General features: G+C 43.9%; 38 protein-coding genes (1 of these 38 running past the window's edge). 14 read left to right on the top strand and 24 right to left on the bottom strand.

What is annotated here, in order from left to right; genetic code table 11:
• Window positions 1-222: transposase (locus L5M11_RS04125; protein ID WP_263191447.1), on the top strand; the 222-nt coding region annotated here is incomplete at its 5' end.
• A 73-nt stretch (window positions 223-295) separates the two neighbouring features.
• On the opposite strand, the gene L5M11_RS04120 is transcribed toward L5M11_RS04125, so the two are convergent.
• The 6 genes from L5M11_RS04120 to L5M11_RS04095 all read right to left on the bottom strand — a co-directional run bounded on the left by L5M11_RS04120 (window position 296) and on the right by L5M11_RS04095 (window position 6,823).
• Window positions 296-1,009: a helix-turn-helix transcriptional regulator gene (locus tag L5M11_RS04120; RefSeq protein ID WP_131525744.1), complete on the bottom strand. Its 714-nt coding sequence runs from the start codon at window positions 1,007-1,009 to the stop codon at window positions 296-298.
• A gap of 109 nt (window positions 1,010-1,118) precedes the next feature.
• The gene (locus tag L5M11_RS04115; RefSeq protein WP_263191451.1) at window positions 1,119-1,568 is read right to left on the bottom strand and encodes a GyrI-like domain-containing protein; all 450 of its coding nucleotides are present in this window, start codon (window positions 1,566-1,568) and stop codon (window positions 1,119-1,121) included.
• Window positions 1,569-1,656: 88 nt separating this feature from the next.
• Window positions 1,657-2,040, bottom strand: coding sequence for a VOC family protein (locus L5M11_RS04110; RefSeq protein WP_212599862.1), 384 nt, complete (start codon window positions 2,038-2,040; stop codon window positions 1,657-1,659).
• Between the two features lie 174 nt (window positions 2,041-2,214).
• A complete protein-coding gene (locus tag L5M11_RS04105) occupies window positions 2,215-3,936 on the bottom strand; it encodes a phospho-sugar mutase (RefSeq protein ID WP_263191445.1) in 1,722 nt (573 codons plus the stop codon).
• A 166-nt stretch (window positions 3,937-4,102) separates the two neighbouring features.
• Window positions 4,103-5,641, bottom strand: coding sequence for a hypothetical protein (locus L5M11_RS04100; RefSeq protein WP_263191444.1), 1,539 nt, complete (start codon window positions 5,639-5,641; stop codon window positions 4,103-4,105).
• Between the two features lie 195 nt (window positions 5,642-5,836).
• A complete protein-coding gene (locus L5M11_RS04095) occupies window positions 5,837-6,823 on the bottom strand; it encodes a TerC family protein (RefSeq protein ID WP_263191442.1) in 987 nt (328 codons plus the stop codon).
• A gap of 690 nt (window positions 6,824-7,513) precedes the next feature.
• Between L5M11_RS04095 and L5M11_RS04090 the strand changes: the two genes are divergently transcribed.
• The 3 genes from L5M11_RS04090 to L5M11_RS04080 all read left to right on the top strand — a co-directional run bounded on the left by L5M11_RS04090 (window position 7,514) and on the right by L5M11_RS04080 (window position 11,924).
• The gene (locus L5M11_RS04090; protein WP_263191440.1) at window positions 7,514-9,139 is read left to right on the top strand and encodes a peptide MFS transporter; all 1,626 of its coding nucleotides are present in this window, start codon (window positions 7,514-7,516) and stop codon (window positions 9,137-9,139) included.
• Between the two features lie 533 nt (window positions 9,140-9,672).
• Window positions 9,673-11,343, top strand: a complete 1,671-nt coding sequence (locus L5M11_RS04085) for a glycosyltransferase (protein ID WP_263191438.1) — start codon at window positions 9,673-9,675, stop codon at window positions 11,341-11,343.
• Window positions 11,340-11,924, top strand: a complete 585-nt coding sequence (locus L5M11_RS04080; RefSeq protein WP_263191437.1) for a class I SAM-dependent methyltransferase — start codon at window positions 11,340-11,342, stop codon at window positions 11,922-11,924. Before L5M11_RS04085 ends, L5M11_RS04080 begins: the two co-directional genes overlap by 4 nt.
• A gap of 202 nt (window positions 11,925-12,126) precedes the next feature.
• Here the strand turns inward: L5M11_RS04080 and oleD are convergent, their stop codons facing one another.
• From oleD to L5M11_RS04055, 5 genes are all read right to left on the bottom strand, one after another.
• Window positions 12,127-13,251, bottom strand: a complete 1,125-nt coding sequence (gene oleD, locus L5M11_RS04075) for a 2-alkyl-3-oxoalkanoate reductase (RefSeq protein WP_263191436.1) — start codon at window positions 13,249-13,251, stop codon at window positions 12,127-12,129.
• A gap of 149 nt (window positions 13,252-13,400) precedes the next feature.
• The gene (gene oleC / locus L5M11_RS04070; protein ID WP_263191434.1) at window positions 13,401-15,209 is read right to left on the bottom strand and encodes an olefin beta-lactone synthetase; all 1,809 of its coding nucleotides are present in this window, start codon (window positions 15,207-15,209) and stop codon (window positions 13,401-13,403) included.
• Window positions 15,209-16,120 (bottom strand): alpha/beta fold hydrolase, encoded by a 912-nt coding sequence (locus tag L5M11_RS04065; protein ID WP_263191433.1) that lies wholly within the window; start codon window positions 16,118-16,120, stop codon window positions 15,209-15,211. The genes oleC and L5M11_RS04065 overlap by 1 nt, the downstream gene beginning before the upstream one ends.
• A gap of 168 nt (window positions 16,121-16,288) precedes the next feature.
• Window positions 16,289-17,338 carry a 3-oxoacyl-ACP synthase III gene (locus tag L5M11_RS04060; protein WP_263191432.1) on the bottom strand — a complete coding sequence of 350 codons (1,050 nt, stop codon included), beginning with the start codon at window positions 17,336-17,338 and terminating at the stop codon, window positions 16,289-16,291.
• Window positions 17,339-17,591: 253 nt separating this feature from the next.
• A complete protein-coding gene (locus tag L5M11_RS04055; RefSeq protein WP_263191431.1) occupies window positions 17,592-18,941 on the bottom strand; it encodes an SAM-dependent methyltransferase in 1,350 nt (449 codons plus the stop codon).
• 159 nt (window positions 18,942-19,100) lie between these two features.
• On the opposite strand from L5M11_RS04055, the gene L5M11_RS04050 reads away from it, so the two are divergent.
• Window positions 19,101-19,334 carry a DUF1289 domain-containing protein gene (locus L5M11_RS04050; protein WP_006085323.1) on the top strand — a complete coding sequence of 78 codons (234 nt, stop codon included), beginning with the start codon at window positions 19,101-19,103 and terminating at the stop codon, window positions 19,332-19,334.
• 57 nt (window positions 19,335-19,391) lie between these two features.
• On the opposite strand, the gene L5M11_RS04045 is transcribed toward L5M11_RS04050, so the two are convergent.
• The 3 genes from L5M11_RS04045 to L5M11_RS04035 all read right to left on the bottom strand — a co-directional run bounded on the left by L5M11_RS04045 (window position 19,392) and on the right by L5M11_RS04035 (window position 22,876).
• Window positions 19,392-19,754: a YajD family HNH nuclease gene (locus tag L5M11_RS04045; protein ID WP_028760525.1), complete on the bottom strand. Its 363-nt coding sequence runs from the start codon at window positions 19,752-19,754 to the stop codon at window positions 19,392-19,394.
• 165 nt (window positions 19,755-19,919) lie between these two features.
• Window positions 19,920-21,896 carry a BCCT family transporter gene (locus tag L5M11_RS04040; RefSeq protein WP_105249669.1) on the bottom strand — a complete coding sequence of 659 codons (1,977 nt, stop codon included), beginning with the start codon at window positions 21,894-21,896 and terminating at the stop codon, window positions 19,920-19,922.
• 398 nt (window positions 21,897-22,294) lie between these two features.
• Window positions 22,295-22,876 (bottom strand): DUF502 domain-containing protein, encoded by a 582-nt coding sequence (locus tag L5M11_RS04035; protein WP_028760527.1) that lies wholly within the window; start codon window positions 22,874-22,876, stop codon window positions 22,295-22,297.
• A 185-nt stretch (window positions 22,877-23,061) separates the two neighbouring features.
• On the opposite strand from L5M11_RS04035, the gene L5M11_RS04030 reads away from it, so the two are divergent.
• The 4 genes from L5M11_RS04030 (at window position 23,062) to L5M11_RS04015 (ending at window position 26,600) form a co-directional block, all read left to right on the top strand.
• Window positions 23,062-23,457, top strand: coding sequence for a VOC family protein (locus tag L5M11_RS04030; RefSeq protein ID WP_219250221.1), 396 nt, complete (start codon window positions 23,062-23,064; stop codon window positions 23,455-23,457).
• Window positions 23,458-23,954: 497 nt separating this feature from the next.
• Window positions 23,955-24,668, top strand: a complete 714-nt coding sequence (locus L5M11_RS04025; RefSeq protein ID WP_263191430.1) for a hypothetical protein — start codon at window positions 23,955-23,957, stop codon at window positions 24,666-24,668.
• A 101-nt stretch (window positions 24,669-24,769) separates the two neighbouring features.
• Entirely contained in the window at window positions 24,770-25,684 is a 915-nt protein-coding gene (locus L5M11_RS04020) for an ATP-binding protein (protein WP_263191428.1), read from the top strand.
• On the top strand, window positions 25,674-26,600 hold the full coding sequence (locus tag L5M11_RS04015) for an HNH endonuclease (protein ID WP_263191427.1): 927 nt from the start codon (window positions 25,674-25,676) through the stop codon (window positions 26,598-26,600). Before L5M11_RS04020 ends, L5M11_RS04015 begins: the two co-directional genes overlap by 11 nt.
• Before the next feature lie 210 nt (window positions 26,601-26,810).
• Here L5M11_RS04015 and L5M11_RS04010 read toward each other — a convergent pair whose 3' ends face one another.
• From L5M11_RS04010 to L5M11_RS03990, 5 genes are all read right to left on the bottom strand, one after another.
• A complete protein-coding gene (locus tag L5M11_RS04010; RefSeq protein WP_158497643.1) occupies window positions 26,811-26,963 on the bottom strand; it encodes a hypothetical protein in 153 nt (50 codons plus the stop codon).
• A gap of 236 nt (window positions 26,964-27,199) precedes the next feature.
• The gene (phoU, locus tag L5M11_RS04005) at window positions 27,200-27,910 is read right to left on the bottom strand and encodes a phosphate signaling complex protein PhoU (protein ID WP_028760530.1); all 711 of its coding nucleotides are present in this window, start codon (window positions 27,908-27,910) and stop codon (window positions 27,200-27,202) included.
• Between the two features lie 70 nt (window positions 27,911-27,980).
• Window positions 27,981-28,799, bottom strand: coding sequence for a phosphate ABC transporter ATP-binding protein PstB (pstB, locus tag L5M11_RS04000; protein ID WP_028760531.1), 819 nt, complete (start codon window positions 28,797-28,799; stop codon window positions 27,981-27,983).
• A 33-nt stretch (window positions 28,800-28,832) separates the two neighbouring features.
• Window positions 28,833-30,491 (bottom strand): phosphate ABC transporter permease PstA, encoded by a 1,659-nt coding sequence (gene pstA, locus L5M11_RS03995; protein WP_028760532.1) that lies wholly within the window; start codon window positions 30,489-30,491, stop codon window positions 28,833-28,835.
• A gap of 59 nt (window positions 30,492-30,550) precedes the next feature.
• Window positions 30,551-32,809 carry an ABC transporter permease subunit gene (locus L5M11_RS03990; RefSeq protein ID WP_113938900.1) on the bottom strand — a complete coding sequence of 753 codons (2,259 nt, stop codon included), beginning with the start codon at window positions 32,807-32,809 and terminating at the stop codon, window positions 30,551-30,553.
• 200 nt (window positions 32,810-33,009) lie between these two features.
• On the opposite strand from L5M11_RS03990, the gene L5M11_RS03985 reads away from it, so the two are divergent.
• From L5M11_RS03985 to L5M11_RS03975, 3 genes are all read left to right on the top strand, one after another.
• Window positions 33,010-33,510 carry a glycine cleavage system protein R gene (locus L5M11_RS03985; protein WP_263191426.1) on the top strand — a complete coding sequence of 167 codons (501 nt, stop codon included), beginning with the start codon at window positions 33,010-33,012 and terminating at the stop codon, window positions 33,508-33,510.
• Window positions 33,511-33,987: 477 nt separating this feature from the next.
• Window positions 33,988-34,641, top strand: coding sequence for a DedA family protein (locus L5M11_RS03980; RefSeq protein WP_219234197.1), 654 nt, complete (start codon window positions 33,988-33,990; stop codon window positions 34,639-34,641).
• Between the two features lie 173 nt (window positions 34,642-34,814).
• Window positions 34,815-35,636 carry a DUF2797 domain-containing protein gene (locus tag L5M11_RS03975; protein WP_263191424.1) on the top strand — a complete coding sequence of 274 codons (822 nt, stop codon included), beginning with the start codon at window positions 34,815-34,817 and terminating at the stop codon, window positions 35,634-35,636.
• Window positions 35,637-35,884: 248 nt separating this feature from the next.
• On the opposite strand, the gene L5M11_RS03970 is transcribed toward L5M11_RS03975, so the two are convergent.
• Entirely contained in the window at window positions 35,885-36,568 is a 684-nt protein-coding gene (locus L5M11_RS03970; RefSeq protein ID WP_317629862.1) for a DUF4136 domain-containing protein, read from the bottom strand.
• A gap of 400 nt (window positions 36,569-36,968) precedes the next feature.
• Between L5M11_RS03970 and L5M11_RS03965 the strand changes: the two genes are divergently transcribed.
• A complete protein-coding gene (locus tag L5M11_RS03965) occupies window positions 36,969-37,562 on the top strand; it encodes a LysE family translocator (protein WP_028760538.1) in 594 nt (197 codons plus the stop codon).
• Window positions 37,563-37,588: 26 nt separating this feature from the next.
• Window positions 37,589-38,143 carry a DUF1415 domain-containing protein gene (locus L5M11_RS03960; protein WP_263191422.1) on the top strand — a complete coding sequence of 185 codons (555 nt, stop codon included), beginning with the start codon at window positions 37,589-37,591 and terminating at the stop codon, window positions 38,141-38,143.
• Here L5M11_RS03960 and L5M11_RS03955 read toward each other — a convergent pair.
• The 4 genes from L5M11_RS03955 to L5M11_RS03940 all read right to left on the bottom strand — a co-directional run.
• Window positions 38,138-38,356, bottom strand: coding sequence for a hypothetical protein (locus L5M11_RS03955; protein ID WP_263191421.1), 219 nt, complete (start codon window positions 38,354-38,356; stop codon window positions 38,138-38,140). The genes L5M11_RS03960 and L5M11_RS03955 overlap by 6 nt on opposite strands.
• A gap of 117 nt (window positions 38,357-38,473) precedes the next feature.
• On the bottom strand, window positions 38,474-39,157 hold the full coding sequence (locus tag L5M11_RS03950) for a methyl-accepting chemotaxis protein (RefSeq protein ID WP_263191420.1): 684 nt from the start codon (window positions 39,155-39,157) through the stop codon (window positions 38,474-38,476).
• Window positions 39,127-40,386 carry a methyl-accepting chemotaxis protein gene (locus tag L5M11_RS03945; RefSeq protein WP_263191418.1) on the bottom strand — a complete coding sequence of 420 codons (1,260 nt, stop codon included), beginning with the start codon at window positions 40,384-40,386 and terminating at the stop codon, window positions 39,127-39,129. The genes L5M11_RS03950 and L5M11_RS03945 overlap by 31 nt, the downstream gene beginning before the upstream one ends.
• A 321-nt stretch (window positions 40,387-40,707) precedes the next feature.
• Window positions 40,708-40,997, bottom strand: partial view of a DUF4303 domain-containing protein gene (locus tag L5M11_RS03940; protein WP_263191416.1) — the 3' portion only. The gene runs 241 nt beyond the window's last position; the window shows 290 of its 531 coding nt (coding positions 242-531); its start codon lies beyond the right edge, outside the window; the stop codon is at window positions 40,708-40,710.

The raw sequence follows: 40,997 nt of genomic DNA, 5'->3' as shown, positions 1-40,997 counted from the left end.
AATAAAGGCGGGAAATCTGTYATTCCAAGGCGCCGCTATAAGAATACACCTCAAGAAAGAGTCGATTGGTGCTTATATCGGTATCGACATTTAGTGGAGAATGCTTTTGGAAGAATTAAGCACTATCGAGCAATATCAACAAGATATGACAAGCTAGCAAGAAATTACGCCAGTATGGTGTCACTGGCGTTTATGTTAATGTGGCTGCCGATGTATTGCTGAACAACATTTGTACAGCAAAGATCAACAGACCCTAGAAAGTTACTAGCAAATTAAAAATGTAATACAAAGCCACTCATTCGAGTGGCTTTTCTTTCGCTTCTGCTCGCGCCTTCGATTGCTCATCCATCAGGCAAATATAATCTTCAAGCTCTTGCCCGAGAGTGAGATCAAAATGACGGTTTAACCGCACAAGACCTGTGATGCGATCGACCCTGAAATTACGAAAATCAGCACGTAGATCACACCATGTCAGTAAGGTCCAAGTACCACGCCAAAAATAGATGGCGAGCGGCCTAACTTCCCGCTCGGTAACATCCAGTTTGACATCTTGGTAGAAGAGTTTGACGTATTCGCGGCGCTGAGCCGCATTACGCAAGGGATCAAGGAATTGAAACTCATTGGAATCTAAATAAAAATCCGGTGAAAACATTAAGGATTGATAGGCTTGTAATCGTTTAGGCAACACAGCTTCGACTTTAATCATCGCCTGCCTCGCGGCGCTACCAAGCTCCTTACCACCCCAAGTTTGCACCATACGCATGCCAACTTGAATCGCTTCGAGTTCGGCTTCGTTAAACATCAAGGGCGGAACATTAACCTCGTGGCGCAACAAATAGCCGACACCCGCTTCCCCTTCAATAGGAATGCCACTTAAACACAGGTCCTGCACATCACGGTAAATCGTGCGTGTAGAAACCTCTAACCGTTCAGCCAACTCTTGGGCTGTGGTCAGGCGTTTATGTTTAAGAATTTGCACTATTTGAAATAGGCGATCAGCGCGGCGCATTAGCTCTGGTTTAACCCTTTATCTATCAATCAGTTGATTAAGTATTATTACCCTAGGTCAATCGCTGGTATGTCCTTGAATACACACTTGAGTGCTTTTACGATTTGAATCATAAAATTCCGATATAGATCTCAACCTCAGTAGCACTGAGATAGACTTCAAAATCCGTTTGATAGCGTCGCTGATGAGAGCAATCAGCCGCGCTAAAATAACCCCACACTTGCCCCCAGAGGTCGATAACACACTGGGGCATATCACCCTGAGCGGTGAATTTTAGGTACTTGCCCGCGTTAAGCTCCAATGGCGTAAAATGACTTGCATCAACAGGGGCATCAATTGCCTTACCCACCAGTACAGAAAACTCGCCATTCATGTCTGACTCATAGTCATAATACACGGCATACATGGGCGAATTAAGCATTGCTGTCAACTGGGATGATTCAAAAAAGGCTTGCCACAGACCACCTATTCTCGCGCTATCGACAGACATTTCTGCCCGATTATTCGTGCGGGTGCTTAGTCCAAGTAACGGTCGAGCATCAATATAAACCACATCCATCTTTGTTTCTTCCATAGATATCTAAACCAATAGGTTAATGTTAGCGTCGTGCCTTAAGGGCACGACGCTAAAAATTTAACACTCGAGACTACTTATCCTTAGACCACAGACCGACTTTATTGCCTTCACTATCGGCAAATAACGCGATGTAACCACACTCTCCACCATTAATCGGCGTCACTGGCAGCAAAATATTCACATTAGCGGCAGCGAGTTTATCCACTAGCGGTTGTAAGTGGGTGCTGAAATGCAAATACACTGTGCTGCCCTGCATTGACGGCTGGCTCATACTGCACTTGACTAGCCCTATGCTCGCCGCACTCGCATCCTCAGTGACTATGCTCGCATATTCCATGTCTTCCATATCGTCACGTTTAAACTCGACCCCAAAATGCTGTTGATAAAAAGCAACGGCACGGTTCATGTCACTGACAGGAATTTCACCCCAAACTAACGGTGCAATAGATAACATTTTCACTTTCTCCTTGTTGAAAAAATATCAATGATTCAAAACCTTATTAGTACAATTCAGGACTGAATCATTAACGGGCGACAACAAGAATAAAACAAGGCTACTGACAGCATGATGTCAGTAGCCTTTTAATAAAAGTGAATTTTGGCGTTTTAACTTAACCAGCAACCAAGATTATTTTGGCAAACTGGCTTGGTGAGCCTGAATAAAATCATCCATGGCTTTGCTCGCCCTCGCTTGGGCGCTAGCTAAGGTATCTGTATCAACCATAGTTTCTACCACTTCGTAGTAGCACTTAATTTTAGGTTCAGTGCCAGATGGTCTGACGATCACCCGAGCCCCGCCCGCTAAGCAGTAAGTCAATACATCGCTCGGTGGTAAGTCGATTTTCTCAACATTTCCATCGGCAAAACGACGCTCAAGTGCCTTTAAATCATCGGTTGAGAGCACATCTAACTCACCAATCTTAACCGGTGGATGCTCGCGCAAATAGGCGCCAATATTGGGCGTGTCAGGTTTTAAAGCAATGCTCACCTGCGCATTGAGATGGAACCCATGCTCACGGTAAATTTGCTCGAGTCTGTCCCAAATCGTTTGCCCCTTCGCCACCAGCTCGGCAGTTAATTGGGCAAATGCCACCAGCGCCGACAAGCCATCTTTGTCCCACACCATGCTGCCCACCGTATAGCCAAGGGCTTCTTCATAGGCAAACAGGAATTGATCCTCAGGGGACGTTTTCGCGATACCCACATTCATCAACCACTTAAAGCCGGTGAGCGTGGTAAAGCTTTGCGTGCCAAACCCTTGAGCAATCTTAGATAACAGGCTCGATGACACTATCGTTGTGCCCGTAAGTCGTTGATTATCTTTGGCGTGAAATAACAAGTAATGCCCAAAGAGCACACCGACTTGATCGCCCGTCAGCATCTGATACTCGCCATCCGCTTTACGCACTGCAACCGCAAAACGGTCGGCATCGGGATCGTTAGCACAGGCGAGCATAGAGCCGTGTTTTTTCGCCTCGGCAATCACTAAATCCATCGCACCCTTTTCTTCAGGGTTTGGGAAGTTCACCGTCGGGAAATCCCCATCGGGTTCACGCTGGGAGGCAACCGAATACACTTGGGTGAAACCGGCATCTTTCAATACCGTTTCAGCCATTTCGGCACCCACACCGTGCATGGCGGTATAGGCTAAACTCACCTTTTCAGGAGCGGTATGGTTTTGCAGCACCTCAGCTTGCTGCACGCCATGACGATAGCTTTGGTAAAAATCGTCCTGCAGGATAATTAACTTACCTTGGTTTACCGCGTCATCATGCTCTAAAAACGGAATCGCTTGATTCGCGGCGCGCTCAATTTGCGCGGCAATGCCAGAGTCGTGGGGCGGAATAATCTGCGCGCCATTCTCCCAATAGACTTTATAACCATTGTATTGCGGCGGGTTATGACTCGCGGTCACCACAATGCCCGCTGCCGCATTAAAATGTTTTACCCCAAAGGCCACCAGCGGCGTTGGCGCTACTTTGGACGTTAAGCGTACCTTAATCCCCATAGCGGTGAGCACACTCGCTGCATCATGGGCAAAATTGAATGAGTCGTGGCGGCCATCATAACCAATCACCACGCCACGCTCGGCTGCATCTTTAATCTGATCAAGTAGATATGCACCAAGACCAGCAGAGGTTTGACGGATCACCAAACGGTTCATCCCCATAGGCCCAGCACCGACGACACCGCGTAATCCTGCTGTGCCAAACTCCAAGCGACCCGCAAAGCGCGCTGCGAGTTCGGCTTCATTGCCGCTATCAATTAGGGTTTGTAACTGGGCTTGAGTGCGAGGGTCTGGATCATTTTCAAGCCAATGGTTTACCTGTAACTGCAGATGGGTATTCATATCACGCCTCATTGAAAATCATTTGCAATCACCTTAGGAAAAAGCACGTAGAAGAACAAGCTAATTTGCATTAATTTCAAAATGAGCCAAGGGTATTGCCATAAAAAACGCACTATCTAACAGGTCATGCCAGATAGTGCGTTGGTTTTAAACTTAAACACCAACATTAGCGCGAGGGTAAAGTGCCATCAAATACACGTACTTTGATATTCTTTTTCAGGTTATCTTGGTCTTGTTGCCATTCTTGCCACTGGGTGAGACTGATACTGAGCTGCAATGAAAAATCAGTAGAAATCCACTGTTTTTGCCCTTGAGTATATTTAGGTGCAGGGACTATATTACTGGGTCCAACGAAGGACGCAGAACACATAAAGGTTTTGAAATACACTTGGTCAATCGATAAATCGAGGGCGCTGGGTGATGTTAAACATTGACCACTGCCCGGCTCTTGATACGAGGCAAATTGGTACAGGATTGCCGGTGTATTATTGGTACTATCGGGAACTGAAGCAGTTTGATGACAAGATAAACAGCTACTTAATGCATTATCCGCAGGGCCATTTAGGCGCCCATTACACCCTAAGTGTCCCGCATTGGTGTGCTCATTCAAACGGCCAACAACCTCTTGAAATACGGCGCTATCCTTAAGCCCTGTGATTGGGTTTTGCGGGAATGCTGCCGCTCCCACAGTTGCTGGCGGCGTGTCATTCCCCCACATTAATCCCAGAGGTGATATACGATCCCAAGGATTTTGCTCTTTCGCTTTAAACTGACCATCGGCGACAAAAGTGCCATAGGCCCAGCCCACGGGTGAACGGCTGTCGCGCACTGCAATATCAAACTGCAACAAGTACACATCGGCGACAGAGCGCGGGCATTGCTCTGTTTCCTGTTGGAAACTACAGGCACTGCCATCGGCGTTTTTACATACACAGAAATCACTGGCACTGATATTGGCTTGCCAAACAGGTACATTTTCAAGGAAAGGATAGTTATTAGGCGTTGCAGTAGTAAACAATAACTTGCCAATCACACTGCCTTCATTAAATGCAAAATTTTGCTGGGGCATCACAGGTGATGGTGCCCCCGTCCATACCTTGCCAATGCTGTTTGCCGCCTGAGGATTATAAAAACCCACGGCCCACATAGTGGTTTTAAGGGAGCCTTGGCCTTTTATCTCCATAGTGACGGGGGCTTCTCGGGTCAAGCCATGGATAAATTCCCGCCCACTCATGGGATCATAGGTCTGATAGGGAATATGGTACCAAGAGCGCACCTTGTTGTTACACAGATCCCAGTCTTTACTGACATCGCCTTTGTCGATGTTTCCCTCTTGGATGTACTTCATCACAGCCCAGAGGTATTGCTCAGCTTGGGTATTTTTATCATTTTCACTCAGATTCTTATCGAAGGGATTGAATTTAAGCCAAGGTGCAGCGCTATCTGGTTTAGCACTCGAATAAGCATCGCTGAGGCTAAAAATAGGCCCCTTCCAGCCCGGATAGGCTTGATTGATGGTGACCTGATTATCCCACATACCTGTTTTTGTAAAAGCAGGATCTTGGAAGTAACTTGGATAGACTCCAGTACAGGTTGAATTTGCGTTAGATCTAGTGTTAGGCGATTGCTTATCTGCAGCTTTTGCGTTGACTGTGGTCAATGAACAAACGGTGAGCAGAAGTATGGCGGTAATGTTGAGTTTCATAATATCGTCCTTGAAGAGTATTAGTCCTAAAAACTCCCTTTGTGAGCCCAAAACTAACAACGGCTCGAATTAAGCATAGACTAATTTTTAACATCTTCTGTAAAGCTTAACGATTCACATATTAAAGATATAAAAAAGGCCGTTTAGTATGACTAAACGGCCGAAAAATATTGGTTATTGGACTAGCCGTCCAAGCTATTTCTCAACTTCTTGCCCGCGCGTCTTCCACAGCGAATACAAGACACCTAAGACTAACAGACCAAAAGTCACACCAAGGGACACGGCCGTAGGGATAGTAAAATCCACTAACCCTTCATGGTTGAAATACACTAAACCCACTTTCACCCCAATAAATACTAATACCACTGACAGCGCATATTTAAGGTATTCAAAACGATGCACCATCGCAGCCAACGCAAAATACAAAGCACGTAGCCCCAGAATCGCGAAGATATTCGAGGTATAGACGATGAAAGGATCTTGGGTAATCGCAAAAATAGCTGGAATACTGTCGACTGCAAACACTAAATCTGCAGTTTCCACTAAGATCAACGCTAAAAATAACGGCGTCGCCCACCATCCTTTTGTTAACTGATGATCTTCGCCACGTACCCAGAATTTTTCTTTATGCAGCGTTGGCGTAAAACGCATCTTAGTGCGTAACCATTTATAAAACTTATTGTCTTGGATATCACCGTGCTCATCGTTTGAGAAGAGCATTTTCACGCCAGTGAAAATCAAGAAGAGTCCAAATAACACAAGTACACCTTGATACTGGGCAACAAGCACAGCACCAAGACCGATCATAATGGCGCGCAACACTATTACGCCCATAATGCCCCAGAAGAGCACTCTATGTTGGTATAAACGTGGGATACCTAAGCTACTGAAGATTAACGCGATAACAAATACGTTATCCATAGACAGTGATTTTTCAATCAGATAGCCCGTTAGGTATTCCATACCGGCGGTTGAACCCTTGTACCACCAGAGCCAGGCCCCAAACAATAAGCCCATACAGATATAAAAGGCTGAAAGCTTTAAACTTTCAGCCACGGTAATTTCATGCTGATCCTTGTGCAATACGCCAAGGTCAAAGGCTAATAACGCCAGCACAAAACCGAAAAACATTAACCAAACCCAAAGCGGGTAACCCACAAATAGGGTGGTAAAAAACTCCATAAGTCTCCTTAGTAACACATAACGACTGATCTAAATCAGTAAAGTTGAGCAGATAGACATTGACTCATTGTAGAAATATAAACTGTGAAATCTTATATGAAAAATGCAACTATCAAGATTAAAATTCTTTTACAATCAATATAATTATGGTGCTTATTTATACTTATGCTTCGAATAAGTTCACTTCCCAATCACAGCGCTTCCCTAAGAAAATCATCTAACCCACCCATTTGTGACATTCCTTTAGATAGCAGCCTCGAACAAGCGCGTAGATGCTCTACCAATAATGCAAAATTGCTATCAATCATAAAACTTACACTATCCATTAAACGACGAAATACAGCTAAATCAAGGCTAAAGCCGCTAAGATAAAACTGCCACAGTTGAATTATGGCCACTATTTAGCACTCATTTCTTAACTGAAAATGAATTAATTTAACCGCTTAGTATTGCTATAGCGAGCCTTAAAGAACGGCTAAAAATGTTAGTTATACAAAATATTCATCACTTTCAAGACCCTTGGCTGTTCCATATCATCCGAGTGTGATTAACTGCTGCAACAGCGCTGTCTTTTAGCGATCAAAAGCGCCGCGATAATCACAAATAATGAAAAATAATTAATAAAATTCATTACGATAAAATGAATCATTAGCTGCTCGGCGCATAAAGTGCCAGCAATGGGAGTCTTAAGTGTCAATAGAACAAAACCCGCCGCACGCAATGCAGGGCCCACAAGGCTCGCCCCCAGCTGAAATGCTATTTGGGCATCCTAAAGGCTTATTTGTCTGCTTTTTTACCGAAATGTGGGAACGCTTCTCTTTCTACGGTATGAAAGCATTACTATTTCTTTACCTGATTAAATATCATCTATTTACCGATGAATTTGGTTACAACGTGATTGGTGCTTACGGTGCCTTAGTGTATGCCATGCCCGTAGTGGGTGGCTTATTGGCCGACCGCTATATCGGCATGCGCAAAGCGGTGATCTTTGGCGGTGTTTTATTGGTGCTCGGCCACTTAGGTATGGCCTTTGAAGGCCATCAAGCGGTTATCGTTGCGGGTGAAGTTCAACGGGATGAACAAGCGCTGCAAGTATTCTATTTATCCCTCGCCTTAATCATTGTCGGTGTGGGCTTTTTAAAACCCAATATTTCCACCATAGTCGGTCAGCTTTATCCTAAATCATCCGCTAAGCGAGATTCTGGTTTTACCATTTTCTACGCGGGCATCAACTTAGGCGCCACCTTAGCCCCGCTAATTTGCGCTTATTTAGGTGAAACCTATGGCTGGAAGTACGGTTTTGGTTTGGCAGGTTTAGGGATGTTAGCAGGTTTGTTGGTGTTTATTCGTGGCAAAAAACATCTGCAAGGCTTCGCCGAACCCAGAGATCCTGCGCGGATTTTAAAGAAAACCGCTGGCATAACGACAGAACAATGGATTTACTTAAGCGCAATTGGCAGCGTAATCATAGTCTGGGGGTTGATTCAAACCCACTCCCTCGTACTTTCGATTAGCAGTTTATTACCCGCTGTGAGCCCAGTGATTTGGTTCTTGCACTCAGTATCACTAGTGCTTGCCCTTGGTATTGGCTGGTTCATGGTGAAACATTGTAATCCGATTGAACGTCAACAGATGTCGGCTTTGCTGCTTTTCATCGTTGCGGGTTTGGTCTTCTTTGGTTTATATGAGCAGACCTATGGCTCTTGGGTAGCATTTTCGGACCGTGTGATGGACCGTAACATGCTCGGTCTCGAATGGAGTGCCGGACAATTGACCTTCCTCGGCGCTTTCTTTGTGATCAGTTTGTCGCCTATCTTCGCTTGGCTGTGGCCTGCTCTCGCTCGTAGAAATTGTGACCCGAGTAAACCGGTTAAAACCGCACTCGGTATTTTGTTCGCGGGTTTATCCTTTATGGTACTTGTGCTCGGGATCCAGATGCCGCTAAGCAGTGGCTTAGTGAGTATTTGGTTTTTAGTTGCAGCGTATCTTGTACTAGAAATCGGTGAGTTATTGCTATCTCCTATCGGTTTATCTGCCGTAACTCAGCTTTCAGTCAAACGCGTGGTCAGCGTGATGATGGGCGCTTGGTTTCTTGGGACTTCTTATTCTGAAATCTTAGCCGCCGAATTAAACAAACTCGCCGCGATTGATACTCAAGGTGGGATGATAAGTGACGTACCAAGTGCTATGGCATTATATGAGCAACTGTTTATCTTCTCGGCACAAATTGGCGTAGTGATGGCGTTAGTTTTCTTCGCCTTAGCGCCATTAATGAAGAGAATGATGCATGAAAAAACAGCGGTAAGCGAAGTATAACAATTAAAAAGGAAAGAAAATTTGGCTTACTCTCGCACTCTGAAGCGACGGTAAGCCAAGACAATAAGATGCTTAATGATTGATAGCGCCTACTTAATTTAAAGTAAAATTATTTCCCGAATTAAATTCGGGCTGAATTTTAACGTACTTTCATCATAAATGTATATTACTATATTTAAACTAAAGAATTTAACTATGGAAACTCATCTCAACAGAGCCATAAGGTTGCACGACATAATATTTTCATATAAGATTTAGTCTAACAGTAAAGTTGACAATTAGTTGTAATCGGCATAAACCGAAAACTTGGTGCAGAGGTGCAGAAATTTAATGATAAAACAGAATAACTAACATATAAGCGAACAATGATTGATGCACTTTATAGATAGGGGCAACCCGAAACTTGATATCAAAAAAATGCTAAAAAGTTTTATCATTTTGATATCAACCATAGGTGCAACCAATTGTTTAAAAATACTTTATAAACCCTACATACTAAGCACTCACCTTAAATAGATTAAAGTAAGGTTTCTATGGAACAACATGAAAATATTAATGCCTCAAAAAAAGTGCTGTTTAACGGGCACATAACATTAAATTCTATAAATGAATTTAGTACCGCCTGTTCAGAAGCTGGATTTAAAAATAATGATATAATAAAATTATTTGCCGCATTAAGACTTAAATATCCAAAAAAATATGAGATTCCTTATGAGCTAGGTCATATTTATGCAGCAGAAGGAGATTTATATCAAGCTGCACTATGTTTCGCACAAAGCTTAGATTTAAGTAGTGAGTCATGCGATGAGAATGACATGCTTTTTTATTTATTTAGCCAAATTTCTAACGCCGAAGAAAAATTCGAATTAATGTATCGAATAGCAATTGCAGATTCCATCTCTATCCAGCTACGGTATAGAATTTTTTATGAGATTATATACTCTAATTTTATTGGGATTGGTGTTAACAATGCAAGTTACAATATAAATGAATTATTCTCAAAAATAATACATCTAATAACAGAAAAAAATATTCAATATAATAAACATAACTCTAATGATGGCAGCAAGAATGTTATCCTGATGCCTTCCCAATTCCTCGGTCCGTTACATGGGCCAACACAAACTACTTTAGTTATTGCAAATTCATTAGTTGAAATGGGTTATGAACCAATAATTATAGCCAGCAACCCCATACAATTTGATAAAAAATATACCACTCCAAGTTGTTTGCTTCATCCAAACATCGTGTCTAGCTATAATAGAAATGCTACATTTCATATTGATGAATCAGGTATTAAATATGGGCAAGGAGTACATCAATTCTCAACTATAATTAATAGGGGGAATGAGTATCCATTTGTTCACCTAAATGGAAGTTTTGATGAAAAAATAGCTTTTTTACCTAACTTACTTGAAGATTTTATAAAAAAAAATACCCCCATTATAGCAATAGGTTCTCCTCACCTTCATGCAGAAATAATGGCAATGTACATTAATGTGTATTTACTTCCATGTAGTTTCTCACTTCCTATGACTGAAAATTGCCATTCTATTTTATGTCGAAACATAAAAGATTCAGAATCAAAAAAAGCCAAAGAATATAAATATGAATTAATAGAAAGCAGATTCCCTTACGGGATAAGATTTAATGCTTTAAACGATGGAACATCTAATTTAGATACAACTAAAGCATCGCAAATATCATTCAGCTTAGTGGGTGGGCGATTAGAACTGGAAATTGAAGACATTATGATGGTTAGATTGTCTGAAATTCAAAAAATTTATCCTGATGCAATTTTCAAGTTCATTGGAGTCGATGGTAATGATAAATTTAAAAATAGATTATCTAATTATATCAGCTTAACTAACTGCGTTTTTACTGGCTTTGTTAAAGACATTAAATTAGAATTAATTAAAACTCACTTTTACTTAAATCCAAAAAGGAATGGTGGTGGCACATCCGTTCTTGAGGCGTTATCTTTATCAATTCCAACAATTTGTTTTAAAAGTGGAGATGGCTATCATACTGCTGGTGATTTCTTTTCATTTGATGACAACTTAGAAGCTCTGACATTTATTAGCAAATATCTTAATGATAGTGAATTCAAAAAAAATGTAACCGCAGAGTGTATTCACTCATATATATTAAACACTGATGTTAAAAAAGTTATTAATGACCTTACTAGAGGGAGATTATCATGATCTTAGAACGAATTGAAATTACAAGATCGTATGTTGATGATGTGGAATCAGATATTTTATATCGTAGACACATTGAAAGGTATTGCTTGGCAAGAAAATTTTTATTTGGCAATGTATTAGATGTTGCTTGCGGTGTTGGTTATGGTGCTTACTTGATTAGTAAAAACCCTGACATAATAACTGTAAACGGATATGATATTAATCCCACAGCAATAAATGATGCAAACAACAATTTTAATAGTGAAAATGTAAAGTTTTTCAAAAAAGAATTAAAGGAAATAGAAGGACAATATGACTGTCTATTATCCTTAGAAACTATAGAGCATCTCGACAACCCCAGAGAAATTGAAAATCTTGCAAAAAGATGTGGAGTTAAAGAGATATTACTATCATTTCCTAACAAAAAAACAACGCATTATAATAAATATCACAAATGGGATATAACATTAAATGATGTGCAAATAATATTTTCTGATTATTACATTATCGAAACTTTTGATTTTTACGATTCAACCTTTGTTCGATTGTTAAGTGGAATGCCTAAGAAGAAGTATATTGCTAAATCATGGCTGAAAGAATAGTCAAATAAAACCATCTTTATAGCAACTTAAATCCGATACTGTAAACTCACCCTTGGTAGTGGCGTTTTAAAGTAGTAGCAACGCCGCTAACAAATTAATATCTATTATCAGACAAGTCTGAGCAATGTATAATTAAAATACATAAATCTTGCATATCTTAAAACTACTACTCAAGAATGTTAATTCAACAGATTAACTATCTTCATTTTCCACATAGTGATACTTTAAGCCTTGCCATCCCTTCATTGATAGAAACCAGTGCACCATAGCCGAGATCTCGCTTGGCTGCGCTGATATCAAAATAATGGCTGCAGGATAACTGCCGTGCAACGAAGCGCGTCATCATGGGTTCGTCTTGCTTCTTTAGCAGCAAATATACACTTTCTAATACTGCGCCTACCACATAAGCGACTGATTTAGAAACCCGTTTTGTCACAGGAGGTAAACCATCGCAGGCCAAAATCAAATTGAGCATTTTTGCCATAGTGATCGGCTCATCGTTACTCAAAAAATAAGCTTTCCCCTGGCACTTAGGCTTTGCTTGGCACAGTTCTAGCGCGGCCAGCACATGGGCATAAGCAGCGTTATCAATGTAGATAGTATCAACCAGCTTATCTTCATGCCCAACCAGTTTTAATTTACCTAAACGGCCACGCGCTAATACTCGAGGCACCAAATGAGGATCGCCAGCGCCCCAGATCAAATGTGGCCGTAGTGCAACGGTTTTAAGCGCATAAGGCATTTGAGCTATATCAGTAGTCTCAGTCACAGCATCACTCACTTGATTAGCATCCAGTATCATCTTTTCGGCGATCGCTTTGGAATGGGCATAATAATTAAGGAATGATGTTGCATAGGGCGTAGATTCATCAATACCCGATTCATCTTGCCCCGCAAAAGTCACGCTCGGGGTACTGGTGTAAACTAACTTATTTATTTTTAATGCCTTACAAACAGCAAGCACATTAGCAGCGCCCTTCACATTCGGACAAAAATAGCTGTCTCTGTCACCCCAAACACCTGCTTTAGACGCCACATGAAATACAATATCGCAGCCTTGCATCGCCTGTTGCAGCAGATCTTTATTGACTAAATCCCCTTGCAGCATGACTACGCCCAGTGCTTCAAGTTCGGGATAATGCCCACGCGCAAAACCTGTGACTTTAATGCCCGCAGCTAACAATCTCAGGCAAATCGCTTTACCTAAAAATCCCCCCGCCCCCGTGACAAAGGCGTGTTGCACCCTAAGCGCGAGCTGCGCGAGTGCCGTTTGTTCAGCCGCATCAAATTGGGCAAGCGTCGTGCTCTTGATTGGGTCTTTCGTCATTAAGGGTATCCATTTCAGCACATTTACATGAACTTAAAGTCGGTGTAATAAGTTTAAAATAAGCACAAGGGCTTAAAAATAAGCGAGTTTGTTCAAATGAACACAGAATATAACGTAAAAAATGCAGGAAAAAGCCGTAGAGTTTTAAATCAACCTTTCGTTTGTGATTGTGCCCAAACGGCTAATTTTTCTCTAAAAATCTTGGCATTATGCCGCACATCCACAGGGAAATCAGGATGGATAAGAAACCGCCTTATACCCTGAGTTTGAGCAAATTGCTCAGCAATAGTGACGAGATCTTGATACAGCTGCTGGCTTTTATTGCATACCAGTGACCTATCAAGCTCGATACAGATTAATGGTTCTATCTCGTTCGCTACCGTTACCGCCACTAATGCCGAACGTTTTACATTAGGATGCGTATTAAAAATGCGCTCGCAAGGAATAGAATAATAGCGTTTAGCAAACTGTCCTTTACGAGTGGCATCGACTCTGTGGGCCTTACGACCACACATCCATAATCGGCCTTGATCATCCAGATAACCCAAGTCGCCCATGCGATGCCTTACGCTGTTATTCTCGGCGTCCCAAATTTTCGCCGTCGCTGTCGCGCTATCGAGTTGATAGTAGGCATGACTCACCATAGGCCCTTGCACAACAATCTCGCCGATTTCGCCGCGATTAAGCAGCAATGCCTCATTCCACAGAGGGATGACATCTTCACTTATGCCAATAATACCAATCGTCACACCGTCAATCGCGCGGCCAACACAAATGCCGCCGCCGTTATCTGTGATGTCTGTGGTGGTAAATAAGTCATTACTGGCAATCATGCTAATGGGCAGCGATTCAGTTGCACCGTAAGAGTTGAGAATCGGCACATCTGGATTAAGCATTTGCTTAAAGCGAGCAATAGAGGCGATAGTCGCAGGTGCACCGGCTGAAATAACCCGCTGTACGCTGGGTAGATTATGTTGTTTTTGTTGGCCTGCACGGCCTAAACGCTCTAATAAAGCAGGATTTACAAAAATATTACTGCATTGATATTTTTCAATCGCAGCAAACAGGAATTCGGGATTAGCGGTAATCGGTTTACTGGCATCCATATGTGGCACGATAGATGCCATTCCGAGCGCGGGGCCAAACAGCGAAAATAACGGAAACGTAGCTAAGTCGCGCTCACCATGGGTAATACCATAATCATGTTTAAGCGCTTGAATTTGCGCTTCAAACATCCCATGACTATACACCACCCCCTTAGGCGTGCCAGTGCTGCCACTGGTAAATAAAATCGCCGCCATTTCATTAGGCTTTAGCATCACCATTGGATATTCAGACTTTGAAGCAGAAGATTGCACAGAGGTGCTTTGCAGCAGAGTCGATAAACTTATCGCACCAGTACTGATACGGATTAACTTTGCCGCTAAGCCTGTTTTGCCGTCATCAACATTGAGTAATGACTTAATACTGCCCTTTCCCCAACCAAATAGACGTCTAGCAATATGAGCCTTGGGAATACCGATAAAGGCATCGGGTGCGGCTTCAGCAAAACACTGTTTAAGATTGCGGATCCCCATGCCGGGATCAACTAAAATAGGAATAATCCCCGCTTTAAACAGCGCAAAAGTAAGTGCAAAAAAATCCAAACTCGGCGTGACCATAAGCACAGCCTTCATGCCGCGCTCAATGCCATGGGCGTTAAGCGCAAAGGCTATCGCATCGCTTTGTCTATCCAGATTAAGGAAGTCCAACTCGCTGTAACGCAAATTCGCCACAGAAGCGCCCTGAGCGCTTTGTACTGCTACCGCAAGATGATGGGGAATGGCATGGGCGGCTTGCTTGAGATGACGACAAATATTGGCATCATTGATTGTTGCTGACGCAGAAGTGCCACTTAAAAGTGACTTTTCCAACTGCGTCACTAAAGGAGCAACTTCAGTCTCAAGCAAGGTCGACATTAACCTGCGGCCTGTTCGGACTGCGCCGCTTCTACGTGGTCGTCAGCCATAAAATCTTTGATATGGGCAATCACTTCATCACTGGCATCTTCCAAAATGTAGTGACCACAATCGGCAAATTCATGCACAGTTGCCTGCGGCATGTGCTGACGCCATTTTGCTAAAAAGTGCTTATCGAATACAAAGTCCTTGAGGCCCCAGCAAATCAGGGTCGGCACTTTAGCAAATTTAGGTAAACTAGCAGCAATATCAGAGACTAATTGATAATTTCTATCGCCTTCACGCAGTGGAATATCCTGCACAAAACGCAGCGTCGAAATGCGATTGGCCCAAGAGTTAAACGGCGCGACATACGCCTCACGAATGTATTTCGACATAGGTTGGCGCTTAACACCCACATAGGATGCAATAGATGAAAAAGCATTAAAACCACGAACTAGCACTGTGCCTAACAGGGTATTACGACAAATCCACAGCGGCCAAGGGAATGGTTTAGTCTCGGGCAAATGGAAAGCGCCCGTGTTCAATATCACTAGGCGTTTAATGCGCTCAGGATAACGCGCCGCATAGCCCATACCTATCATACCGCCCCAATCGTGGACGACTAAGGTGATATTATCTTTAACATTAAGGCTATCTAACAGGGCCTCAAGATCATCAATTCGACTTTTTAACGTATAATCGTAACCGCTATCGTAGGGCTTATCCGATAGGCCACAGCCGATATGATCCGGCACTATGCATTGGTGAGTGTCTTTTAAGGCGCTAACAAGATTGCGGTAGTAAAACGACCAGCTAGGATTACCGTGAACCATCACCACAGGCTCGCCTTGACCCTCGTTGATATAATGTAGCTTGTTGCCATTACGGCTAAGAAAATGACGTTTAAAAGGCAACAGAGTGTCTAACATGACGCTTCCTATCTTGATTCTTTATGAGAGCGAATAACGGGTTATGTACAGCTGGCTTAGCTTATCGACAGAACTAAAGACTAAGCTATCAACTGAATCATGGACTTACTGGGTTGACTCGAATGTATGCCAGCCATCAAGCAAAGGCGTGAAAAGGTGCAATGCACCCTACCACTTAATGCCTAACATCATGCAATTCAATCCACTGCCTATGCCTAAAAAGCTCACTTGATCGCCCGCTTGCAAAAAGCCTTGATCGTGTGCCATCGCAGCGGTCACAGGTAACGACACTGTGCCCATATTGCCCAGTAGCTGATACGTTGGAAATTCTTTTTCGGGGGGAATATTGAGCGCACTCAGTACTTGCTTACGATTTGAAGCGCCTACTTGATGGCAAATCACTTTGTCCACTTGCTCAACCAGCCAATTACGCTGCTCAAGGAAATGCTCCCAAGTGTGCTTCGCCAATTCAACGCCTTCTTTAAGCAAGGTAACGGCATCGGTACGCATAAACTCGCGATACAGGTTATGCCCCACTTCCTGCAGACCCCATTGACACAACTGATGATGCTCAGGCGCCGATAAGTGCGATGCACCCAGCAATTGATGCTGACGCACATTTGTCAGCGGCAAGCTGCCATCGGTAAGGATCACCGCCACGGCACCAGAGCCACCGGTTAAGGTCGCCAGCGACAGAGCAAAATTTTGCATGGTCGGATCGGCGAGCATGTTGTCGATAGTGACATCAACAATGTCCCTTGCCGATTCACATGACACCACCATACCCGCTTTAATTTGACCCAACTCAATGCGATTAGCGATATCTAAAATACCCGATAACACTCCAAGGCAAGCGTTGCTGATATCGTAAATAGCGGTATCTTTTGACACCCCCAAAGAGGCTGCGATACGGCAAGCCGTGGCGGGTTCATGTTGGTCGCGGCACACGCCGGTATAGACAACAGCACCTAAATCGGCGACATCAATCCCAGTTTCAACCATGGCTTTACGGGCAGCTTTAATCGCACCGTCGGACAATTGATGTCCTTTTGGCCACCAGCGGCGTTCGGTAATCCCAGTCAATGCGGCAAGCTGTCCCATAGGAATACGGAACTTTTGATACAAAGGAGCAAGACGAGACTCTAGCTCACTACTGGAAACCACAACAGGCGCCAGTTCATAGGCCAGGCTATTAATAAATACGCGGGAATATTTCATGAAACTGTTTTATTCGCTCACTAGAATGACTGACCAGCAGGTCAGCTTTCAGTTGTTATTCGTCATTAATGCGACATTTGAACAAGAAAAGCCCGATGATTCAATAAAAAACCATCTTGAGTGTAAGACTTGTCTCACAGCGCAGGTTCCAAACACGACGGCCCTGAATTCACTATCACTAAACTTAAATGCGCTAATATAGAAATAATTCATAAAAAACATCACAGTACAGCATATTTTTAGACGCGCAAAATTATACCGCCATTTTTTGCGCTAAAATCAGCGTATTTCTTGGTGTAACGCTGTTTGCACAAAATTCACCCACGCAAACACCATATCCTTGTTCCTGCAAAAAACAAGCGCGATCTAAGATGAGCCACTGCTCCAGTGCGCTGCGGAATAAATGCGCGACTAAATCGATACGGCGAGTTAATTGTTGTCTTTGTCGCCCAACGTCAAGCCAAGCTTCAAAATCCCTGTTTTTCGCAAGATTAACGGCCTTAGTCTCGGCCGCCCACAGGCAAAAATCCGTAAAACTGCCGCTCAATTGACTCTGTTTTAACGAGGGTAAAGGCAAATATTCGTCTATTTGTCGACATTCACGTTGCAGTGCATCAAAGCCTAAGCGCCACGCAATTTCTTGATGGCGTAGCGCCTGCTGTTTGGGATTAGCGATCACACTCTGCTGCAGCGGTAACTGTAAATCATGGCGACTGAGCTTTAGGCTGCTCTGCTGAGCAAGAATGGATAACGGCTGATAATGGCTCGCTTGAATTAAATGATAACAGCAGGGAGAAATCGCCAATGCCTGCGTGCCCGCCTCGGCTGCTAGCGTTAACAGCCGAACATGCAAATCTCCGCAGGCATGCAAAGCAACCGCTTGCTGCTGAGCGGTTAAGGGGTTAGTTGTTAACGGATTCGCTGCTGAGGGATGTTCAACTGGTGTTTCGACAGTGGCTATAGCCCTGTGCTCAGCGCCAATAGCAAAGGCATCGGCGCAAATAAAAGTCTGCGATAACTGCCACTTATCAGCAAAGGCCTGCCCTGCTTCACACAGCGGCGCTTGCCATTCTAAACTCACCACTTCGGCGCCGCGAGCTTTAGCGATCAAGCGGCCCAAATGCCCTTTACCCGCACACCATTCCAGCACAGGTAAATTAAGCTGCGGTAAATGCTGCACAAAGGCGGTAATTTGCTGCCATTTTCGGCCTTTAATGTGAGCACTAAAGTGCGCCTCATCATCAAAGGACAAACCGCGGTCCTGCGCTTTATCTACCTTTGTGGTATCGGTAATCCCAATATCAGCAATGGCAGTGGTGAGCAATGACAAGTCCCAATCTTGGCCTAATGCCCTAAGATCGTGACTTAATGCCGGTGACAGTGCCTTGACCAGCAAAGATTGTTCGGCATCGAGTCCATCAAGCTCATCATCAGCCAGCGCCCACACAGCTTCGGCCAACTGCGGAAAATCCTGTGCCCAAGGTAAAGCGTTCACTTCAAATGCACGCACTTGCCACAGGGCTGCACTCTTTTCAAGCAACTGATTAAGCTTGCTAAATGGCTGTGAGTAAGTGAATTGTTGCTGCAGATTATCTTGGTTCACGTCATGCCCAGTGTAAAAAATACTTGTCTCGTATTAGGCTGAGCGAATCAGCCCTACGGATGACTTTATGCGAAAAAATGTTAGTATCGCGCCCATTAAAAGCACTCAACCTGACTGTTAACTGCAAACCGCGGTCAGCAATACCTAAAGAGGACACCTATGCTTTCACCTTGCGTCGCACGCTGCGGTTTAAATGACGAAGACTACTGCATGGGCTGCTTTCGACATATCGATGAAATCGTCAGTTGGCGTACGAGCAGCGAAGCACAACAAGCAGCCATTTGTCAGCAACTTCCCGCCCGTAAAGCTTTATTTGAAGGCAGTGAAAACCAGCATATTTTAAGTCGTGATAAATGGTTAGCTGCCGAAGCGCGTTTAACCGACAAAGACTAAACGCCGTCTGCTAACGCCACTCTCTGCGCAAGCTCATCCTGCTAACAGCCTACAAGACTATTTTTTCAGCATTGATTTCAAGTCAGCAAAGGGATTGTAGGTCGCCGCCGCTTGCTTGGTTTCTGTGGTGCTACCGTAGCGGATCAATTCTTCAAAGCGAGAATGTTCGTTGTCATGGCAATAAAGACATAATAATTCCCAGTTTGAACCGTCTGACGGGTTGTTATCGTGGTTATGATCCCTATGATGCACAGTCAGTTCACTTAAGTTTTTTGGGGTAAATTCGCGGGTACAGCGGCCACACACCCAAGGATAGAGTTTTAACGCTTGTTCACGGTAACCGCTCTCACGCTTAGCTTTGTACTCCCGCGCATCGGCTAATACTTTATCTAACTTACTCTGGCCTGGCACTGATGACATAGTGTAATCCCTAAAACAAACCCTAAAAAAATTGCCCCAAGGATAATCCGAGTTATCACTTGGGGCAATATCTCCCGCCCTTTGCGGGTTAATCGTGCGCGATTTGTAGACGTAAATGGCTAAGCCGACCTAGGTTACTGGCTTAGTTTACTTAACTTACGTTACTTAGCTTACGTGGGCATGATCGGCATTCGACAGATGCAAATAATGTAAGTATTTTTCATACTGAGTCACCACATCCGCGAGGATTTGCTCTTCGGTATAACCCATCACATCGTAATGCTGACCACCTTGTTCAAGGTACACTTCGGCGCGGTAATACAAGGTATTGCCCTGCTCGATTTCAGTCCCTATTGGGTTAGTGATGTCAAAACAACGCGTTCGTACACCGTAAACAAAGGGCAAGTTCACCTCATTGCTGATCACTAATCGCACGCGGCCATCTAAGTATTCAAGATCGGCCACTATGCCTTTCGCCATAAAGTGTTGGCACACCTTAGACAAAGCGGGCGTCGCCACATTATTCAAGAACACTTGCGCTTCTTCATGGGTAGGATGCGAGACTAAAACCCCAATACGCTCTTCCCAGCTCATGTTGGTTTTGGCGTACTGCACACTGGTATTGTGTAACTGCACGCTATTAATCTTAAGCCAATCATTTTTCAGGGCTTTAAATAGGCCCAGACACATGAATAGCATCACCACTAAGAACGGCATAGCACTGGCGATAGCCGCCGTTTGCAGCGCCTGTAACCCACCCGCTAACAACAATACCGAAGCAACGACCCCTTGCAACAGGGCCCAAAAGATCCTCTGCCATACGGGGGCATTGTTATCACCACCCGAGGTTAGATTATCAATCACTAAGGATCCCGAATCCGACGAGGTCACAAAGAAAGTGACAACTAAACAAATCGCAATCCCAGAAAGTAACGTAGGAAACGGCATGTGCTCGAAAAACACAAACAAGGCCACTGACACATCGGTATTCACCGCCTCGGCAAGATAGGTCGCGCCGTGATTCATAATCGAATCAATCGCCGTATTACCAAATACCGTCATCCACAGAAAGGTCAGCGCCGATGGCACAAATAACACACCTATCAAAAACTCACGTATGGTACGGCCGCGACTCACACGCGCAATAAAGGTACCGACAAAAGGAGACCACGAAATCCACCAGCCCCAATAGAGCAAGGTCCAGCCTCCGAGCCAATCTTCCTTATGTTCATAAGCGTACAAGTTAAAGGTTTTGCCCACTAAATCACTTAAGTAACTACCGGTATTCTGCACAAAAGCCTGCAACAGCATAACCGTAGGGCCAAGGATCAAGACGATAAGCAATAAAATAATCGCGAGACCCAGATTGAGTTCGCTTAAGCGTTTCACACCTTTATCGAGGCCAGAAAATACCGATAATGTCGCCAATAAAGTAATGCCGATAATCAAACACACCTGCACCACAGCATTATTAGGTAAACCTTCAAATAGATAACTCAGACCCGAGTTAACCTGCAACACCCCAAAGCCCAGTGAGGTCGCCACCCCAAACATAGTGCCAAGCACAGCAAAGGTATCCACTGTATGGCCAATAGGACCATAGATGCGTTCACCAATTAAGGGATAAAGCGCACTTCGCGGCAATAACGGTAACTTATGTCGATAAGAGAAATAGGCCAGACTCAATGCCACCACAGCGTAAATCGCCCAAGCATGCAGTCCCCAATGGAAGAAAGTGATCTTCATTGCCTCTTTTGCGGCAATAAGACTCTCAGGGGTTGCATCCGGCGGAGCCAGATAGTGCATAACAGGTTCAGCGACCCCAAAAAACATCAAACCTATGCCCATACCCGCCGAAAACAACATGGCGATCCAGCTTTTATAGCTATAGTCAGGCACTGAATGATCTGGTCCTAGTTTGATATCGCCGAAGCGACTGACCATGACAAATATGATAAAAATCAGGAAAAACGCCACACTTAGAATGTAAAGCCAACCGGCTTTCATTTCTATCCATGACTGCATTGATCTAAAAAAGGTGTTTGCCTCTGTGGGCCATACTGCGCAAATCATCACCATCAAGATGATGAAAAAGACCGACGAATAAAATACCGGCGGATTAATACTAGACTTGATTGACATTGACTCTCCCTATTTCTAGCGGGTTCACACTCCAAATATCTCAACATACCAACGGCGAGATAGGACAAAACTTATACTTAAAATTTGGTAAATACTGCGTGGCTCATCTATGACCAGTATGGGGGAAATCCCAAAGATCATGGCAACGACTCGCTATGGCTAAACGCGACAGGATCTGAACAACGGGATTAACAACACTCGACTTTTTTAAGCCAATGATTGATGGATAAACAGAATTAACACCACTAAGGCAGCTAACACCCACCTTTAGCATAAAACAAATATATTACTAGAATATTCAGCATAAAAAATGGCGACCATATTGGTCGCCAAAAAATTATACCACAAAAATCATAAAATTTAATTTTAAACGCTAAAACGCACAAACCTTCATCGGATTACTTAGTCGGTGACTGCGAAATGCCAGCAGTTAAATTGAAGCGCATCGCCTCCTCAAACGACCAATCAACCATAATTAAATCATCCCGCTTAACTAAGCTCGTCACGCCCGCCATTTGATAGCTCAATTGGAACAACACAGGCACCCAATCGCCCTCAGGCAACGCATCTAACAAGGGCTGCGGCGGCGTATCTGTCATGATAAATCCCACCACAAAACTGCCATTCGCCTGTTTCACTAACACTGTCTTTTGGCTTGTTGGCTTACCGTCACGATTCATCAAAGAGGCGATATCACGGATACTGCCATAAACCGATTTAAACAATGGGAAACGCATCAACTGGCGCTCAAGCCAACCATAAAGCCACACAATCGGGCTGACCGAAAACAGCAGGCCCACGGCAAAAACTAATGCCACCACCAGCATAAAACCGGCGCCGACAAAGTGTTGGTTAATCCCTACCAACTCTAAAATTACAATTCCTAAACCATCTAACGATACAAACAACGACCAAAACAGCCACAAACTCAAGGCCATAGGTAATAGATTCATTAAGCCGCGGGCTAAGGTTTTTTTCATCACACTCTCATTCAGTCATAGGGATACAAAAGGCATAAAATATTTACGCAAAAAACGCCACAAATGCTACCACAGAGTCACTTTTGCACCAGCACATGATGTAAGGTATCTGGCAGTAATAGTCTCAAGCATAGAGACAGCGTTCAAATTCAGGGCCCACTCTGAGCCATTCTAAGGAAAGTAAAATGCGCGTAACCCGCTTAGATCATTTGGTCTTAACCGTAAAAGACATCGCCGTCAGTGTCGAATTTTATCAAACCGTGCTCGGGATGAAAAAAGTGGTATTTGGCAATCAGCGTATTGCGTTAAGTTTTGGCGACCAAAAGATTAACTTGCACCAAGCGGGCGCAGAATTTGAACCTAAAGCCGCAGCAGCCACACCCGGCAGTGCCGATCTGTGTTTTGTGGTCAGCCACAACATAGAAGAAGTGATCGCCCACTTAAACGCACTTCAGATTGAAATCATTGAAGGACCAGTGCTACGAACCGGCGCCACAGGCCGGATAAACTCTGTCTATATCCGCGACCCAGATTATAACCTGCTTGAGTTATCAGAATATCTGCCCGCCTGCACTGGGTAAGCGAATTGGGGCAATATCAGCTGCAGTTCTGCTAGCACGCGGCGAGCAGAACTGCAGCTAACGTTATACTGGTTCACTGTTGTTTGCGATAAGACTCTCGACAGTTGAGTGGCATTTATTGTCATTACTTCCCTGATTAACTCGCGATCCTTTTAGCTAATTAAGAAGTATCCCTATAGGCTCAGCTAAAAAGCGAGTGCTCAAAACAAGACGACTGGGTTTTGCAGCGTTAATTATCATTACTTCCCCAGTGACTCGCCGTAAACTCATCCTTGAGGGCTCTACTAAAACATCCCTGTTTTAGAAGGTCACTGGTGCAGCAATGACAATCTTAGGTAAGTTATCAATACCTATGTCTGCCCTAAAAAGCATTTGCCCCAAAGCTTTCAGCAATGTGAGATAGGATTTACTCTTTGATAGAGATGTTGACCAAATTCTAGTAATCATACAAAGTGCTGGCAGAACAAAGGTATTTCCACTTTATAGCAGTCAACTACATGAAAATAAAATATTCCCCTAATCAAAATTGGAAATCACCAGCTCCTAAATTAACAGGAGAAGATAATTATCTCTCTTTAAGTGGCAACGATTGGGATGATTTTGGTATGCGGTCAACATTGAACTGCACTCTTGTTATTGATGGAGTCGTCCAGCCTGTCGATTTTAGATTAAAGATGCTGATTGCTGATTGTGATTACACTGCGAGTAGGTTAAATGAGCTATGCGCTGAAGGATGGAGTGGTGAGTTCCCTATACCAAATATAGATTACATTTCTGTGCCAACAGATATTAATTTTTACAAGATATTACACTCAAAATTTGATCATTCCTCTAGTCATCATGTACTGCATAATTTAAGAGATGCAGGTTATTTAATTTATGTTATTAAAGATGATGCTGCTAAAGAACTATCCCAATTATCAGCATTTTCGAACTCTTTACTTCGGGACAGTGGTAGCAATATGTCATTCCAAGATGGATGGCGTCTGTTTGTTGGTGAGGAAAGTCAAATCAGAGATTTTACCTTAAATATATTAACATCAGAATATGAGTCGAAACCAATACCTTTTAGATTCGAGTCAAGCCTACTGCCCTACGATGTAAATGTATTGATTGGTCCTAATGGCATTGGTAAATCTTATTGTCTGAGATCCTTAGTGGAATACTGGTTGAAAACTGGAATGGGGGATAAAAAACACTCGATGGCCTAAGTCATGAACCATTTGATATCCGGCCTAATATTAACCGTTTGATTTTGGTCTCGTATAGTCCTTTTGAAGAGTTTAGCTTAGGCCTAACAGCCGAAGATGAGGTGGCTGATAGAAGCTCATATCGATATTTTGGGTTTAGACAAAAACGTGAAGATGACACAATAAATATTGAGCGCGAGAAATTGGAAGGTGACAGAATTCGTATTAATCGTAATTTACCAAAGTTTGAAGCAAGTCATTCACTGATTGATGCTATTTTTGAAGATGAAAAGTACAAAGGTGAAAGTTGGTGGGTTAACAAGTTTTCAGCAATAGAGTCAGCATTAAAAGTAGCGCTAGATTTTGACCACTTAGCAATTAAAGTGAACATGAGTAAAGCAGGTGGTATCTTGGCTGATTTTCCAAAGATTATCAATGGTGAAGATTATTTAGAGTTAAATGAATTTATTGGTGCTAAATATGAAAAACCAACATTTAAGAGCATATGTAATTTTACTGATGGTATTCAGTTTATTAAAGATAACAAAGTAAAAGGACTAAGTTCAGGCCAGCAACTATTTAGTTATATTGCAATTAATGTTGTCGGGGCGATAAGGGAACATAGCCTAATCGTAATAGATGAACCAGAGCTATTTTTACACCCAACACTTGAGATTGAGTTTATATCTTTACTTAAGGTCATCTTAAAACCATTTAAATCAAAAGCTATTTTAGCTACACACTCTTTGGCTGTCGTGCGAGAAGTGCCCTCTAAATGCGTTCATATATTTCGCAATGAAGGCTACGGACTCGAGATCGTCCCACCTCCGTTTGAAACTTTTGGTGGCAGTGTGCAACGGATTTCTTCTTATGTATTTGGTGACAAATCTGTATCTAAACCATTCGATGAGTGGGTAGAAATGCAGATGAATGAAAATCCAGATGCAGAGAAGCTGATCAGTGACCTTGGCGATGAAATTAATGAAGAGTTGACTATGAAGATTTTAAGCTTGGGGAGAAAACATAGTGGTCGCTAAGCTTAATCGCCCTGTTTATGATTCGGTTCAAGTTATTCGTGCTATTTTTGCAGAACGAGTACATAACAAAGAGTTTTATGAAGCTCTATTACCTGATTTAGTAGGAAAAATTGTCACTTATATTGAGTTTGGTGGTGACCCAAGTAAAGTAGACCCATTTGACTTATCTCCTTATATAACTCAGCAGAGAATTAATGAGGAAGCGCGGATAAAGGTCACCGTTAAAGAGAACCCTGAACCATTAGTTAGGCTCATCGATAAGCGGAAAACGTCGCTAATTGGTCTGTATTATCCTGCAAAAGATAAGCTGCCTTACGATATTTTGGAAAACATGAGAAGGAAACACGGACTATTGTTTTGCCCTAGTTGTGGTGAGCCTGGCAAACCAGGAACTCTAGATCATTATTTTCCTAAAGATGCTTACCCTGAGTTAGCTGCAGTTCTTGTTAACCTCACGCCTATGTGTAGCGAGTGCCAAGGGCGAAAAGGAACAGATTTTCAAGATGAACAAGGGAAAAAAATATTTATTCATCCATATTTTGACCCTGTTGACCAAGTTTTAATTTCTTTAGATATTCATGAACCCTATTCTTGTCCGGCTGCATTTAATGTATCTGTTCCTGCGAATGTTGATCTAGTATTAAGACGATTAGTTTGCGCCCATATACGCGGAGTGGATTTTGTCGAGAGATTTGCAGACTTTTGTAGATCACAATATATGACCCTATTGGGTATTTTTGCGAAGGAGAGATTAGATCCTGCTCCTGATACAGCAATTCGAATCGTAAGAAGGTTTTTGAGAAATACAGAAGACCAATCAGTGAACCGCTGGGAAACAATTTTTTACCGTGGTGTGTTGAATAATCCAAATTTACTTAATTATTTAGATAATGGTGAACTACCTGATTTCTTATAGGTTTAAAGATAAATAGTGTAATCAGATGGACTCCGAAATCTAGCTTATTCCTAACGAGGTTAGGTTCCAAAGTGTAGTGGCATAGTGAATTTGGTCACTGGTTTGTACTTGATAGTACTCTTGGCATAGAAAAGTTATCTGAAAAGTTCAGTATTGCACAAATTCGTAACTCTATAATGTCCAAAAGTGTGTTGCGAATGTCTTTTAAATCTACAGATTACACGAATGCACGAAAGGTGAGCCATGGTGATTAGCGAGACGACCGTCCGCCCCATGGACGGGGCGGTCGAGCATCCAAGGACGGACTTGCTGCGCGTCGGTGAGTGAATACCATGGCAAGCCTGTATGAATGAGTATCAGCAAACGCTAAGCCCCCAACAACTGTAGTTAAAGCTCACTCCGGTATAATAGCCCTGCAGAATTTTCCAATGCGTTTTTACCAAATCGAATTGACTCATCATTGCTATTATCCATGTCAAATCAGTCTATAAAGCAGTCGCCATTAATTAAACCACATTTAAAAACCCTAAAAGCAAAACGCTCCACAGAAACTGCGAAGCGTTTTATTCAGGCATTACAACTGCAGATTAATGCGTGTGTTAGCCTTTCATGTCCTTTTCCATATCTTCGTAGGAAGTATGGCGAACATCTTTACCTTTCACGTAGTAGATAATGTATTCACAAATATTTTTGCAGCGGTCGCCGACACGCTCAACTGCACGTGCTGCCCATAATACATCGAGTATGTCTGGGATTGAACGCGGATCTTCCATCATATAGGTCATTAACTGGCGAATAATGCCTTCATATTCACGGTCAAGCTTAGCATCTTCTTTATGCAGCTCTAACGCGGTATCGGCATCCATACGGGCCAAGGCATCTAAAGTCGCATGCAACATCCGAGTCGCATGACGCCCCATATTTTCAATGCTAACTAACAAAGGCTGCTGATTATTCAAACGTTTATCTAATGCTGCTTTTGCAATCCGCACACAGGCATCACCAATACGCTCAAGATCGGCGATGGTTTTTGAAATAGCGATAATCAAGCGTAAATCACTGGCCGCAGGTTGACGCTTAGCAATAATACGCGTGCATTCTTCGTCAATGGAAACTTCCATCGCATTGACTTTATGATCGCCTGCAATCACCCGCTGAGCTAACTCGGCATCGAGGGCACTTAAGGCATCAATCGCTTGCTCCAGCTGACGTTCAACCAAGCCACCCATGGCGAGCACTCGATTACGGATATCATCCAGCTCAGCGGTGAACTGACCCGAAATGTGCTTACTTAAATTCATGTTTTCCATTGCGTTCCAACCTGTTACTTAACTGTTGACCCATACCAAGCCGTGGTGGCCTTATCCGATACTCAAGCGATTAACCGTAACGTCCTGTGATGTAATCTTCAGTCTTACGTTTTTTCGGCGTGGTGAAAATCGTATTAGTATCAGCATATTCAACTAATTCACCCATATACATAAAGGCCGTTTGATCCGATACTCGCGCCGCCTGTTGCATGTTGTGAGTCACGATAACCACAGTGTATTTCGTCTTAAGCTCAGTGATTAACTCTTCAATCGTCAGCGTCGAAATCGGATCGAGTGCCGATGTTGGTTCGTCGAGTAATAACACTTCTGGCTCAATGGCTATCGCACGGGCAATCACCAGTCGTTGCTGTTGACCGCCAGATAAACCAAAGGCGTTATCGTGCAATCTGTCTTTAACTTCGTCCCAAATCGCCGCGCCGCGCAATGAACGCTCAGCCGCTTCGTCGAGTTCACGACGGTTATTCAGCCCTTGCAATCTCAAGCCATAAACAACGTTTTCGTAAATCGACTTAGGGAAAGGATTTGGGCGTTGGAACACCATACCGACATTACGGCGCAGAGCCGCGACGTCGATTTTCTTGTCGTAAATATTCTGGCCGTGCAGCAAGATCTCGCCGCCAATATGACAATTATCAACTAAGTCATTCATGCGGTTAATACAGCGCAATAGTGTCGATTTACCACAACCACTGGGGCCGATAAAGGCAGTGACTTGCTTCTTGGGGATCTTCATCGATACATTAAACAGCGCTTGCTTATCGCCATAGCGCAAATCTAAGTTACGGATCTCCAGCGCGGTGTCGTTCTGGCTTAAGTTAGCTAAATCAAAGTTATTGGTTTTCATTGCTGTCGAATCTATAGAAATCATATTTAGTCCTAATACTTTCAGGATAATCGCTGATTAGTGCTCAAGCGAACGATATTTTTCACGTAAGTGGTTACGCACGCTAATGGCCGTCAAGTTGAGTGCCACAATCACAGACACCAGCAAGAAAGAGGTCGCATACACCAGAGGACGTGCCGCTTCAACGTTAGGACTCTGGAAGCCCACATCATATATATGGAACCCTAAGTGCATAAACTTACGTTCTAAATGCACAAACGGGAAGTTAAAGTCCAGTGGTAATGTTGGCGCTAATTTAACGACACCCACCAACATCAGCGGTGCCACTTCACCAGCAGCACGAGCGACCGCTAAAATCAAACCCGTCATGATCGCTGGACTCGCCATCGGGATCACAATCCGCCACAGGGTTTCAGCCTTAGTTGCGCCCAATGCCAAACTACCTTGACGCACCGCGCTTGGAATACGACTTAACCCTTCTTCAGTCGACACAATAACCACTGGCAGCGTCAAAATCGCGAGGGTTAATGCCGACCAAATCACCCCTGGTGAACCAAAGGTAGGAGCAGGCAAAGCTTCAGCGTAAAACAATTGGTCGATGGAACCGCCCATCATGTACACGAAGAAACCTAAACCGAATACACCATACACAATCGAGGGCACACCCGCTAAATTGATTACCGCAATGCGGATCATCTTAGTAATAGGGCCTTTCTTAGCATATTCATGTAGATAAACCGCCGCGACCACGCCAAATGGCGTCACGATAACCGCCATCAACATCACCATAAATACAGTGCCGAAAATCGCGGGGAACACGCCGCCCTCAGTGTTGGCTTCACGCGGATCGTCACTCATAAAGCGTCCAATACCGACAAACCACTTACCAATTTTGCCTATGAGTCCTAAGTGATTCACATAGGTCACATCCAGAACAGTATCGAGCTTCAGTTCAACTTCTTCGCCGCGCATATCTCGGACGATAACCGAGTCACGCGCCGCATCATCACGCAGGGCAAATAACGCTTTTTCAAGCACTAAGTAATCTTCTTGCAGTTGAGCTCTCTTGGCGACCAACTCAGCTTTAATACTGTCGGTCAGTTCCCCATCCAGCTCGAAACGACGCTCCTGCAAACGCAATTTTTCAATGGCGTAGTTAATCGAGCCAATATCTTGCTTCTGCAAATCAACCGCTTTGTCCGATAAGGCCACTGCGCGTTCGATGTGCTCCATTAAGGAGGATTCAATCGCATCATTCACTAAATCAAGACGCTTGCCATTTTCAATCACGGCTATCGGATAACCGTAGAAGTTACCGTTTTTAGCCCGCTCGATCAGTGCGACCTCGCTTGGCACAGAACGACTAACAATGTCCGTACCTAATATCCAGCGGAAATCCAAACCCACAAATTCACGGTTACCGGTTTTCACTAAGTAACGGGTCACAAACTCGCCCGGATGTTGCTTAAACACATGGCCAGCAGCAATCAAACGCTCAGTCGGTACTTCTTCCCTATCGTAAACCTCACCAATTAAGGTCGAACGTACACCCGTGTTATCTTCAAGCTCCCACTGGTAAACGGTTGCAGGCCAAAAGTAACTTAAGCCGCGCCATGCGATTAACAATAATAAGCCTAAGACGGCAATCAAACTGATGCTCACGGCACCGCCCGTCATCCATATCCATGGCGAGCCTGATTTTACCCACTTACCCATTGCACAAACCTCTCAAGGTCACTGGCGAAATAGTATTTAATGTCATTGTCTTATCCCCGTTACAGCGAGCTATAGCGTTCACGTAGACGCTGTCTCACCACTTCTGCAATGGTGTTAAAGAAGAATGTAAAGATGAATAGTACGAACGCAGCAAGGAAGAGCACACGATAATGCGAGCTACCGATAGCCGATTCAGGCATTTCAACCGCAATGTTTGCCGCCAAGGTTCGCATCCCTTCGAACACGCTCCATTCCATGATGGCAGTGTTACCAGTGGCCATCAGTACGATCATGGTCTCGCCAACGGCGCGGCCAAGGCCCATCATAATGGCCGAGAAAATTCCCGGACTGGCGGTTAACAACACAACGCGTGTCAATGTCTGCCAAGGCGTCGCACCTAAGGCTAAGCTGCCGTTAGATAAATGACGTGGTACAGAGAAAATGGCATCTTCAGCGATGGAGAAAATCGTTGGGATCACCGCAAAGCCCATGGCAATACCGACCACTAGCGCGTTACGTTGGTCGAAGGTGATCCCCAGTTCGTTAGTGATGAATTGACGGGTATTACCATCAAACAGCGCCACTTCGATGATTGGGCTGACCGCAAAAGAGAACCAACCCACGAAACAGACCACAGGGATCAACATCAGCTCTTGGTACACTTCAGGTAAACGTTGTTTCCACTTACCCGGCAACCTACTCCAGCCATAGGCAGATGTGAGTATCGAGGTCGGCAATAAGATCAGTAGAATTAAAATGCCGGGGAGATGCTCTTCAATCAGTGGCGCTAACCACAGACCCGCCAAGAAGCCTAAAATCACCGTTGGTAATGCTTCCATGATTTCAATGGTCGGTTTCACGAAACCGCGCACCTTAGGCGACATAAAGTAAGCCGTGTAAATCGCACCAGCAACGGATAAAGGCACGGCAAATAACATGGCATAAAATGCCGCTTTCATTGTGCCGTAGGCCAATGGCATTAAGCTCAACTTAGCTTCGAAATCGTCAGAACCTGAGGTCGATTGCCATACATATTTAGGCTCTGGATAACCTTCATACCACACTTTGTCCCACATGGCGCTCCATGACACTTCTGGGTGGGAGTTTTCCACACTGAAGATATGCAGCTTTTTGTCCGCCTCAACGACTATGCCGTTTGAGCGTGGGGTAAAGCCCATTTTACCGGGGTTTTTAAGGTCAAACTTTGCATCAAACAGTTCACGATGACTCGTGGTATAGAGTAGTGTTAGCACACCCTCAGGGCTCACAGTCGCAAAACTCTTACGATAGAATTCAGAGGTAATCGAGCTGATGGGCGGTAAGTCATCAAACTGACGAATCTCTTGATATAAACGCCCTTTTTCACCATTAACTTGGAAGTACTGCGCCACAATACCTGTGTCATAACTGACCAGTAATGAACTCGCTCCCGCCAGCAAAGCCACGTTATTGACTTGTGCCTTAGCACGTTCAACATCAATCACCTGCAGCAGATCTAAGCTGTCAGTATCACGGATGTCGTACACGAAAATTTTATTGCCAGTTTGCAACATCAATTGACGTTGATCGGGCGTCATCAGCTCGTGGGAGACTTTCTTCGGCGCATCTTGAATTTGTGACGTCGTAGAAACCCACTCCACTTCTTCAGTCATCATGTTCTCTTGCCCTTCGAGACGAGTAAGGCGCCAAACACCACTCTCATCTTGATAAGCAAAACTCATTTTGTCTGAGCTATAAGTAAAGGTCAGCTTATGAATCGCGCTGCCTGTCTCATCGACTGTTATGGGGGTTTCACCTGCGGGATAACGCAGTTTAGGTGTGATTAAACGTTTGTTATTGGGGTACGTTAAACCAAACTCTAGGCCCGCCACTATGACCTGACCATTACTTAATCCCAGCGCAAAACGTTGTTCGCTCGGTACAGCAACGGCGGCGCTGGTGACGGTAACACCCGCTGGTAACGTCGGGGTAAAGCTAGAAAGTAAGCTACCGTCGGCAACAGTATAGAAGTCCACTTGACCATGAACGCTCACACGGTACATCACCTCATTTTGCTCTTCAGCACCCACCATTAAGGTCGGCACATCCGCGTGTTGATAGCTCACACTCTTAACGGGTGTGACATCAGCACTGTCGAAAATGGGTTTAATCACATACAACAGATAAAAGAAGATCAACAATAAGGCGACAAATACCATAGTGCCGCCGATAGTGACGCTGATTTGCGCCGCTTTATCCTTAAATGCCCTGCGATTCGAGCGTCCGCCTTTAAGCATACTGTGCGATGCAGAACCAGGTTGAGTGACCTGACTTTCCATTAAGAACCTCTATTATTAATAGCTAGCGAGTTTTTTCGCTAGGATTTGCCGAGTGCTATGCTTACACTGTTTGAACGTAAACTGAGCAATAACAACATCCTTTATTCTAAGTGCGTTGGATTATATGACGCAAAGATGACAGTTGTGTTACACCCCGTTTTAAAACAGGTGCCTTTTACAAAAAATAGGAGTCAGTCACTATGCTACGATACTTAATCACACTACAAGCACCTGATAGAAAAGGATTAGTAGAACAAATCTCCCATGCTGTGAGTCGTCATGGCGGCAACTGGCTCGACTCAGAATTACGCCATATTGACGGTGTCTTTGCCGCGATATTGTTACTCGAAGTGCCGTCACTGCGCATGGACGAGCTCATTGAGGCCCTAGAATGCATCGATAGCCTGTCCCTCACCTACTCCAAAACCTCGGTCGCCCTTAAGCCCATCAAACGCTTAAGTTACAACCTAGTGGCCTATGACAGACCCGGACTTGTGCTCGATATATCCAATAAAATCAATGCAATTGGCATCAATATCGAGCAGTTTAGTAGTCAATATGAAACCGCAGGCCACACAGGTATAGCACTCTTTCGGGCCACCATTGGCCTTGGACTCACAGATCTAGCCCAAGAAGATCAACTGGTAGAATCCCTCTATGCTCTTGGGGATGATCTCGTGCTCGATAGATTAAGCCGTTAATCTTGTTTACTTTTACGGCAAGCTAACACTTAGCACACCAACATATTTAGAGAGTGCACTCGCAATGACACTTTCAAAAAGCACTTTAAGAGCGCTTAAAGCAATGCTTAAAAACCGATATTCGCGACAAGGTGTTCAAATTAAGTTAAGCCAGTGCAATCAATACTGGATAGTTGGAATAGTTAGAATGCGCATAGGAATCAGGCAAGTGGGTTTGTAAGTTGATGTCATCATTCGAAATTTATTAACCATCTAATAATGCTTAATATTTTTACTATAAAAAGCCCACAAAACCCGATTACTGAACCATAAACACACTAACACCAACAAAATTTAATGTTGTAACTGCCTTTCGATTCATGCTCCCTTGGTAGAATAACCCACGAAACACCATAGCTCCGGTTCAGAATGACCACTTTGCCGCTTTCGAGCTTTACCATCTTTATGTTTTATCAATTATTTTAGGGAGTAGTACGTATGGAGCAGTTATACGAACTGGCCCAAGCCATGATACACAATGATCTGGCGGTTTTAGCCAATCCTAAAATCGCCATCATGGTCAGCGCATTAATTTGTGGCTTTTTAGTGTTAGAAAATGGCTTTATTCCCACCGCATTTTTACCCGGAGATAGCCTACTCTTTCTCACTGGAGTGCTGATTTATCAAGATATTCTTCATATCGGTATTATGCCGTTATTGGTTCTAGCAACCTTTACAGGTACAGCTATAGGTTATTTACAGGGTCGATTTTTAGGGCATACCCAAATTTACCAAAAACTGCTGTCGAATATTGATATCAAACATCAGGAAAAAGCGACCCACCTTATTGATAACTATGGAGTGATAACCCTGCTACTCGCACGTTATATTCCTTTTGTTCGTACCGTTTACCCCTATATTTTAGGTGCAACGGGTATTTCTTCCCGTCGTTTTTTACTCATTAACTTCATCAGTTCAATGGTGTGGATTTTTTCCGTTGTTGGTTTTGGGTATCTCATTAGCCATACCCAATTAGCAACAAAATACCAAACACAATTTATGAGCATAATCATTTACTTACCAGTAGCCCTGCTTACTTTCGGTATTATTGCCTTAGTGTACAAATGGTTAAATAAAACAAAAGAGGTTTAGGTGCACTCAGTCAATCGACTCACTTATCGACTTACTTATCGAAAAATCCTATCTAAACTGACTTGGATAATCTTGTATACTAACGGCAACGCAATGACGATATAACGGAAGCGTGCACTAGACCGCATGATGAGCGACTAAGCTGCACCAGAACGCAACACATTAGGATGACCATGTTAGGAACGCTAAAAAAGATGCGCGTGCAGTTAGATGACGCGCAACAAGTGCAATATCAACTCGTTGTTGGTGATGAGTTACTCCCGCTCAATCCATTGATAGGAAAGCAATTAACCTTGACCCACACGGGCAATATCTTCTGCTGCAACTGCGGTAAAAAGAGCAAGAAGAGTTACTCGCAGGGCCATTGTTTTGTCTGTATGCAAAAGCTGGCGAGTTGCGATATGTGCATCATGAAGCCGGAAACTTGTCATTACGACCAAGGCACTTGCCGCGAACCAGAGTGGGCCCAGAGCCACTGTTTTGTGCCGCATTATGTATATCTGTCGAATACTTCGGGCGTTAAAGTCGGCATTACCCGCCACACTCAACTGCCCACCCGTTGGATTGACCAAGGTGCTACCCAAGGTTTACCGATTTTTAAAGTCTCAACAAGGCAGCTCTCAGGCTTAGTCGAAGTAGAATTGGCAAAACTGGTTAATGATAAAACCCATTGGCAAGCCATGTTAAAAGGCCATGCCGACGATATTGATTTAAATGCTAAGGCTGCGGAACTGATCCCACAAATTGAGGCTAAGTTGCACGAAATCGGCATGCAAAAAGGCGATTACAGTATCGAGCGTTTGCACGAAACGGTTCAGCCAATTCATTATCCAATTGACACCTTTCCGAAGAAGATCACTTCGCACAATTTCGATAAAGATGTGGTCGTCAGCGGAATTTTGCAGGGGATAAAGGGGCAGTATTTAATGTTTGATACGGGCGTGATTAACATTCGTAAATTTTCATCCTACGAGATCACAGTCGAGCACGACTGAAACAGTCTGAAATCAAAATGGAACTTCCCTCCGTTAAAATGAAAAAGCGCGGCAGTTTTCACTGTCGCGCCCTTTATTGAGATGGCTGTCACTAAAGTACCATGTCCCACAGTTCAAAAATGGGAGCTAGCACTACAAACATGGGACCAAGACACCTCAATTAAGCACTAATCCCGTTTATCTGACGAATGCTCCTACCCAAATGCTGACTCAATTCACTTAGAACTGAACTAAAGCTCAAACGCTGACTAAGGAGCCACATTAACCGACGGCATATTGGCCAACATACTGGCAATGAGACTGTCGAAATTTTCGGTTAGCTCATCCATCTTTTTAATGTTACCAAAACCTTGGGCAAGCACTCGCCAAATTGGCTCATCAACGCCCTGTATTTTAGTGGGTTTAAAGAGCGCTATCACCACGGTACCTTTGTCATACTTTTGGGTATTCACACCGTCGGTTGACAGCCCAGCGACTAACCCTGTCACTGCCAAAATTTGTTCATCGCTCATTTCAGTTCCCATAGCGACGCCAAAGCCAACCTGAAAATCCGCCAGTAGTGGATCTTCGACCCAGCGATATCCCTTACTCTGCAAAGTTTGCTTTAATACGGCTTGCATGTGTTGCAACACTGGCTGCTGATCTAAGCGTTTATCTGTGATGATTTTTTGAAATTTAGGATGCCAAGTGAATGTCATTGCCATTGACGGTAATTCACTGAGATCGCCAGACATCACGATTGTGGTTCGCAAAGGCTGCGCCGCGTTATCCGTCACAGTCACGCAGCCAGTAAGACCTAATACGCTGCTAAAAAGCAGTATTAACACTCTCAAATACCGACTTAACGCTCGGTCGGGAACCCAGCAAGGAACTCGACTGAACTGTCGATTTAGCACTCCACTTAGCTCACTATTTAATGATGGATTCATCATGCCCTGTTACCTCAATCTATAAAATGCTGTCTAAGGATAGTTGCTATTACTAAAACTGAAAGCTGATATCCATCATAGTGTTAAATCAGCATATTCCAATATATCTTGATTTTCGTACTAACACAGAAAACCATCAAACTGCGCTAACTCTATTCTCACGCCATTAATCCCATCGAGGCATGTACATATTTTGTTATTCTTTTTAGTTTATAAACTCACTATGTCATATAGGCGCGGCAACATTTAATCGCTAGAATGCCTCGCCTGCGTTGCAATCAAATGTCGCAATTATAAATAATAGCAACACAGTATTGCGTAACATCAGATGAGTAAATCGCAGGCTCAATGCGGCAAATAATCACAATGCCATAAAACTAAAATAAAAGGTGTGGATCTATCTATGGAGTTAATACTCGCTATCGCGTTGTTTGCCTTTTCATCTGGGATCACCCCAGGGCCTAACAATATTATGCTGATGACCTCAGGGGTAAACTTTGGCGTAAAACGCAGTATTCCGCATCTTATGGGAATAAGCCTTGGCTTCCCGACCATGATCCTCGCGATAGGTTTGGGCTTGAGCGCCCTATTCCAAAGCTATCCTATCATCCATCAAGTGATTAAAGTCGTCGGCATAGGTTACCTTTTGTATCTGTCTTGGTTGATTGCGAACAGCAGTAGCAAGATGGAAGGTAAAGCCATTGCTAAACCCTTCAGTTTTATCCAAGCCGCGGCCTTTCAATGGGTCAACCCTAAGGGCTGGATCATGGCCGTGGGCGCGATTGCGACGTTCACGTCAGTACAGCAGGATTTGACCCCGCAGGTCATCACTATTGCAACGGTATTTTTGTGCGTCGCATTTCCCTGCGCTATCGTCTGGCTCGGCTTTGGTGTAGCCCTTAAACGCATTTTAAAAAATGAGCGCCAACAGAAGATTTTTAATATCACTATGGCGCTCTTGCTTGTGGCGTCTATCATCCCTATGATCGCCCCCTAATTTTTAAGCACGAGCAAACGACCGCCATGAACGAAATTGACATGATCACTCAACAAACCGACGACTGGGTGAAAAAAGTGATCATGAAATACAATATTTGCCCCTTTGCCAGACAAGAAGTCGAGCGCGGCAGTATTCGGTATCTGGTGGTGGAACAAACTAAAGTCAAACTCGTACTCAAGGCATTGATCGAAGAATGCCAATACCTCGACGCCCACCCCGAATCCGAAACCACACTGTTTATTCTACCCCGTGGTTTTGAGGGGTTTTATGCTTATCTCGACCTCATCGACATGGCAACCGATACGCTTATCGAACACGAGTACGAAGGCACTTATCAACTCGCCACCTTTCACCCAGACTATTGTTTCGATGGTGAACCACAGGACGGGGCAGCCAACTTCACCAACCGCGCGCCCTACCCAACCCTGCACATCATCCGCGAAGCCAGCATGGAGTTAGCCCTTCCTAACTACAACGATCCCGAAACCATCCCAGAACGTAACATCGCCTTTTGCGAACGCAAAGGCAGCGACTTTTTCGTCAAACTGTTAGCAGAATGCATGGGGAAATCCTCATAACAGCCCAAATACGGCAGCTTTAATGAAATTGCGGCCCTTATCACTGAAGCGGATGAAGCCCTTATCACTGAAGCGGATGAAGCCCTTTTCGATAATAACGTCAATATCCAGCCAACCTATGTTGAGCTGATTAAAACGATGATTGTTAACCATGTAGGGCTTGAATAAGGCAACCAGATAATCGAGCAATTGGAAATCATGGCCTACTAACACAAGTAGGCCACAATAAATAAAACATTATAAATCAATGCTTTAAAATAGCTTACCCGCAGGCATACCGACGATATCTTTATCATGGTCGTTAATGCTCGCGAATAAGATCTGTCAAACCTATAACTGAAAACGTCTTAGTAATTCTTTTAGCGTAACACCAAGGCTAGCAAGATCATCGGCGGAGCGCGCTGTTTCTGCCGCGCCATCAGCGGTTTGTTCGGCAATATCCCTAACTCTCACAATACTTTTATTAATATCTTCTGCCACGGCGCTTTGTTCTTCCGAGGCGGCGGCGATTTGATGTGTCATATCCTGGATACGGCTAACCGCATCGGCAATATCCACTAACATTTCACCCGCTTCGCGGGATAATGACACTGCGCCATCACTTAATGTTCGGCTTTTGGTCATCATTTGTACCGACTCCAGTGTCCCCTTTTGCAAATTAACAATCATATTTTCAATTTCTTCAGTAGAGGATTGTGTTCGACTCGCAAGGCTTCTCACCTCATCGGCCACCACTGCAAATCCCCGTCCCGCCTCACCTGCTCTTGCAGCTTCAATGGCCGCATTTAGCGCGAGTAAATTGGTCTGTTGTGCAACCGATTTGATCACATCAAGGACGGAACCGATACTGTCACTCTCAGATTGTAAGCGCTCCATCGCATGTGCCGTGGTCGCTATTTCCTTGGCTAAAAGTTCGATTTGACTGACCGCTTCAATAACTTTTTTATTACCTATCGCAGTGGTGTGATCCGCCTCTTTAGCCGCTAGCGCGACATTTTCAGCACTGGTAGACACCTCTTGTACTGTCGCCCTGTCGCCGCCATTTCATTAATCGCGGTGGCAACTTGGTCAGTTTCACTACATTGATTTTGCATACCCGCACTATTTTGTTCTGTGACCGTAGAAAGTACTTCTGCCGATGAAGCCAACTGCACCACGCTATCACCTATTTGTGTCAACACTTGCTTAAGGGTGCTATTCATTTCACCCATGGCACGCAATAGTTCTCCCATCTCATCCTGACGCTCTGAGTGGATAGTGCTGCTTAAATCACCTGCGGCAATTTTTCTCGCTGTAAGGAGGGTTTGTTTAAGTGGCCCGACAATTTGTCCACTGATTAACCACGCAAGTAAGGGGCCGACAACCAAGGCGACAATTAACGCACCGAGTACCACGGCCTTTGCTTGGGCATCAGCGTCTGCCCGTTTATGCTTTTGGATGTCAACTAATTCACGAATATTCACCATCAATGTTTGTGCTGCGCCGCCCATTGACTGTGCTAGGTTATCCATATCACGGTTAACATTGACCATAGCATCAATATCATGGTCGTAACGGTCCAATATCTGAATGGCTTGTGCGGTATCCTCTCCCTTAAGAGTGGCGATAGTCTGTGACAATCTGGCAATGGCATCTTTTGCCGTTTTTAAATTGAGATCACTAGCATCATAGACATAGCCTCGGATGTGATAACGTAACATGGTCATTTGCTGGCTAACACTTAAGGCATCTTTTAATAATTCAGTATTTTGCGTTGCTTGCGCCCTGTTGGTCATTCTATCGACCAGCTCCGCATAGGTGGCAACCAACTTGGCCCCCACTTGAGCACCCGTGACTTTCAATTCCTGTTTATGCTTAAACACATCACTAAACTGATTTATCGATTGATGATACCGATCCATTGCAACTAACGATTCTTGAAGATACTGCTGATCGTGGGCATCGCTAGACGCTGACAATTGTTGCTGTAAACCGCTTTTTGTATTTTCAATTAAGCTCTGGAGTTCATCCAATTTGGTTAAATCGCCATTTGCAATAAATTCTAATCTTGCGGCCTTGGCCGCAAGCAATGTTTTATCGACATTGGCAATAAACTCCAACCGACTACTGCTGATATCGATTGAGGTAAGTCCCCTGTATCCAGCCGCTGCCACAATAAATATCAGCAATAACAAGATCCCAAAACCAAGCCTTAACTTATTGGTTACCGTCATGTTTCCTAGCAGGCGGCGCAAACCTTCCATTTAAATACCCCATATCAAATTTAAAAATGAATATACAAATCCAATGCAATTGTAATGAGTTTTTCATGGCCGTTTATTGACCCAGTTAACCAATCTATAAAATACATTATATGTATAACATTTAAATTAAGGATGTATTGTGGAAGTCAGAAGCAAGAGAAAGCATTGCGGGAATGACAACAAAAATGAAAGAGTGATGACATGTCATCGTAGAAGGCCATGAATGGACCATTATTAAAGAGAAGATTAAGGCGTGTCCGCAAGTAGCGGCATTCGATTTACAATAGACACACAGCCAAATTAAAACAATAAATTTGAGCACTACGACAAGGCTGGTGACATCACAATATCCGATACATCTTCGTCATGGTCGATACTAAAGGCCATAAAACCATCGGTTTTAGGGATCGCTTGATAGACTTCAGTTTGGGTAAACTGCACTAGGCATTCGTTAAACACTGCGCGTATTTGCCGCACTATCTCCTCCCACTCACTAAAGTCATCCTCGGGTAAGCTCTGTTGAATCCTCTGTAACTCATCCTCTGAAAGCACATAACATGTACTAAAACATTGATACTCCCAGTCACCTGTATTGAATTTAAGTTCTTGGA

It is taken from the genome of Shewanella sp. SM87, assembly GCF_025653705.1.
GTDB lineage: Bacteria > Pseudomonadota > Gammaproteobacteria > Enterobacterales > Shewanellaceae > Shewanella > Shewanella oncorhynchi.
The sequence above is the reverse complement of the archived record's forward strand: the minus strand, read 5'-3'. Positions and strand labels throughout refer to the sequence as shown.

Excerpts from the sequence above, each read along its gene's own strand:
- L5M11_RS04105 (WP_263191445.1), bottom strand. The coding sequence starts at position 3,936 with ATGAATACCCATCTGCAGTTACAGGTAAACCATTGGCTTGAAAATGAT.
- L5M11_RS04025 (WP_263191430.1), top strand. The coding sequence starts at position 23,955 with ATGAAAATAAAATATTCCCCTAATCAAAATTGGAAATCACCAGCTCCT.
- L5M11_RS04120 (WP_131525744.1), bottom strand. The coding sequence starts at position 1,009 with ATGCGCCGCGCTGATCGCCTATTTCAAATAGTGCAAATTCTTAAACAT.
- L5M11_RS03980 (WP_219234197.1), top strand. The coding sequence starts at position 33,988 with ATGGAGCAGTTATACGAACTGGCCCAAGCCATGATACACAATGATCTG.
- L5M11_RS04115 (WP_263191451.1), bottom strand. The coding sequence starts at position 1,568 with ATGGATGTGGTTTATATTGATGCTCGACCGTTACTTGGACTAAGCACC.
- L5M11_RS04035 (WP_028760527.1), bottom strand. The coding sequence starts at position 22,876 with ATGAAAAAAACCTTAGCCCGCGGCTTAATGAATCTATTACCTATGGCC.
- L5M11_RS03965 (WP_028760538.1), top strand. The coding sequence starts at position 36,969 with ATGGAGTTAATACTCGCTATCGCGTTGTTTGCCTTTTCATCTGGGATC.
- L5M11_RS03945 (WP_263191418.1), bottom strand. The coding sequence starts at position 40,386 with ATGGAAGGTTTGCGCCGCCTGCTAGGAAACATGACGGTAACCAATAAG.
- L5M11_RS04065 (WP_263191433.1), bottom strand. The coding sequence starts at position 16,120 with ATGTTAGACACTCTGTTGCCTTTTAAACGTCATTTTCTTAGCCGTAAT.
- L5M11_RS04040 (WP_105249669.1), bottom strand. The coding sequence starts at position 21,896 with ATGTCAATCAAGTCTAGTATTAATCCGCCGGTATTTTATTCGTCGGTC.
- oleC (WP_263191434.1), bottom strand. The coding sequence starts at position 15,209 with ATGTCGACCTTGCTTGAGACTGAAGTTGCTCCTTTAGTGACGCAGTTG.
- oleD (WP_263191436.1), bottom strand. The coding sequence starts at position 13,251 with ATGACGAAAGACCCAATCAAGAGCACGACGCTTGCCCAATTTGATGCG.
- L5M11_RS03970 (WP_317629862.1), bottom strand. The coding sequence starts at position 36,568 with ATGATGAATCCATCATTAAATAGTGAGCTAAGTGGAGTGCTAAATCGA.
- L5M11_RS04100 (WP_263191444.1), bottom strand. The coding sequence starts at position 5,641 with ATGAAACTCAACATTACCGCCATACTTCTGCTCACCGTTTGTTCATTG.
- phoU (WP_028760530.1), bottom strand. The coding sequence starts at position 27,910 with ATGGAAAACATGAATTTAAGTAAGCACATTTCGGGTCAGTTCACCGCT.
- L5M11_RS03990 (WP_113938900.1), bottom strand. The coding sequence starts at position 32,809 with ATGGAAAGTCAGGTCACTCAACCTGGTTCTGCATCGCACAGTATGCTT.
- L5M11_RS04060 (WP_263191432.1), bottom strand. The coding sequence starts at position 17,338 with ATGAAATATTCCCGCGTATTTATTAATAGCCTGGCCTATGAACTGGCG.
- L5M11_RS03960 (WP_263191422.1), top strand. The coding sequence starts at position 37,589 with ATGAACGAAATTGACATGATCACTCAACAAACCGACGACTGGGTGAAA.
- L5M11_RS04085 (WP_263191438.1), top strand. The coding sequence starts at position 9,673 with ATGGAACAACATGAAAATATTAATGCCTCAAAAAAAGTGCTGTTTAAC.
- L5M11_RS04030 (WP_219250221.1), top strand. The coding sequence starts at position 23,062 with ATGCGCGTAACCCGCTTAGATCATTTGGTCTTAACCGTAAAAGACATC.
- L5M11_RS04045 (WP_028760525.1), bottom strand. The coding sequence starts at position 19,754 with ATGTCATCAGTGCCAGGCCAGAGTAAGTTAGATAAAGTATTAGCCGAT.
- L5M11_RS04095 (WP_263191442.1), bottom strand. The coding sequence starts at position 6,823 with ATGGAGTTTTTTACCACCCTATTTGTGGGTTACCCGCTTTGGGTTTGG.
- L5M11_RS03975 (WP_263191424.1), top strand. The coding sequence starts at position 34,815 with ATGTTAGGAACGCTAAAAAAGATGCGCGTGCAGTTAGATGACGCGCAA.
- pstB (WP_028760531.1), bottom strand. The coding sequence starts at position 28,799 with ATGATTTCTATAGATTCGACAGCAATGAAAACCAATAACTTTGATTTA.
- L5M11_RS04050 (WP_006085323.1), top strand. The coding sequence starts at position 19,101 with ATGCTTTCACCTTGCGTCGCACGCTGCGGTTTAAATGACGAAGACTAC.
- L5M11_RS03985 (WP_263191426.1), top strand. The coding sequence starts at position 33,010 with ATGCTACGATACTTAATCACACTACAAGCACCTGATAGAAAAGGATTA.
- pstA (WP_028760532.1), bottom strand. The coding sequence starts at position 30,491 with ATGGGTAAGTGGGTAAAATCAGGCTCGCCATGGATATGGATGACGGGC.
- L5M11_RS04080 (WP_263191437.1), top strand. The coding sequence starts at position 11,340 with ATGATCTTAGAACGAATTGAAATTACAAGATCGTATGTTGATGATGTG.
- L5M11_RS04110 (WP_212599862.1), bottom strand. The coding sequence starts at position 2,040 with ATGTTATCTATTGCACCGTTAGTTTGGGGTGAAATTCCTGTCAGTGAC.